The following is a 57,671-nucleotide window of genomic DNA, read 5'->3' as shown; positions in this document are numbered from 1 at the left end:
TGGCCCCGGCGCTTCTCCAACTCGATCGATTGGTCGACGACCGTGAGCGAATGCTCGTAGACGTCCTTGTGACGATGATGTTCGTCAGGTTCCAGACGCAGCGCGGGCAGTTCGGGCAGGACAATGCTGGCGATTCTTGTGTCAACCAGCAGCATGAGACCCTCACGGGGGGAGTCGGTAAGTAGCAGCTTGGACAACTCATCACGAACCCGCTCAGCGGAAATGATCGACATGCGGTCTGCCATTCCGGTCATGGCCGCGCGCACCTCATCGGTGACGGTGAAGCCCAGCTGACTTGTGAATCGAGCTGCACGCATCATCCGTAGTGGGTCATCAGAGAACGATCGCTGCGGCGGGAATGGTGTGCGCAGCATCCCAGATGCGAGGTCGGTGAGACCATGATGGGGATCGACGAATTCGCGGTTGGCGGCGTGCAGGGCCATCGCATTGACGGTGAAGTCTCGGCGGATGAGATCGTCATTCAGTGTGTCGCCGAAGGCAATCTCGGGTTTTCGTGAGTCTGGGCGGTACACGTCGGTGCGATAGGTGGTGATCTCCACCTGCCAGTCGTCGATCATGGCACCGATGGTGCCGAATGCCCGTCCAATGTCCCAGGTGGTCCGAGTTCGCTGTCGTAGCAGTGCCTCGATCTCGTCGGGGTGGGCATCGGTGGTGAAGTCAAGGTCGTGTCCCAGCATGCCCATGAGGGCATCGCGCACCGATCCACCTACGAGGTACAGGTCGTGTCCCGAATCGGCGAAAAGAGCACCGAGGTCCGCAATGAGTGGGGCTGACTGCCACAGACGATCCACTCTGTGCTCCAGCAACTGGGCAACAGTAAGCCCCTTCTCCTGTGCGCAGGGGCGTAGAGCGGTCAGTGAGGAAGCGATTGGCGAGGGGGGCACGTTTGCCATGGCGCACAAGTCTACCTGTTCTCGGAGGTGTCGTGGCATTTGTCATGCATGGCATGAGGACTGCTGACATTTTTGACACGGATCGAGGTAACTGGCCTCCTGCTTGGTGGGGCCACCGATGTGATCATTCAGCTGTGCCAGGATCTGGGTTCTTCCTGACAGTTCGTACTTGAGCCGCTAGATGCACTGTCTTTCGAAAACTGTCTTTCTCGGTTGTCTGAAGTCTCTCTACAGCTGGTACTTCGGTTGGGCTGACATTTTTCTCAGGGATGGGACGCTGATCGTTCTGAGCTCTTTCGATTCAGAACTGAGTAGCAGTTGCTGGAGGGAGCTACTGGGCGTCATTCTCGAAATCGTCTGGATGATCGGCGCTTTCAAAATCGTCAGCGGACTCGCTCCTGCTGGCACTCGCGCTCGGGACGTCTGCTGGCCTGTGGAACCTCGTCATGACAATGACGACCATGGCTGCAGCAGCGATGAGTACCGGCAGACTCACCAGTACCGCGAGCAGAATGATCTTTCCCATCTCATTCCCTGCCAGGTGGCTCAGAACGCTCCGCGGATGCGGGCCTCGGCGAATGCTGTCTTTGCCATCTGCCGCATCGCCCTGATGACCTCGAACTGGGTTCCGGCAACGCATTTCGTCCACACTTGGAAGGTCATCGTTCCTCCGGTGATGTCGCCGACACCCAGTACCTTTGGTTGCTCCAGGATCGAGTCTGGATATGCCTCGGCCAATTCGTCCAGTACCATGTTGAGCACCCGAGTCACCTCATCGGGATCTTCGTCGGCGTGCACAGAAATGTCGGTGAAGCTCGTTGCCCAACCCTGCGAGATGTTGCCCACCTTGAGAATTTCTCCATTGCGCAGATACCAAGCCACGCCGTTGAAATCGCGGATACGGGTCGTCCGTAGACCGACCTCCTCAACAACTCCTCCCAGCTCGTCGATGTTGACGGTGTCACCCACCCCATACTGATCCTCAATGATGATGAACAGTCCTGAGAGGAAGTCCTTGACCAAGCTCTGAGCGCCGAAAGCCAGAGCGACACCAACAATTCCGGCAGATGCCAGGATTGGACCGATCTTCACCCCAATGGTGGAGAATCCTGCGAGGATCGCAACAGTGAGAATGATCGCCACGCCCAGGTTCGACAGCAAGCCGCCGACCGTTTTGGTGCGCTGGGTCTGGCGCTCGGAGGTTTTGGGCAGCATCCGGCCCAGCCCCATGGCTTCGTCGCGTTTCTTGGCGGTGCGCAGCATGGCCGAAACGACGAGATTGACGCCCTTGCGCAGCAACCATCGCAACACAATTGCGATGGCAATGATGAGGAGGAGCTGAATGAGCGTGCTCCAAGTCAAGATTTCGGTGTGGAACTTCACTGCTGCCCTTCTGTTGACGGCGCGTTCTACTTGAGGGTATGCCACCACGTCGAGACGACAAGACCGTATCAGGGCAAGGACGGCCTGGACCCAGCCATGGTCTCCGTGCGCTGTGAGGGTGCTGAGGCTCTCCGGGAGTAGATGAGCACGGAAAGCGAAGTGGGCGAGATCATGGTTCTGCCTTTTTCGAGGTGAGCGTCGCTCGATGGGGAATGCTGCTGTCAACGGTGACTCTTCGCCAGTGACGATTTCCCACAACAGCCCCGGTGCCCAGTCACAGGAAGACCCCCATGCCAGGGGAATCGACATTTTTCGCACTGGCTTTGCCATGAGGACTGTGGCGGTTGAGTGACAAGGTGCGAGTGATAGGGCGTGACCGCTCACACCTGCTCTCCCAGGAGAAAATTGGCATTGGCATGTAAAGTTGTCCAGTGCGGATCGCCTCTCCTGTCTTCATGGGGGATAAGGGGTACAGCGTCAGCATGAGCCGGAGCGGACTTTGACATGCTTGGATGACTTTGAGGCGTTCCCCGAGAACTCAATTTCGTTCATTGACCCGTGCCAGGCGTGGTTGGCACCTCGCTCCCCGCAGGACGCATCAACATCCCACGGTCAAGAAGAATCCGGAGCTGCATCGCGCTACGACGGGATGGGAAAGGCCAAGCGGCAACAGAATTGTGTTGGTGATCTGGTCGGCATGAGGACGTGGTGCTGTGAGGTCGAGCTGATAAATGCGACCAGTTCGTGACACTATCGGTGGTATGAACGATCTTCCTGATGCAGCGGCGTCTCCTGCTGGTGGTCCTGCGGGTGATGCCTCGGCGCCAGTCAACGCGTCCGATCTACCTGAGCATCTTGCTGTCCCCTCTCAGATGCCTCCCACTGGGCCTGCTGTCGCCTCTGCAGCGATTCGTGCGATCGGGGGCCAACCTGAGACCGATGCCATGGTGGACGCCGCTGGTGATCTGCGTATCGACATGCTCAGCCTTCATGACGCCCCAGCTCCAGAATGGTGCACATGGTCGACTGTGGGCCTTCACACCATGAGCAACGAGTTGCCGCTGGAGTCGGGGGAGTCGGTCAGCGTGCCTGCCGAGCTCATGACCGTGGGGGCACCTGGCTCCGATGTCATGGGCAAGGTCTTGGGCTCGTGTGCTTTCGCTGTCATGCGGGACAACTGGCTCATGGCCCCCGGTATCGTTTTCGGCGATGTCGTCGCTCTGTACGATCCGCAGGCCACCACCCCCCACCTCATGTGGGTGCATCCATTCACTGCTGGTGGACTCGATCGCGTCGATGTGGGTGATGGGTTCTTCGTTCACTGGCTCATGGGCATGCCGATCACTGATGCTGAGCGGATCTGGCTGGAGACCAATGGTTACGACGCCTTCATCGCCAAACTGGAGAACGGTGGGGTCAACTACACCGACCTGAGACGAGACTCACTGGTCTGAGAACCGAGCTGGTGCGGTGGCTCCAGTGCATTGGGCCCCCAGGGGCGGCAGTCGCGACGGTTTTCCTTCCAACAGACTCGGTCGGCTGAGGCTCAGTTCACTGGACTCTGGTGATGGGCTTCGCCATTTCGTCGAGATTCGGATGAGGCCAGTCGGTCCAGCGAATCGGCGATTCTCTTCACGTTGTTGCGCACGTCAATGATCATCCAGAGGATGAAGGCAGCTAGGAGAATGATGAGGATGTACGTGATCAAAATGATCGCGTCCGTGGCAATGGCGCCCATGGGAAGCTCCTGATCTTGGCCTGCGGGAAACTGTCTGCATACTACACAGAGCGGCCGTACCGCTGATGAGTGCTGACGAGATCCAGTCCGCTCGAGCCTGACCGGCATAGGTCGAGGAGATCATCGGCTTTTTGACAAGTGTGGGCTGCGTCAGGAGTCCGGGGTGGGGCTTCTTCGCGGAGTGCCTTGATGCCCTCTCGGGACTCTGGCCCGAACCAAGGTGGTGTTTTCCACACCGTCTCGAGCCCCATGCTCCGGGAAGCCGTATTGAACACGTGCGGTGAGCAGTGATTGGCGCGGGTAAGCGAGATTTCTATCGGGCGAGGCAGGTACCCGGCACTGGGATGCTGCAAACGCGTTCGAGCCGGGATCTTTTGAGGAGAAGAAGCTGAGGCCGCGATTTTCTGCGGGCTGTGGGATGCAGATCTGGAAGATGGAGGGGACGTGCCTCGGCACGTCCCCTCCATCACTGAGCCTGAGCTGTCGTCAGCGTGATCCAGTTGTCAGACTCAGTCCTCGTCGGCAGCCGAGGGGTGCGTCATGTCAGCCGGGACGACCCACTTGTCGAAGTCCTCAGCGCTCATACCACCGACCGTCAGAGCGGACTCACGCAGGCTGATGCCCTCGTGGTGTGCGTTCTTGGCGATCTTGGAGGCCAGGTCGTAGCCGATGTGGCGGTTGAGAGCGGTGACCTGCATGAGGTTCTTGTCCAAGTTCTCCTTGATCTTGGCCGTGTTCGGCTCGATGCCGTAGGCGCAGTGCTCGTCGAAGGAGACGCAGGCGTCGGCAATGAGGCGAATCGACTCCAGGCAGGCGTGGGCCATGACCGGCTTGAACACGTTGAGCTGGAAGTTGCCCTGCGAACCGGCGAAGCCGACGGTCGCGTCGTTGCCGAAGACGCGGGTGGCGACCATCGTCATGGCCTCGCACTGGGTCGGGTTCACCTTGCCGGGCATGATCGACGAGCCGGGCTCGTTCTCGGGGATGAGCAGCTCACCAATGCCGTTGCGCGGGCCACAGGCGTACCAGCGCACGTCGTTGGCGATCTTCATGAGGGCGTCGGCCAGCACGCGCAACGACCCGGAGACCTGCACCAGAGCGTCATGGGCGGACAGGTTCGCGAAGAGGTTGTCGGCCTGCTTGAAGTCCAGACTGGTCTCATCGGAGACGTGCTTGGCAACGGTGACGCCGAACTTGGGGTGGGCGTTGAGGCCGGTACCCACGGCAGTGCCGCCGATGGCCAGTTCACGGGCACGCGAGTCAGCGTAGCGGATGCCATCCAGCGCGAAGTCGATCTGGGCGACCCACCCGCTGATGACCTGCCCCAGACGGATCGGGGTGGCGTCCTGCAAGTGGGTGCGACCCACCATGACGACGTCGTCGTACTCCTTGGCCTTCTTGTCCAAGGTGTCACGAAGCTGGGTGACGGCCGGGTAAAGACGCTCGTTGATGGCTGTGACGACGGCGATGTGCATCGCGGTGGGGAAGGTGTCGTTGGACGACTGGCCACGATTGACGTGGTCGTTGGGGTGCACCGGGGCCTTGGATCCCAGCTCACCGCCGGCCAGTTCGATGGCGCGGTTGCTGATGACCTCGTTGGTGTTCATGTTCGACTGGGTGCCGGAGCCGGTCTGGAAGACGACCAGTGGGAACTCGGCGTCGAGCTTGCCGGCAATGACCTCGTCAGCAGCCTTGACGATGAGGTCTGCCACGTCGCCCGGGAGCTCACCGAGCTCCTTGTTGGCCAGGGCGGCGGATTTCTTCAGAGTGCCCAGGGCACGAATCATGTCGCGTCCCCACACGAAGGTGTCGCGGCCGATCTCGAAGTTGTGGAGGGAGCGCTCGGTCTGGGCTCCCCAGTAGTGGTCTGCAGGCACGTCAATGGTGCCCATGCTGTCTTTTTCAGTACGCATCTCTGCCATGAGCCAAGCCTACTTGGCAACGAAGTGATTGGGGCCAGCGGGTGGCGGGATTTTTGATCAGGGACGTACGGCGATGAGGGGGCATCCTCGTGAGTTGCTCTGCGGGATGAGGACTTGTGTCGAAGCAGCTCTGCCCCATCCGACCAGATTCGGGCGTTGGCTCCAATAAGCCCGATCGACGGTGGCAGGGGCACCACAACTTTCCTCACCTCACAAAAGTGTCGCTCGGAGCGCAGCAGGTGATGCAATGTGCATGGAACCCGCCTGGACTGACAATTTTCGAGCTTCATCTGCTGGGTTCGGCTGCAGGATCTGGGGTCGTCACCCATCAGACTGGGTTGATGAGGTTTGCTGAGTCAATGAGGCTTGTCCCCTGTGAACTCGAGGCCATGCCGGTCACAGCTCCTGGCTGAGATCGCACAGCCAAAGCTCCGAAAACGACCTGTGGAAAAGCGTCCTCACCTGGGTGTCTTTTCCACAACCAGAGTGAAAGGTGCCGCTTTTGGGGACGCTGCAACGAAAAATAGTACATGGAACTTGTTGACATTCTTGAAACCAACGGTGGTGTGGCGAAGATCAGTTCGGTAGGTCGAGTGGCGCGTCAGGCACGGCAGGCAGTGCGCGAGGGATGGGCAGTCAGGCCGTTGCCCAGAATCATCATGACGAATGTCGCCGCCAGAAAACCTGAGTCATGGATCCGCGCTGTGATGCTGTGGAGACCTGACGCAGTGTTCACCGGTCGGGCAGCCCTGTATCTTTCCGGGCTGCGTGAGTTGGAGCTCACCGTGGTTGATGTCGTCATCCCACACGTGATGCCAAGGCTTCCGCGGCGACGGTGGTTGAGGTTCCACCGCTCAGGTTGTGAACCAGTGGTTGGTGACCGAAACATGATCCGCACCACCCACGCCTACACCTGTCTGCGTCTTGCGCTGATGGGCGACTGGGAAGCAGCTACTGCATGCCTACGTGCAGGTCTCGTCGCCCCGGACGACTTGCGTGAGGCTCGCCCCAGGGTCGCGCGAAAAGCTCCGGCAGCAGTTGTCAGGCGAGTTCTCAGACAGCTTCTCGATGAGCCCTGGTCCGTAGCTGAGCATGAGCTGCACAGCCTGCTTCGACATCACCGGATCAGCGGCTGGAAGGCAAACAAGCGACTGTGGATCAATGGCAGGGTCGTGTTCCCCGACCTGTGGTTCAAGTACGAAAAGGCGATCGTTGAGGTGGACGGTTACGCCTTTCACGGCAGGCGTAGGGATTATGAAGCCACGGCCAGGCGTCATGCTTTGCTCGGAGGAGCAGGGTGGCGGGTTGTTCGGGTGACGCCGGCGATGATTCGTGATGAGCCGGGACTGGTGCTCGATGCCATCAGATCGGTCATCTGGAGTCGCCACCGAGGGATCCCTGTCTCAGTGTGACGCAGGTTGAGACTTCCCGCAGCTAGTCATGACGATGCCACGAAACGGCATAGGTGGAGATGGGCCCTTGCCCACGTTGCGATGTGAATTTTCATCGGGGACACAGGAATTAGCAGCATCGCTGCTCGGCTGAGGTAGGTGTCCCGCATGTCAAAATGAGGGCTGCTAAACAAGCACGGTGAATTGTGGCCCAATCGTCTTCGTCATGGGCTGCACGACGGGTCTGGCTGGTGATGGACAGATCCAAGTACTGTGCTGCCACTGATACTGGCGTGGCTCCTCAGGTGCGAAAAATGTCAGGAGACAGTGGCAAGAGTCATCATGGTGAAGGCGATACAGTCCTCCTGAGGTTTCACCTCTGTCTCGGAATGCACCTTCACGGTGCTGCACCTGTACGCGTCTTCACCGGGATATTCAAAGGTTCCCCAAGGACCTCGCATCACCGACGAGGAGCCTTCCCCACTGCACCATGACGGTGATCCTGGGAAGTGATCAATGCCCACCCTGCCCAGGCAATTCCTACGGTGACGGCAACCAGCGGTATGACGATGCTTTTCGGACGGGTGAGTTCCAAGGCGAAGGCGATGGCAAAAAGGGGAGCTCGTTGCGTCATGGCGAGGACTCCGGCTGCACCAGCAATGACGAGGGCCACGGTCTCACCCGAAGTGGCACCGGTCAGTACCCCCAGCAATGCTCCTGTGGAGCCGCCGATGGCCAGTGATGGAGTGAGCAAGCCACCTGCTGCTCCTGAGGTCAAGGACACACTTGTGGCAAGAAGCTTGGCCACGAGAAAGGTTGCGGCAAGCTGCCACGTGAGACGAGTGCCCAGCAGCGTCCCCATCATGATCTGGCCATTCCCTGGAACCTGTGGGACCAGTAGTGCAATCCCAGCTACGATCACTCCTCCCAGTGGCACTGTCCAGTAGAGATGATGTGCTTTCGGGTTCACCCTCTTGGCATGAGAGAACACCATGCCGGCAAGTGGTCCCACCAGGAGCACGGCTAGTCCGAGCAGCGCTACTCGACCCCATGTGCCCCAGCCGGCGGTTTCCGCCGGGCCTGGGATATACGTCGGAGCGTTGTGGTTGGTGAGCCAGGCCATCGCTGTGGCGAGCAGGGAGACGGTGGTGCAGATTGCTATCTGCTGCCACCCTTGCCTGGTGCGGGGATTGGGTCGAAGGGTCAGCTCGAGGGCATATAAGGCTCCTGCGAAGGGCACGTTGTAAACGGCTGCCAGCCCGGCCCCCGTGGCAGAGGCAATGAGGGTTCGGCGTAGCGGAAAATCTGCCTCACATACTTCGGCAATCCATTGGGCGCTCACAGCGGCAAGCTGACGGGGTGCCGCTTCACGTCCCAAGGAGCTGCCGGATCCCACGATGATGAGCTGGGCAAAAGCATCGATGAGCTGAACGAGGGGGTCGAGACGACGAGGCTGCTTGGCATCAAGGGTGGCTCTCACCGTCACGACTTCGCGGCGTCGTAAAAATCCCCATGCCAGGCCTGCCATTGCAGCTCCTATGACGGGAGCGCAGAGACGACGCCAGAATGTGACTTCACCGATGCCGGATGTGCTGGTGGAGACATGGCGACCGAAGGCCAGAACCTCAATGGCGATGTTGATTCTGCCGAGTAGCCCGCCAACCACTCCTGAGCTCACCCCTGTGAGGAGTATCGCCATGATCACCATCACCGTGTGTTGCAGACGGTGTGAGGGGGGAATTGGTTTGTCAAAAGCCGCTCCAGAACCTTTTCTGGGGGCGGAGGAGGCCGTGGAACGCGGGTCCTTGGCAGGTTCGAGACGCCCATCGGCATCGGTGAGGCCGGTTATCGGGATTTTTCGTTCGTCGTGGGCGTCACCACGAGGCGCTTGATCTCCGTCAGCCATGTCTGAGCCTCCACTCGGCCGGGAAAAATTCGCCAACGCCCATCCCCACGGCGCGAGGCTACAGCAGGTCAAGCCCGCAGCGTTGGGATCGTCAGCATTCGACCTAGCAGGAGGCTTTCATGGGAGAAATCTCCGCCTCAACAGACCGTAAGGGTGCTCATCGGACAGGCCTGCTCCTGCGAGTCCTGGGGAGGATCGTCCCATCCCTACTTGGCAGGTGCGCGAAAAACGTCGGCTGATCCATGCGAGCTGCTGTTGAGGAGGCCTTCACTCAGCTTCGTTGCTCAAATGGAATCCAGTCCCTGACGTCGCAACCGGTGTAGATCTGACGTGGACGCCAGATCTTCTCACTGCCAGTGACTTGCTCGCGGTACTGGGCAATCCAGCCGGGGAGCCTTCCAATGGCAAAAAGCACTGTGAACATGTTGAGGGGGAACCCCATGGCCTCGTAGATGAGGCCAGAGTAGAAGTCGACGTTGGGGTAGAGCTTGCGTTCCTTGAAGTAGTCATCGTTCAGCGCGGTCTCCTCAAGTTCCTTGGCTATTTCCAGAAGGTCTTTGCGCCCGGTTTGCAGTTTCAGGATCTCGTCGGCGTGCTTTTTGATGATTGCGGCGCGGGGATCATAGTTGCGGTAAATGCGGTGGCCGAAGCCCATGAGCTTGACGCCGTCCTCACGGTTCTTGACCTTTTCGACGAATTGCTTGGTCGTGAGGTCGTTGTCACGAATGAACTGGAGCATCTCGACGACGGCCTGGTTGGCTCCGCCGTGTTTGGGGCCGGACAGAGCATTGACTCCGGCGGCGACGGCGGCGTGCAGGTTGGCGCCTGACGAGGCGACCATCCGTACCGTTGAGGTGGAGCAGTTCTGCTCGTGGTCGGCGTGCAGGATGAGCAGCACCTCCAGGCCTTGTGTGATCGCCTCGTTGAACTCATAGGGTTCGGTGGGGAATCCGAAGCTCATCCGGATGAAGTTCTCGACGTAGCCCAAGGAGTTGTCCGGATACAGGGTCGGCTGTCCCATGGAGTTCTTGTAGGCAAATGCTGCCAAGGTGGGGACCTTGGCCAACAAGCTCAGGGTTGCCTTGTTCAAGCTGTCCAGATCTTTTTCGGCAGTGCTGCCGGAGAAGGTGGAAAGAGCCATGATCCCGGCTGAAAGCACCGGCATGGGGTGGGATCGGCGTGGGAAGCAACGGAAGAGGTCGCGCATTCGCTCATCAATGAGAGTCTTGCGCCGGATGGCCTCTTCAAAACTGTTGAGTTCGGAGGTGGTTGGCAGGTCGCCGTACAGGACGAGGAAGGCGGTTTCCAGGAAGGACGCGTGCTCGGCAAGTTGTTCAATGGGGTATCCGCGGTAGCGCAGAACGCCGTTGTTGCCGTCGATGTAGGTGATCTCGGATTCGCACGAAGCTGTGTTGACGAACCCGGGGTCAAGCATGACGTTGCCGGTGCTCCTGAGCAGACCAGCTACGTCATAGCCGGTTTGACCATCGGTGGCTTGAACCTTTGGAAGGTTGAGATCCTTGTCATCGTCGACAAAACGCGCGGTCTCGGTCATGACATTCCTTTCCGGGGTGCGCTGTCGCTGTTTCCCATGCCAGGGTCTGGCAGTCGTGCACAGCTGCCGCATCCCTTGCCGCAGCCAAGGTGTGGGCGGCGATCGCCCCCGCACCGTGAGTGACTTTCGTCACTCTCCTTCACGACTATTGTGAATATTTTCACAAAAAAGATTACGGGTTTCTGGTGGTCTGTCCAGCTGTTCTGCTCAAGGCAGGAACCTGGTCATTGTAGATACCAGGTTCGGCAGGTCTGGCGGCGAGGATCCTGACGAGATTCGGTACCAAGGCGGCACGAGGTGAACAAAAATGTCAGCAGGGAGCTGAGGCCGTCGACCAAGGTCCTGAGACCACATGGGCGTGACAAAAATTGACGGCAAGCACAGCTGCAAGTAGCAGCAAACCAGGCAGCAGTGACTCTAGGGAAAGAGCGTGAATGTTCGAGCATCATGGCCCAGGCGGCGCTGTGACGGCCACCGGGGGCGATCAGACTGTCGAATGTGTCAGCGGGTCCCGTGGGGGCGGCACGCTCGGAGATGGCAGGCGATCCTCCGGAGGGCTAATGGAAATGCCTTTCGGGCTCAAAGGTTCAGAGGACACCAGTACAGGGGGATGGAACGCTGTGAGCCCAGCTTGACGATCAAGCTGGGCGGCGAGCAGTACAAACAGGGGGGTGGAGGCTGCCGCCCCGGGTGTGGGAGGCAGACTGCCCATAGCCGTCCCGGGGTGACAAGCAGTCAAGCAGGGGTGGGGACTGCCGTGACAGCCCCCACCCCCACAAAAATTGAGGCGTTACCTCACCCCAGTACGGTGTATTTGACGTTCACCACTCCAGCCCCGGTTGAGGCGATCTGCGAGAAAGCAGCACGCGAGAGATCCAAGCAACGTCCGGCCACGTAGGGTCCGCGGTCGTTGACTCGCACAACGACGGATTTGCCGTTGGCGGGATTGGTCACCCTGACTCGGGTGTTGAATGCCATCGTCTTGTGGGCAGCGGTGAGATCGTTTGTGTTGAATCGCTCACCGTTGGCCGTCATCTGATCCTCGTCGTAGTAGGAGGCCGAGCACTGGCCAGTGATGGCCCCCCTGGACGTACTACGTGATGGGGTGGACTTCTTGGAGGTAGCAGGCTTGGCCTTCTTTGTCGCAGGCTTGTGCTTCTGCTTGTGGGCGGCTGGCTTGGAAGTGGCCAAGTACCGACTGGTCACCCATCGCGACTGTCCTGATACGACGATCTCTGCTCGACCATTGCGCACAGTTCCGGTGATCTTGACGGTTTTCCCTCTGGAGATCTCGCCAGAGTGTGAAGAACCGGTAGCGGCATCCCATACGTTCAGCGTGGTGGTCGCGAAGCGGGTTCCGGTGATCGACGGGGTCTTTGGCTTGGCAGGCTTCTTGGCTGTGTGCTTGGTGGTCGCCTTCTTCACGTGCTTGGCGGGAGCCTTGGGCGCGTGTTTCGCCGGAGCGGATGAACTCAAGTATTCCTCGGCGACCCACCCGGTGCCGTCACTTGTTGTCACCTGAGCCCAGGTTCCCGACATGGTCCCGGTCCGGGCCACCTTCGTGCCCTGCGGCAGTACTCCCTTCACCTTGTCCTTGGTGGACGGGTTGGTTCGCAGGTTGAGTCGATCGGTGGTCCACGCAGCGCCTGTCGGCCCAGACTTTGTGGACTCCTTGGCTGGGGCGGGAGTGGCGGCTTTGCCAGGGCTGGTGCTCTGGGTCGGCTTCGCGGCGGGAGCAGGAGTTGCGCTCGAGCTGGCCGAGGCGGATGGGGTCGGCGTTGTCATCCCCGATGCCTTGGTTGGTTTCTCAGTCGGTGCGCTCTGGTGTGCAGGGTCACCAGTCTCGGTGGGCTTCGCGGACGAAGACGGCGATGGGTTGACTTGGTGCGTCGATTTGCTGTGTTCTGCAGGAGTGACCAGTGCAGAGTTGTTGCGAGACGTAGCTGCCTCAGCTGGCCGGGCTTTTGGTGTCGTCGGCTTGACGCTCTGCTTCTTGCTGTCGTTGACGGCAGAGCTGTGGGGTTTGCGCTCGTGGTGCGACGCTTCCGTCCTGGCGTGTTTTCTTGCCCGGGGAGGCTCAGCAGTACGTCCTGAAGTCGACAGGTAGTCGCTGAACACCCATCCGGTGGCGTCCCCGACCCGGACCTTGACCCATCGGCCTGCCGTCGTCCCGGTGAGGTGGACACGGGTGCCGCGGGGGAGCACCTGCTTGATTGGCGTGCTCATCGACGGGCCGACGCGGAAGTTGAGATTCGCCGTGGTGGTACGTGAGCCCTGTCGGCCATTCTTCGTCACGATGGGGTTGGCCGAGTCAGGAGTGTCCAGGTAGGCCCGGAAGATGTAGCCGGAGTGCCCGTTGAACCGTACCGGCGTCCACCCCATGACGTCAGCTCCAGTGACGTGGACGCGGCGTCCCTTGGGCAGTACACCGATCGGCTTGCCGGAGTTGGCGGGAGCATCACGTACGAACACGTCTGCAGTGGCCTGCTTGGTGGCCGTGGTCGCCTGAGCAGAGGCCCCCATTGCTGCTGGCATGACGCCGACACAGGTGGCAGTGAGGGCTGCAGTGGCGGCGAATCCGCGCAGAGCATGCATGGATCGGTTCACGGTGGATTCCTCTCGGCCCGGGACGCCGTACGGGTACGGCACGAACTGAACGGTGGGCACATTAAGTGTGTGCGCGGGCCGAGTCCAGAGAAGTTGAGAGTTGCTCAACGCCGTCTCAGCTGGTTCTCAGGCTTCTGAGGAGCGGGAAACCCTGTTGTGATGCCATTCAGTGGGATCGAGAAATGATCGACCCCCAACTCTGAAGTCAGGCTTCAGGTTGAGGGTTCTCAGGCCTTGAGGCAGAGCGTTGTGTGGAGAACGCGAGTACTCGTCCACGCAACATGTGAATCAGACGGCGCTGAGTTTTTGCCATCCGGCCCAGTCGTAGACCCAGCAGCCGATGCCTTCCTCGGGTTTGAAGTGCCGGTTCGAGCCAGTTGTCTCGACGATGTCGCCTGCCCGGCAGGTCTTGAACAGCCATTTGGCGTCGTCCGTTGCCAGGCCCACGCACCCGTGCGAGACGTTTGCCCTGCCCTGTGAGCGCGAGGACCACGGTGCGGCGTGGATGAACTCACCGGTGTAGGTGATGCGCAAGGCCCACTTCACTTCAAGGTTGTAGTACTCCGAGCTGCCCGGGGAGATCCCGATCGTCGAGGCATCCATGACCTTGTCTGCTTCACGCTCGATGATGACCTTGGTGCCTGAACGGGTGATGAAGCCGCTCTTGCCCGTCGTGCAGGGCATGGAGCGCGCCTTCTTGCCATCAATGAAGACGTCAAGGCGATGGTCACTAGTGGAAATCTTCACGACGCGCGACTTGCCGATACCGAACTTGCCGGTGAGATTGTTGAGCAGCCACCGGTTGCTGGCTGTCTTGAGGCCGCCGAAGTCGCCCTTCACCGACACTTTTGTGCCGGGCTTCCAGTACTGCTTGGGGCGCCACATGAGATGGGTGCCATCAAGCCATCCCCAGGACCCTTCCTGCTCGGGGCTGACCTCGATCGTCATGGCCTTTTCGATGGCAGCACGTTTGTCCTTGTCGACGACGTCGTGATTGAAAAGGATGATGACCGGCATACCGATCCCCGCGTCGTCCATGTCCTCGTAGAGGATGTTCCCGGCATTGCCCTCCCCCTTGACAGTGGAAATCGACGTGACGAGGGGTTTGGGGGCAGGCAGGGACGGGTCTGCATTGGCCAGGGTGGTGTGGACCTCGTAACTCCTGCTTGGGCGGAACGGATGCTTCGGTTTCCAGACGCCGTCGGTGAAAGTGCCTTCGACGTCCTCCTTGTCGGCATTCGTGACGGTGATTTTGTCCACAGAGCCGTTGGTGACGGTGAAGGTGAGCGAATCTCCGGGCTCAACTTCGGTGAGCGGGTGCTCAGCAGACAGGTTGAGTGAAGCAGGTGTGGGGGTTGGGGTTGGGGTCTGGGCCTCCTTGTCTGCGGATCGTCCGTTGAGCGAGTCAGGTGAGGGTGCACAGCCAGCGATCACGGCACTGCTGACGAGAGCAGATGCAGTCAGCATGGAACGGCGACTGAGTGGAGATGGTGTGGGCACGTGTCTTCCCCTGGGGATGATGAGCAGACAGGAGATTTCGCAGATTGTTGCGAAATGAACTCAAGCCATGGTAGGCGAGATGACGACGAGATTGAAAATTGTCTCACTGCAATACGCTGGCTGCTCCTCGCGTGACGCCACGGAGCCTCGGGCGACGTTTTTGTCACGGCGTCAAGCGCTCATTGGTAGCAATTCTGCTTCACTACGAAGGCGAGGCTGATGAGTGCGGTCGAAAAGCTGATCAGTCCTGGGATGATCGATGGGCGGTTTGATGAGTGGCTCTGTTGGGGTGATGGAGAGCATCCACCCACAACAACTGTTTCCTGACGTGTGGCTCCACTGTGTCCAAAAGTGTCAGCAGAAGGGGCTTCTGTGCACTGGCATGGTGCTGTCCCCGTGCGGGTGACATTTTTGGCAGGCAGGCCGGACAGAAGCAGATCACGATTCCAGATGGCGGGGAATCAGTGATGCTTGTGCAGGGGGCGTTGCCGTCACAGGGCGCCAACGTCGAGAAGCCTTGGAGGAGTGTCAAGACGTCTTGGAGGAGTTCTGACGGGGAGATGACGTTTTTACCTTGGAGGAGTGTCAAGACGTCTTGGAGGAGTTCTGACGGGGAGATGACGTTTTTACCGAGACCTGCGATGCAGATTCAGCAGCGGTTGGGTATGCCAGTAGTAACGGTGCTGCTGTGCCCAAGCAGCTGACATTTTTGCCGAGGGAATCCTCTGGGTTCCGAGTGGACTCGTGGGTTGCTGGTGATCGGACGAGACTCTACCTGGGGCCCTTGACCAGATGCCATGACACAGCTGAGCTGCCGGTGGCACGGCCATCGGCAGCCCAAAAGTGTCACGTGATGGCAGCCCACGCTCAAGACGGTGAGTCCCCCCGGAACAGCTGACGTCAGTTAACGGGGCGATCCACTCTCTGACTCATCTGGACGCAGCAGGCCACTGTCTGGAGTGCTTGCTGCTGGCTGCTGGTTCAGTGAGCACTGGTCCACTTCGCCGACATGGTCGTCTTGTGTGATTGACGACTGAGGAGTTATCTCCCATCCTCCTCCTGAATCTCGTCATGGGACTCATCGCCAAGGTCTTGTGCCTTGCCAGAGCCCCGACGGTTCTTCTGGGTGGCCTTGTTTGCGTGGTATTCGTCCACGTGCTGACGCACCTTTTCGGCTTCGCGGATCCGCTCGGCGTCGTAGTCGATCGGAACCGCTGTGGATCGAGTCTCGCGCAGAGCGCGGTACATGAGTGCCAGGAAGAGCACCCAGACCGGGGCGGCGAGCAGCGCCATGCGGGACTCCTTGTTCATCGCCAGCATGACGACGATGACGGCGAAGAACACCAGCCCGGCCCACGACATGAACCGCCCGGCCGGCATCTTGAAGTTGGACTCCGCGTGGCGCTCGGGGTACTTGCGCAGGTAGCACAGGTACGACACGAGGATGAGTCCCCACACCGACAGGTACAGCACCGAGGAGACGCCGGCGACAAGGCTGAATGCATCCATCACCGAGTCGGAGAGCATCACGAGGATGATCGACGGTGAGATGCAGAAGGCGGTGAGGATGAGGGCATTGCGTGGGATGTGACGATCGGACAATTTGGCGAACACCGAGGGGGCGTTCTTCTCACGCGCCAACCCGTACATGACTCGCGAGGTCGAGAACACACCGGAGTTGGCCGAAGAGGCCGCCGAGGTGAGAACGACGAAGTTGACGATGTGGAAGGCGATGAGCACGCCGATGAAGCTGAACATCTCCACGAACGGCGACTTGTCGGGGTCGATGAGGTCCCATGGCTGCACCGACATGATGACGCCCAAGGCCAGTACGTAGAAGATGATCACACGCGCTGGGATGGAGTTGATGGCTCGAGGCAGGTTGTGCTCCGGGTTGGCAGTCTCAGCAGCAGCGGTACCAGCCATCTCGATGCCCTGGAACGAGAAGATGGCGATCTGGAAGCCAGCCACGAATCCCATGAATCCCGTGGGGAAGAAGCCACCGCGATTCCACAGGTGGGCGATGCTTGCTGGCGGCGCGCCGGCAACCGGGGGTTGGAAGGAGGTGATGGCCAGGTAGCCGCCGACCAGGATGAGCGCCACGATGGTGACGATCTTGATCATGGCGAACCAGAACTCCATCTCGCCGAAGATCTTCACTGCCACCATGTTGAGTCCGGTGAGTAGGACGACGACAACGAGGGCTGGTATCCACTTGGGCTGGTTGGGGAACCATTCCGCGAGATAGCCGGTGATGGCCGTCGTGTCGGCGATGCCGATGACGACCCAACACATCCAGTAGGTCCAGCCAATGTAGAAGCCTGCCCACGGGCCGATGAGGTCGGTGGCGAAGTCTGCGAACGACTTGTAGGCCAGGTTCGACAGCAGCAGCTCGCCCATGGCTCGCATGACGAAGAACAGGAAGAACCCGATGATGAGGTAGACCAGCAGGATCGACGGTCCGGCCAAGCTGATCGTGCGGCCTGATCCGAGGAATAGGCCGGTGCCGATGGCGCCGCCGATGGCAATGAGCTGAAGGTGACGGTTCTCCAGACCCCGGGAGAGCTCAGGTGCGTCCCCGGAGTCGAGCTCCGTGGGGGTTCTCTTCCCCCTTGCGGTAGTCGTCATGGCGGTTGCGTCATGGCGTCTACCGGGATCTGGCCTTGGTGTCGTGTCTGTACTCATGTGACCTCCACGGTGAGATGGACGCGCACTTGTTGTCGCCCGGTTGGGCTGATCCCATCGGATGGGACCAGCATCGCAAGCTTACAAACGCCGATCATCACCAGCTCGTCGTTGAGGTGGCGACAAAGCGGTGGCATGCAGTCGCGATGCTGAGCGCTTGGGCTGGATATTACACGAGCTCATCTGGGTAGCCTCTGGACGCGCGATGTATTTCACTTAGTGAAACGTCATGTGAGTCAAACAAATGTGCACGGCATGAAAAGATGTGCAGGTTTCTTTTTATCGCCACCGAGTCAAGAGATGAACAAATGAAGGAACTTTGCTGGTGTCGGTCAGATGGGTGGGGCAGTGCCTGTGCTTCAGCCGCGAGGGTGCCCATCTGAGCATGCAATGGACGAGGTCCTCCTGATCCATGACTGGCAAGCGGTGCCCCATGTGGCCATGAACCTGCTGTCTGCTGTCACAGGTCGTGCGCCACAACTGCTGTGGACAATCTGCGCGGTGCACGGGGTGAGCTGTTGCAGATCGTCAGCCTGCGTGCTTTCGGCCCATGAGGCTCCAAGCTGGGTCCGGTGCCAGCTGGCACGTGATCCTTGGACAACGGCGAACCGGGACAGGGTGGTGGTCGCATGTGCTGACTGCGAGAATCATGAGGTCTGGAACTCGCGGGGTGTGGCATCCGTGGTCTGCCCGTAACGACGATTTCCGCGGCTCCGTGGCGAGGGCGACTTTTAAAAAGGTGGGTCCCGACACAACCGTGAACGCGCGTTGTTACAGTAGCAACTGTCGTGAGAATCGCTGACAGTGTTGTTGGCGGTGAATCGTCAAGGAAGAAGGACATTCTCATGAAGGTTGGTATTCCTACCGAGGTCAAGAACAACGAATTCCGCGTTGCTGCAACCCCTGCCGGCGTGAACGCTCTGGTCGACCATGGCCACGAAGTCTTGGTGCAACAGGGAGCTGGCGTTGGTTCAGCGATCAGCGACGAAGAATACGCTGCAGTTGGTGCAAAGATTGTGCCGTCAGCTGATGAAGTGTGGGACTCCTCTGAGATGATTCTCAAGGTCAAGGAGCCCATTGCTGAAGAGTACGGACGGATGCATGACGGATTGTTGCTGTTCACGTACCTTCACCTGGCTGCCGATGAGAAGCTGACTCATGAGCTGCTGGATCGCGGCGTCACCTCCATCGCCTACGAGACGGTGGAGATGGATGACCACTCCCTGCCGCTGCTTTCCCCGATGTCGGAGATTGCTGGCCGTCTGTCGACCCAGGTGGGTGCGAACTGCCTGATGCAGCCTGCTGGTGGCAATGGAACGCTGCTGGGTGGCGCCTCTGGCGTTGCCCCTGGAAAGGTCGTCGTCCTCGGTGGTGGTACTGCTGGGCTGTGCGCAGCTCGCGTTGCGGAAGGCATGGGCGCTCGAGTGACGATCTTCGACGTCAACGTGGCACGAATGCGCTACATCGAGGAGGCCTTCGGCGGCCGCATCGGAACCGAGTACTCGTCGAGCCTGTCGGTGGGCAAGGCCGTCAAGGATGCCGACCTGGTCATCGGTTCGGTGCTGGTTCCGGGTGCCCGTACGCCGCACTTGGTGAGCGATGAGATGGTGGCAACGATGAAGCCGGGTTCGGTTCTCGTTGACATCGCCATTGACCAGGGAGGCTGCTTCGAGGGATCCCACGCGACCACTCACGCTGATCCCACATTCCGTGTCCACGACTCGGTGTACTACTGCGTGGCCAACATGCCCGGTGCCGTTCCGCACACCTCGACCTACGCCCTGACCAACTCGACGATGCGCTACTGCACCCTGCTTGCCGACAAGGGCTGGAAGGATGCCTGCGGTATCCGTTCTGAGCTGGGACGTGGACTGACGACCCATGCTGGTCAGCTGTTCAGCGCCCCGGTGGGTGAGGCACTGGGCATTGAGTCCCACTGCTCCTGCGAGGTGCTGGATTGATCGCTGATGACACGACAAACAGCAGGTCAAGGATGATCTGACGCTTGTGTGCTGCTTGGATGCATGAGCTGGGGTCGGGGCTGGGTGCCCCGACCCCAGCTCCGTACTGTCAACTGCGCCAGGGGAGTCGGACCCATGTCACATTTGGGTCCGTGGTTCGAAAGACCTCAAAAACATGCAGTGCCGAATTGTCTGCGTATCTCCTTGCCCCCTATGTCCCCGCCTAACGAGTGGGATTACTCCAACCGTCTGGGTCGAGCGCCTCTCCTGTCTCGTATCCCCCGCCTTTGCCCTTGAACAGGGTCTGATATGGCTCGGTGTCGTGCCCATCCAGTGTGAGATCGGGGCGATTTTCACCCACCGGTGGTGTGACTTCTGGAACGGCTCGAGGTGTGGATGAACATTTTTGTCACGCCACACAGGTGAGAGCCACGAGAGTGCCGGAGCATTCCGGCTGCTGCTGTTTCTCGTCACGGCACAGTGCTGCGCGGTGCTCCCGTCATGCTGAGGGGGCTGGTGGGTTGGTGGAAGATGTCCCTGTGGGGCATGGCGAGTCGTCTGGCCCAACTACGAGTCGTCTGGCCCAGCTGAGGGTCATCCTGGAAAAGAAGTTGTGAGCCTGGTGGCGCGAATATCGCGTACCCGAGTGACACGGGTCGGGAAAGTTTTCAGGTGAGGCCCGCCAGAGGGTTCTACCCATGCCAAGCACGAGGTCCTGAGGGATTGAGCGTTTCCTACGGAGTGCATGTCCGATGACGGCTGTGACACCTGCAGGGGGTGGCTGGTCAGGAGGTTGCAGGTGTGTGGATGACTGGCATCTTCGAGTGCGAGGTGAGACGAGTTCGAGTGGTCCACATTGAGCATCTTGTGGGGGCCATCCCGTGACAGGCGATGAGGCTGAGTTCGCAGAAGGAACTCGGCCCCATCGTTGCTGTACCAGGTCACGAGTTGTGCCTGCGCAGGGTGTTGACTCGATGACCCGTGGCACAAAAACGTCACGACACCCAGCGTCGATCGACCCTCTTGCCTATGTCGCAGGTAATCTCATAGCTGATCGTGTCCAACTGCTCGGCAAGATCGTCGGCAGTAATGGTGTGCCCGGCCTGCTCACCGAGCAGAACCACGTCATCGCCCACCCGTGCCGTGGAATTTGGTCCCAAATCAACCATGAGCTGGTCCATGCAGATCCGCCCGACCACTGGCCGGAACTCACCGCCGATGAGTACGTGGCCACGATTCGACAGTCGTCGGGAGTACCCGTCGGCGTAACCCACCGGAATGGTTGCAATGGTCGTGCTGCGTTGGGCAGTCCAAGTGCGTCCGTAGCCCACGGTCTGTCTCGGTTCCACCTGTTTGAGGAACGAGATGTGGCTTGTCCATGACAAGGCCGGCCGCAGCCCCAACGACCCCATGGCGGGATTGGGGTTGTAGCCGTAGCTCATGATTCCTGCGCGCACCATGGTTGTGGGGCCCAGGCTCTGGCCAATGATTGCCCCCGAATTGGCCATGTGGACCACCGGTATGTTGCCGCGTCTGGCCTCCACCATCTGCACCGTGTCCACGAAATGGGCGATCTCGGCGGCTGTGAACTCCCGGCCGTCCGGGGCGTCACTGACTGGTAGGTGGGTGAACACTCCTTCCAGCCGTAGATGATCCGCTCGATCCACAGCTGCAACCATGTCGGCAAGGTGTTCCGGTTGCAGACCGATTCGTCCCATCCCGGTGTCGATGGCGACGTGCACGTTCGCGCATCTGCCCATGGCCTGAGCAACCTCGTTGGCCTGACGCACGGTCCGCTCGTCTGCAACGGTGAGGCGTACCCCATAGAGGATGGCTGTCTCGAGATTGCCGGGATCTGCCGGGGAGAACTTGAGGATGGGAAGGTGGACACCTGCTTCGACAAGTTCCTGGGCCTCTGCAACCGTGGCCACCCCGAGCCAGTCTGCGGCGCCGGTCTGCTGGACATGACGTGCCACCTGCACGGCGCCGTGACCGTAGGCATCTCCCTTGACGGCCATGAGCACCTTGCGGTTGCCCACGAGATCACGTACCTGGGCCAGGTTGTGGTTGATGGCAGTGAGGTCGATGGTGGCCGTGGATGGTGCTGAGCATCGGGGCCGCCGGTGGGCGGCCGAGTCGAGCGCTGCAGCAGCTGGTGACACGGTACGTGCATCAGACCTCGCTTCCACGGCGGACGCCTTCGTGGGCATGGTGGCTCCTTCCGGGTTGGTGGGGTGGCGGACTCACGGACGTCTCACGAGTCCGATTCGTCCTTGTGGCGGGGTTGTGCCTCCTCAACTGATGATTCGGGGACAAGCCCATTCTGCTTGGCGGCACGGCGTTTGTGGGCGAAGTACATGACGATGATGAGGATGAACCACACCGGGGTGACCATGACGGCTTTGCGGGTGACCGGGTCCAGGCACAGCACGACAAGGCTGAAGAGATAGAATCCCAACACCGCCCAGGCCATCGGCACCCCACCGGGCATCTTGTAGATCGACTTCTCGTGCAGTTCCGGCCAGCGTTTGCGGTAGACGAGATAACACACCATGATGAGCGACCACGTGAACAGGAACATGAGTGCGGCGACTGTGGTCACGAGGGCGAAGGACTCCATGATGCTGTCGGACATGTACAGGAAGGACACACCGCACAGCAGAATGACGCACGACAGGAGCAGGGCATTCTGCGGCACACGGCGTCTGGAGAGCTTGCCGAAGATCTGGTTGGCCTGCCCGTCGTGAGCCAATCCGTAGAGCATCCGGGAGGTCGAGTACAGACCGGAGTTGTCCGAGGAGGCGGCAGCGGTGAGCAGGACGAAGTTCATGACGCCAGCAGCAGCGGTGAACCCCGCCATGCCGAAGACAGTGACGAAGGGGCTGACGCCCGGCACGACGCTGCGCCACGGAACCACGCACATGATGGCAGCCAGGGCCAGCACGTAGAACAGGGCCAGCCGAACCGGGATGGCGTTGATGGCCTTCGGCAGTGTCGTGGTGGGATCCTTCGTCTCGGCGGCAGCAGTACCGACAAGTTCGATCCCCACGAAGGCGAAGAAGGCGATCTGGAAGCCGGCGAGGAATCCGTTGATCCCGTTGGGGAAGAATCCGCCGTCATTCCACAGGTTGGAAACCGTTGCCATCTCACCACTGGGCGAGACGAACTTCGTGGCGACCAACCAGATGGCCACCAGCAGCAGGATGGCGATGGCCACCAGCTTGATGAGGGCGAACCAGAACTCGGCCTCACCGAAGAACTTCACAGCAATGATGTTGAGCAGCAACAGGACGAGCACGAGGACGGTTGCCGGGACCCATCGGGCGATGTTGGGCCACCAGTACTGGGCATATCCGGTGATGGCGGCCATGTCACCCATGGCTGCGACGATCCATGAGAACCAGTACGTCCATCCGGAGATGAACCCGGCCCACGGACCAAGCAGGTCTTCGGCGATGTCGCGGAACGACTTGTACTTGAGGTTCGACAACAGCATCTCGCCCAGGGCCCGCATCATGAAGTACATGAACACGCCGATGACGGTGTAGACGAGGATGATCGACGGCCCAGCAAGATGGATGGTACTGCTGGAGCCCATGAACATTCCGGTGCCGATGGCTCCGCCGATGGCGATGAGTTGCAGGTGACGATTGCTCAGACCGCGCTGGAGCTCAGGCTCCTCGGGCAAGGCCTCTGACCGCTGTGATGGTCGCGGTACGCGAGTTGGTCGAGTCAGTCGTGAGGGGCGGTGATGGCTAGGTGTTGATGCAGATGTGGATGTACCCATGGGAACTCCTTCGTTCAGTGGGTGTCCAAAAGTGTCGGGGGACTGTCAGGGGAGCAAATACAGTGACCTCACCTCTCGTCTGCTGACGTTTTCCACACGTCAGCGCAGGTACTCGCTGTGAGCAACCCACCGTAGGTGGGGCGCAGCCGGATCTCCGATCCCACTCGCAGAGTGGTGTCGCCGTCGGTGACGTCAATGATCAGATGGTCACTGCTCGCTCCCAGGACGATGTGGCCCGGGTCGACGGGAGTGAGATCCTCGGGGGCGACGTCCTGACGCCCCAAATCACAGATTGCGCGCAACCGCACGCCTCTGTCGACGAATTTCACCGTCTGGCCGAAAGCGTCCTGGCCACGTTCTCCTTGAGGTATGGATGGCTTGCGTTCCAGCTCGACGACCTCGGTGACCAGTTCCACCGTGTCCTGACGTGTTCCCGGCCACGCACTGCGGTCCAGAGTGTTGCGCCCCAGAATTGCAGCCTCGCCGATGCGCAACTGATTGATTTGAGCTGGCATCTGGCCGGAGACCATGAGTGGCAGGTTTGCCGAGTTTCCCCCGGAGATGAGTTCCAGCGGCAGGCCTGTGACGCGGCTGGCCTCGTCACGCAGGTCCACGAGCAGTTCCATCTTGTCAGCGGTGGGGATGACCCCTCCGTAACAGGCAAGATTCGTCCCCAGCCCCAGGATGTCGAGTCCCGGCAGATGGCTTGCCTGGCTGACGAGGTCGACGACGTGGTCGGGCCACACCCCTTCGCGCAGGTCGCCGACGTCCACCATGACGATGACCCCGTGGCGGGTGCCCACCATCTCGGCGGCCTCCGAAAGAGCCTGCATGGTCACCAGTGACGAGTTGAGCGACGCGTCGGCCACCTGAACGGTGCGTGCGGCAGTACGCGGTGCCGGAGGTCGTAGCAGCAAGGTGGGCAACCCCAGATCAGCGGCTGCGACACGTTCCAGATTGGTCAGACGGGAGTCGGCAACCATGGACACCTCGGTGCTCGGCAGTGCTGCCAGGAGGGCGGGATGGGCCCCCAGAACCTTCGTGACTGCGGCCACCTGCACACCGTGTTCGGCGCACTGTCCGACGATGGCATGCAGGTTCTCGGCGATTCGGTCGGTGTGGATCTCCAGACGTGGGGTGGGACGTATCATCGTGGGTCTCCTGTCTCCTCGTGGACCCAACGTGCGAAGGTCTCACGCACGAGGTCGGGGTAGGAACTGGCAATGGTGCCCAGGGCGGAAAACCGGTAATCCCGGTCGATGAGAATGGTGGCGTGAGCATCTGGCATGAGTTGGGTCCCGGCACCGGTGCACATGCGGGCCAGGATGGCGTCCCCACCGGGCACTCGAGTGAGGGCGCCGCCAGTACCGATGACCCAGTGCACGGCGGTGAGATCCTTGCCGCGCACGATCTGGGTCTTGCCGGTCGGGGTGAACAGCTCCACCACGGCTCCGGCGTGTCGGCCCATCCCGACCTCGACGGCTCGGCGAGTGAGCCACCTGGTCACCTCGGACTCGTCATCGGTGGCAGGAATGGCACGCAGGTTTGACAACCGCTCCTCGTCCTCGCCCTCAGCGGTCATGGCGGCCACGTGTCGGGCATTGACGAACACACCGAGATCTCCTTCGACGGTGCGTTTGGCCCGCGGTTCGGGATCGACAGTGCGACTGGTCCACTCCAAGGTGCCGTCGGTGACGCTGTGCACGTCGGTGGTGGCACCCCCGACGTCGACGACGACGGCGTCGCCCACGGCCTCGGTGAACAATTCTGTCGCCCGGAGTACGGCTCCCGGCGTGGGGAGGATGTCGTGCGTGGAGAGCTGGGCCAAACCGCCCATCCCCGGTGCGGCGGTGATGTGGTTGTTGAAGACGTCCTGGATGACGGCGCGTACCGGGTCGATGCGCAGCACATCAACCTGGGGAAAGACGTTGCTCACACAGGTGAGTGGTTCGTCAGCCTCGGCGAACACCGTCTCGACTCGACGTCTGGCCTGTGCGTTGCCCGCGTAGATCACCGGAACTCCCAGATGGGCCGAGGCGATCAGACGGGCGTTGTCGACGACAATGCGTTTCTCGCCGTGGTCGACGCCGCCGGCCAACAGGACGATGTTGGGACGAGCCTCGCACAGGTCCTCGACGTCGAACTCGTCCATGGGGCCCACCGTCGTGTGCACGACGATGGCCCCGGCCCCCAAGGCTGCCTCACGAGCAGCCCTGGCCGTCATCGAACTCGTCAGACCGTGAACTGTCATCCGCAGTCCTCCGGCCGCCGAGGAGTTGACGAAAATCTCCCCGGCGTCCAAGGCCAGGCCGTACTGATCACGCATCTGCGAGATCGCAGCGTCGGCCCCGATCCGCACGTCACCGGCACTCACCGATGTGGCGGCAAATCCCTGCCCAACATGGTCGAGGTGGTCATTCTCGACTCGGAAGGCATTGGCCTTGGTGATCGTCGAACCGATCTCCAACGTGGTCAGTACGGTCATGACGCTCACATCCCCCGACGAACTCGCATGCCTCGCACGATGGCGTCAAGGACGTCGATACCGTGCGAACCTCGACCGAAGGTGGCGTCCAGGCCGGTCTCGGCTGCCATCTCCCGGCTCACCTGGGTGCCGCCGGCAATGAGGACGGTCTTGTCGCGGATGCCCTTCTCCGTCGCCAGATCGTTGAGCTTGCGCATCATCGTGCGATGGATGTCGTTGTGGCTGATGATCGTCGAGATGAGGATGGCATCGGCACCGGTCTCGATGGCGGCGTCGACCATCTTCTCGATGGGCACCGAGGTGCCCAGGTAGTGGTACTTGACGCCCCACTTCTCGATGCCGCCGTGCTTGATGTCGAGGATCTCGCGCAGACCCACGCTGTGCTCGTCCTCGCCGACGGTGCCGGCGACGACGGTGACGTTGTGCTCCTTGACGAACTCGCGCATCTCGTCCTCGGGCAGCAGCTCGACCTTCTCGGGGATCGTGAGTTTCGACGGATCGACGTCGAAGCCGATCTTGCCCTTGACCTCGACGAAGCATCCTTCTGCTGGTTGCAGCACTTGGAGGTTGCAGACCTGGGGATCCTCCAGGCCCATCTGACGAGCCATCTCGAGAGCCGCCTCATGGGCGATGTCCCCGCCAGCGGGGATGGTGAACTGCACCAGGACCACGCCGTCACCGGCCCATTCGGCCTCCGGACGCAGCTTCGTGCCGTCCCGGTAGGGGCGGGTGCGCTCCAGACGCACGCCGACGGAGTCGGAGGGGTCCAACTCGTCAATATAGACGATCTTCTCCGGCACGCACAGGGTGCAGCCGTCAATGAGGTCGCAGGGCTTGTCCAACCCCTCGGGCAGGTTGTTGGTGCCGAAGTGGTCACAGACTGGCGCCAAGTAGTCCGGGTCACGTTCGATGACGGTGCCAGCGGACACGCCGCCCTGACCATCACGGGCGATGCCGTCGTGGTTGCGCTCGGGGAACTCGGCTGAGTCGACGAAGAACCCGTCCTCGACGGCGACGAAGTAGCCACCGACGTGCAAGATTTCGGCCAGGAAACCGATGGCTCTCTCCTTGAGGTCGCGCACCATGCTGCCCAGTGGACCATCCCGTTTGACGGTCACCATCTCCTTGATGCCGTCCAGGGCGGACCAGGTCTGCTTGACGGTCTGCACGCCGCGCACCGAGTTGACGTGCCAGGGCAGGTTGCGGCCTTCGTCGGGGGTGATGGTGCTCTGGATGTCGGCGCTGGTGAGCATCGAGATGAGCGTGTCCACGGTGTGGGTGCGGATCGCCTCGGCAAGGTCGGACTCGATGTAACGGGTGTTCTGCTGGGCGCGCATGCGGTAGTCGCTGAACAGGTCGCGCAGGGCGACGGCGTAGGGCAGGTCGTACCACAGCTTGGGGGCTGGCGGGGCACTCGGCGGTACGGTGGACAGACCGACGAGATCCTTGGGCATACCGACCAGGGCCGAGAACATGCAGTTGAGGCCGTGCTGCACCATGAGCTCGGGCATGACCTTCCAGCCGTACCGGGCCGTGGCGTTGGCATTGTGGGCGCCGTCGATCTGGAAGATCCGGGCCCCGGCCATGACCTTCTTCGCCTCACCGGCATCGACATAGCTGCGGTAGGCGTTGATGTTGCGGTACAGCACGTTGTACTGCGGATCCTGGTGGGCACCGTTGACGCCTTCCTCGGCGAACAGGACGGCCACCTCCGGCCCGGCGACACCCGAGACGTATGAGTGGAAGTTGATCGGACGGCCCACCTCGTCCTCGATGAGATCGCAGACCTTGCGGCTGGCCCGCAGCTCCTTGCGAGTGATCGGCACGCCGCCGATGCCCTCGGGGGTGCCCTCGAGCAGGCCGTCGATGTGACTCTGGCCGGTGGTGCGGATCACCATGATGTGATCGGCACCATTCCAGGCGGACATGCGCATTCGACGCAGGTCGTCCTCGAAATGACCCGAGGCAATCTCGGAGGTGACGACCGGGGCTGGCTGAGGGTCCACACCGCCGAAGTACTTGGCAGCCGGCAATGGCTGACTGTTCCTCAGCGGCGTCGACATGTCCTTGTAGTGGAAGTCGCCCATGTCGACTCCCTCGGCAGGAGTGTTGCGCCAGGTCCAACCCTTGCGGCGAGGGTGGTAGTGCTCGAGATCCTCGAAGATCCTCTCGATGTCAAGTTTCTCGTTGGGGTCGAGAGCGTCGTACTCAGTGCTCATGATGTGCTCCCTGCAGTGCTGTGGCTCGAGCTGACGGCAGCGGGCTGCCGTCGAAGAGCCCATCCAGGACGGTGGGATCGTCGGCGATCCGCTGGGCGGCTGCGCGCAGGTCGATGCCGTCGCGACGGGAAAGACGCAGCACGGCATGCCCGGCTCCCTTGCCGAGCAGCCCCGCATTGAGCACGTTCTCCACGACGGCGTGGGTCGTCACCGAGTCAATGCCCATGCGCAGCAGTACCGAACGTTCGATGGACGGGGTGGTGTGGGTGCGGGAGAAGTCGACGACCGGAGTCATGACTTCTTCGCACAGCTGCCAGAAACGGGCCTTGAGGGCGTCGTCATCCAAGGTGGCCAGTTCGGCGCGAAGGTCCTCGAAGCGGGCCACGCGCTCCTCATCGGCGGTGGACATCTTGCTTCTTTCAAAAGGGTCTGGTGCACAGCAGTGCCGGCGTTGGCGTTCTGCTGATGTTTTTTGTCACGGCGGTCAGGAGATGGTCCCCCGTGCAGGTGGGGTGAGTTCCTCCCACCTCGCGGTGGCGGGAAGTCACCCAGCCGGATCGTTGGATCCCGGAGGTTCGCGGGCGTTCTCCTGACGCCTTGTTCGTGGTGCGCCGGGGAACCGTCAGCGCCTCTCGTAGGCAGAAGGACCCATGAGTGCGCTCGGTGAAGGCAGGTCGATGACTCGTTTGAGTCCTGGCGTCGCGGCGAAGATGCGTGGAATCGTGTTGACGCAGATACCTGCGGTGGCCTTGCCACCAGCGATCTCGGGCTGGATGCACATGGAGATCTCCGGCACACCACTGATGGTGAAGTAATCGCCGGTCTCAGTACCCTCGGCTCCGGGATCCACCTGCTGGGGGTGGATGAGTCTGATGACCTCCTCGTCGCCGCGGCGGCCCACGGCGGTGTGGTTGCAACCAGCCACTCGTCCGGGTTCGATGACGCGATCGCGGGCCTGACGGGCCACCTTGGCGATGATCGGCTCCACGTGTTGTTCGATGCAGTCCACTCCCAGTCCCAGGGCGTCGCTGATGAGGCGTACCGACTCGGGGAAGCCGACGTGTCCGACGATGGAACCGTCGGCAACACCGGCCTCGAACTCCTCCAGAGTGGTGCCGACGCCCTGGGTGCGCAGCACCGTCTCACCGTAGGGGGCAAGGTCGTTGACGCGCCTCGCCTCGACCTTGGTGACCTGCTGGGACCCGGAGGTGAGGGCTACGACAAGGTGGTCCAGGACGAATCCGGGATTGACGCCCACGCCAACGATCGAGACATCGTTGGCCTTGGCCAGGTCGTCGAGTTTCTCGGCGAGTTCGGGGTTCTGGGCCTCTGGTGCCGACATCTCCTCGGCGATGCTCACGACGTTGACGCCGGCCGACAGAATGGTGCTGAGGTCGTCGATCTGGTTCTTGACCCACGAAGTGGTGGCGATGGTGACGACGTCAACCTTGCTCGAGTCGAGGATGGAGCTGGGATCGGTGGTGACCTTCACGTCGAGAGGATCGACGCCGAGCACCTCACCGACGTCCTTGCCGTCCAGAGCAGGGTTGACGTCAATGGCTCCGACGAGCTCCAGTCCTTCCTTGGTGGTGATGAGTTGGGCCATGCCGCGACCCATCGCTCCCAGCCCCCACTGAACGACGCGAATCTTCTTGTTGGAATTCATCTTTCCTCCTGCTGCGGTACTTTCGTCCTGTTGAGGGTCATCGCAGCTGGGTGCGGCGCGGACTCGCGATTCACCTGTGACTACGCTGTCCTGGTCGGCATTACCTGTTGCGTACCCTTGGTTCGTCAACGTTGAGCGAACCATTGGTGAGAGCTTCCCACCGCTGGTGGTGCCGGGGAGGATGTCGCGATTCTCTTCCCAAAACATCGAGTGAGGATGCACGATGATTCCACGACGAAGTAGCTCTGTTGAAAATGTTCTCAGCCCGGAGAGTGATCGACGTGTACGAACAGCTTGACCGTCATCTGGCCCATCTGGTTCAGATGGATCCGAGGATCTCCTGGGCCAGGGCCGGGCGTCTCCTGGACATCTCACCGACGACGGCAGCCCACAGATGGCAGCGACTGGCCGATGAGGGGCTGGTGTGGGTGACGACGTTCCCCAATCTTGACCGCCACCTCACGGCCATCGTTGAGGTGGACTGACGAACCGAGTCCCTGCCCAGTGCCATCGCCACCTTGTGTGCCCACTCCATGGTGGTCTCCGTCGATGAGACGACCGGGCGTCGTGACCTCGTTCTCACCATCGTCGCTCCCGACCTGCCCACCCTCTCCGACCTCGTCATCGACTGGATCGGCAGCATTCCCGGGGTGTACAACTCGCGCAGTGCCGTGGTGACTGCGGTGGCGATCGGTACTGAATCGTGGCGGGTCAACGGGCTGAACCTCACCGAAGCCGAACGTGCCCAGCCTCATCAAACTCGAGAACTGTGGGCCCTGCCCAATGACGAGCTCGATCAGCAACTCGTGACGCTGCTCGCCAAGGACGGTCGCGCCAGTGCCAGCGATCTGGCACGTCAACTCGATGTGCCCACCAGTACCTTGCGTCGACACCTGCAGAAGGTGTTGGCGAGTCGCCAGATCCTCATGCGCTGTGATGTGGCTCCCGAATTGGGCAACTGGACGATGGAGTGCACCTGGATGGCGACCGTGGCCTTCAACCACAAGGTGCGGGTGCTCGAACTGCTCAAACAGCACCCCTCGCTGCGCTCCTGCCTGTGGGTGACGGGAAGCGACAATCTACGGGTCAACTTCCGGGTTCCCCATCATGGCTCCATAGCGAAGATCGAGGCGGAGACTGCCAAGGCCATTCCCGGCCTGGCACCCACCGAGACGATCGTGCATTACGCAGCCACAAGTCGATGGGCTGGATGCTCGTTCGTGCCGGGCGATGCACTGGCAACCTCGTCTGCCCTCCGCTGCTCAAGGAGTCAGTGGAGGCCTGATCATCTTCACGGCCGGTTACGGCTCCCCACGGATCATCGCCTGTCAGGAAGATTGAGATGGGTTCGGAGGCTGGCGAACCTCGTCGGAAACGGCGTGAGCCACCTTGCGCAGGTGCAACCACCACTGCTCGCGAGGTCGACGCGTGCCGACGTCCACCAGGGATGGCATGAGCAACATGTTGTTCGACTGGATCTCGCCCTCGCTCAGCCCGATGCAGCAGGCGTCGTCCCGACCGGTGGCGAGCAGCTCGTCAAGCAGGTTGAGGGCATGGTAGGAGAACTGTGTGGCGAGCAGCCGGTCGAACGGGGAAGGTGAGCCACCCTGCTGGATGTGCCCCAGAACCACCTGACGCACGTCGTACATGCCGTGGGACTCCTCCTCCAGGACCTTCGCGATGAAGTCGGTGGTGTAGTTCTGCGAGGCTGTCTCGTTGCGCACTGCCAGGAAGATTCGTCGACCGTTGCCGAACGATTCGCGCAGCCAGTGCACGTCGTGGGCGAGATCGTCCAGGCTGATGCCCTCCTCATTGAGGTAGATCCGTTCGGCTCCTGCGGCAATCCCCGACATGAGAGCCAGATAGCCGCAGGTCTTGCCCATCGTCTCCACGACGAAGCAGCGCCGGGACGCGATACCGGACTCCTTGATCTTGTCCATGGCGTCGACGATGACGTTGAGTGCGGTGTCGGCGCCGATGGAGAACTCCGAGCCGGGCAGATTGTTGTCGATCGATGCGGGCAGGCACACTGTCGGAATGTGGAAGGCAGGGTAGCGGTCCCGCTCGGTGGTCATGCAGTGGACGGTGTCGTAGGCGGCGTAGCCACCGACGACGATGAGTCCATCGACCCGAGCGTCCTCAAGGGCTCGACTGATGGCGTACAGCTCACCGGTGCCGGGCATCTCGCGGCGAGTGCCGAGCTCGGCCCCGCCCTCACCGGTCCATCCTTCAACGTCCTCCCAGGTGAGCTCTCCGATGTCTCCCTTGGCCAGGCCGACGAATCCGTTACGAATGCCCAGCATGGTGTGGCCCCGCGAAATTCCCAACCTGGCAAGGGCTTGGGCGGCCGTGTTCATACCGGGGGCTGGTCCGCCGGCATGCATGATGGCGATGCGTTTGGAGTCCGGACCGCCACTGAGCTCGGCGGCGGTGCGGGCTGGCTCGGACAACTCGGTGAAGACGGCGTCCATCTCGGTGAATGAGCTGCCACGCATGGCCATGGCCTCGTCGTAGCGACCCTCCTTGATGAGCACCGGCACCTGCTGGGTGTCGTGCACCGCCGTCATGAGGTCGAGGCGGCGGATTCGGTTGCCGCAGGTCCCGATGACTCGGCCGGGGGAGTCCGGGGTGGCGGTGAGCAGCTCGTGGACGGCGTGGTACCCCTGCAGGGTCGACGCCCACCGGTCGTAGGCCGACGGTTTGCCACCACGCTGCACGTGGCCCAAGATCGTCACCCGGGTGTCCTCGCCGAGTCGGTCGGTGAGGACCTCGCGCACGTAGTCGGAGCGGATCGGGTTGCCCTCGCGGTCGGTGGCACCCTCGGCGACGACGACGATCGAGTCGCGTCGGCCAGCCTGTCGCCCCCGACGCAGCTCGGCACACATGCGTTCCTCCCAGCCTGGAGCCGGCGGCATTTCGGGGACCAGCACGTAGTCGGCGCCACCGGCCACCGCAGCCATGAGGGCCAGATATCCGCAGTGACGACCCATGACCTCCACGACGAAGGATCGCTGATGGCTTGCTGCGGTGGAGGAGAGGTCGTCGATTGCCGAGACGATGTGGTGCAGAGCGGTGTCGGCACCGATCGTCATGTCGGAGCCGACGAGGTCGTTGTCGATGGACCCCACCAGCCCGGCAATCATGAGGTTGGGATGCTCCTCGGCGGTCTGCTGGGTGATCTGACCGGAGCCGACGAGTTCATCGAGCAGACCTGGCCACTCGGTTCGTAGCAGGTTGAGGCCGGTCAGCGACCCGTCCCCGCCGATGACGATGAGCCGGTCGATACCGCGCTCCAACAGGTGGTGCACCGCCTTGAGGCGACCGGCGCGCTCCCGCATCTCGGCGCTGCGATAGGTGCCGATGACAGTGCCGCCGCGGTGCAGAATCGAGCCGACGTCGTCCCAGCTCATCTCGCGGATGCCGTCACCGCCGTCGATCATGCCCTGGTACCCCTCCAGGATGGCGAACACCTCAGCGCCTGCTGACAAGGCCGAACGCACCACGGAACGCACGGCGGCATTCATGCCCTGGGCGTCCCCACCGCTGGTGAGAATGCCGATGCGGACTGCTGGGGAGGGGGGAAGGTCAGGGGTTACGGTGTCGCTGTCTGTCACATCTGCCATCTTGCTACGCCCAGGTGGACAGAGCATGTCCAGGAGGCGAAATTCGGCAGGAAGAGGATGTGCAAGCGTTCGCCTGTCCAGGGGGGAGCACTCAGCGGGATGATTGCAGGGATTCCTCCTGGCGCTGCCCTATGACGTTCTGTTGAGGCTGGCCCCAGCTGGGCAGCTGCTGAGATCGCCGTGTTCTGCGGTCAACTGGATCCAACTCAAAATCCTGCACCGCCAGGGTCTTCGGGCACTACCTGGTGGCGAGCTCACGTGGCGGTGCACGTTTCTAATTCTCGGAGACACGTGCAGAGGGCCTGGGCATCAAAAAGTGTCATGCCGGGAGGCTGCAAGATACATCTGGGGCAGGAGCTCGGGGCAAGAGACAGAAATGCACAGCACGGGGATCGAGCAGCGCGGGGCCAATGAGTCGAAGAGTTAGCGTGGTGTCGATGATCCGGCCGAAAGCCGAATGCGTGCGGCGAGATCCGTGGTTTTGCAGTGAGAAAAGTGTCAGTTCTGTTGCGGGAGACACGCCGAAGGCTGAGAGGCCGGACTGAAGATGAGAATGTGCATCGAGCGAGGGGGAGAGTCTGGTGGCCCCATGAGCAACTGGCGATCCTCGTGAACAAAAATGTCAGGTCTGGCTCGCAGGGGGCACACCGATGTCAGAAAGGTGGGGTTGGGTTGGGAGCTGAGGGAGACGCGCTGTGCAAAGCCAGTGTGGTGGTTGGCTTTGGCAGGTATGGGTGGTCGGGCGAGAGCCGTCAGTGACATATGCACGTGCTGGTGCACATTTTTGTCAGGCGAGCAGAGGTAAGTGCAATCCGGTGATGGTGGGACGCGCCTGGCGATGATTTTGTCAATGGCTGAAAGGTGCAGTGGTCACCGGGTTAGTCAGTACTGCTGGATGTCCGAATGCAATGGATCGCTGTGGAGCAGCACGCCAACCACGTACCTGATGATGGTGGGCCTGATGATGGTGGGAAACCGAGGCTGGTGGTCAGGGTCACCTAGAGTGGGATCATGAGTAATAGCCCAAGTCCAAGCCCAACCCAAGTACCTTCTGCTCTGCGCTGGTCTGCGTGGATTGCCGTCGTGTCAATCATCGTTCAGACCATCCTCGCTGTGTGCATGCTTGCCGGGATACATCTTGGCGAGGTGCATGAAGGCTTCGGGTACCTCACTCTGGTTTCGAGCATCGTCGCCGCCGTCACAGCTGTGATGTGGAAACGACGTGGTGGACCGGCTGGTGTCATGGGACACGCTCTTGGCATGGCCGTGCTGTTGATCATCCAGTTCGCCCTGGGCGAGATGGGACACCCAGTCAAGTGGGTGCACGTCGTTCTGGGCTTCGTCATCGTCGTCGGGTTGCTCACCTTGCCGCTGAGCCTCGACAAGAAGAAGTGAAACTCCTTTTTGCCATGTGAGCGGTCTGTGAAATTTCTGGAATCTGTGTCCGGTGACGATTTTCGTCACCGGACACAGTGCTGATCTGATACGTGTGGAAAGCTTCTCGCCGGTAGCATGCACACAAAGTGCTGCGGCAGAAGTCCGTCCGTAGTGGTGCTGACTCCACATCTGTCACTCGGGGACGGGTGGGGGCACAGCTGTGCCAACAGTCTGGCCCTGGCGGGATTTTTCGTCAGGGTTGCGGTGCGGTGAGGAGGGTCGCGGTAGGGGCGGAGGTTTTGTGAGGGGCGAGTGTGTTCGGGCCACCGCCCGATCTCGTTACTGTCTCGGATCACTCACCCCACGGGATCGAACTCCATCGCCCCAGGCTTGATCACTCCGCGCCTTGGATCGTTCACTGTTCCGGGACGCTGTCCACATCTGCCAGCCAGGCGGCCGCCGAGGCATCGGAGGGCATTCGCCAGTCCCCGCGTGGACTCAAGGAGCCGCCGGAAACCACCTTGGGGCCGTTGGGCAGCGTGGACCGTTTGAACTGGTTACCGACGAATCGGCGCAGGAACAACTGCATCCATCCCTTGACCGCAACCAGGTCATAACTGTTCCGGTCCTCGGCTCGGAATCCGGGTGGCCACGAACCGCTTTCGGCGTCTCGCCAGGCGTGATGTGACAGGAATGCGATTCGACTGGGACGCATGCCGTGGCGCAGCAGGTGGTACAGGGTGAAGTCCTGCAGCTCGTAGGGGCCGATCTTGGCTTGGGTGGACTGGATCTGCTCACCGGGGCGGGCCGGGACGAGCTCGGGTGAGATTTCTGTCGTCAGGACCGACTCCAGCACCTCATTGGTGTCTGTATCGAACTGTCCTGACGAAATGCACCACCTGATGAGATGCTGAATGAGGGTTTTGGGCACCCCGGTGTTGACCCCGTAATGGCTCATCTGGTCACCGACCCCGAAGGTGCACCAACCCAGGGCAAGTTCGGAGAGATCGCCGGTGCCCAGCACGATGCCTCCGTGCTGGTTGGCGATGCGGAACAGGTAGTCATAGCGCATTCCGGCCTGGACATTCTCGAAGGTGACGTCATAGACCGGCTCGCCATCGCCAGCCGGGTGCCCCATCTCCTTGAGCATCGCCGTGCAGGCGGGGCGGATGTCGGTGATCTTGCAAGGCACGTCAAGGGCCTGACACAGGGCCAGGGCGTTGTTCTTCGTGTGGTCGGTGGTGGCGAAACCGGGCATGGTGTAGGCGAGGATGTCGCTGCGTGGACGACCCAGTACGTCCATCGCTCTGGCTGCGACGAGCAGGGCGTGGGTGGAGTCCAGACCTCCGGACACACCGATGACGATTTTTGGCGAACCAATCGATTCCATGCGTTTGACAAGGCCATACACCTGGATGTTGTAGGCCTCGTAGCAGTCCTGGGCGAGCTGGGCGGGGTCGTTGGGTACGAAGGGGAACCGATCGACCTCACGGCGTAGCCCGATGTCGTCGTGCGGTGGGTCGAGGGTGAAGGTGGTGACGCGCCACTGCCCCCCGGCGGGTTGCTCCAGGGTTCCGGCAGGTTGGGTGAGGGCATTGTCGTCGAAGGATCCCTGACGCAGTCTCTCCTGACGTAGCAGGTCGAGGTCGACGTCGGCGATGCAGTAGCCGGGTTGGCGGGAGAAACGTTCAGTCGTGGCGAGCAGCGCCCCGTTCTCGTAGATCATGGTCTGGCCGTCCCACGACAGATCGGTGCTCGACTCGCCCGCCCCAGCCGCGGCGTAGACGTAGGCCTGCAGATTCTTGGCCGAGGTCACCTTGCACAGGTCGTGACGTTGCCGGGATCTCCCGACCGTGATGGGCGACCCCGACAGGTTGACCTCAACCGTCGAGCCAGCGAGAGCCGCTCGTGACGAGGGCGCAACCGGCACCCAGAGGTCCTCGCACACCTCGACGTGGAAGGTGAGATCGGGTAGGTCAACGGCTTGGAAGAGCAGGTCGGTGCCGAAGGGAACCGCAGTGGCGGCGGAGTCAGTGGCACTCGTGGACGAGGTGCCAGCTGGGGAGATGCCAGTTGCTGAGTTGCTGGTCGAGGGTGCGTCGGCGGAGGTGCTGACGGGAAGAGCGCCCAGTGGTGTGTTCACCGACGGTGCGTTCGCGGAGATTGCTCCGGGGGTAGGGTGACATTTCTGTCGATGGGCGAGGTTGATCGTCCCTGTGGTGCCTGCCCCCGCCGCGAAGTGACGTTTTTCGTAGAACTCCCGATAGTTGGGGAGATAGCTCTTCGGCACCACGCCGAGTACGCGGCCACGATGGACGACGACTGCGCAGTTGTACAGTCGGTTGCCGCGGCGCAGCGGAGCACCGACCACGATCACGGGAAACACATCGGTGGAGGCTTGGCGCAAGGCTTCGATGGCTTCAAGGGCGGAATCGAGTACAGCGTCCTGCAGGAAGAGATCGTCGATCTGGTAACCAGTGAGGCACAATTCGGGGAACACGGCGATGGCCACCGATTCGGCGGAAAGTTTGGTGACTGTGTCCATGATCTCGGTGACATTGGCGGCCGGATCGGCGACGTGCACGGTGGAGGTGCAGGCGGCGACGCGAGCGAACCCCTGGTCGTAGCTGGAGTGGAAATTGCCGTTCACTCTGCCAGTCTCGCAGACCGCGGCCAACCATGCAGGGGGACGACTTGGCTGAGACGAGTGGTCAAGCTGATAGCGCGGTTGTACGGAAGGTGACGTCTGCGCAGCTCTCGTGACGGATCAGCTGTGAGCTTTCCGAGACACCATGATCCCCAGTGACCTTCCAACCCCTCTACATGGCTCAGAGGATTCAGTGACTTGGGCACTGGCCGATCCATGAAGTTGGAGTTGGGTACGGATCGACCGACCCTCGTGCGGCAACGTGTCTTTCCGATACTGGTCCGGGAGCGAAAGGCAGTCCCCCGCAATCCCCCGCATGACGGGAATGGTTCCCTGCGCAGCTATTGTGACGGGAAGTGGCGTCCCCACGACCCCTGAGCAGGCCAGGGCACTCGCGAGAATTCACCCGGACACCGCTGCGCGCACTCTCTCAGTTCCGAGCATCTTCGCCCAGATCGGCAAGGGTGGGTGGATTCGCCCCAGCCCTGCTCACGGTGATCGCTCCGATGTGTGCACAGCGGGTGAGGATGCGTCTCAGCGTGGCCCCGTCGATGGCAGCCAAGTCATCGCGATGCTCGACCCCCAGCAGTTCTGCACTCCACAGGCCGTCGAGAAGGCCGGACATGAATGAGTCCCCGGCCCCGACGGTGTCGACGACCTTGGCCGGGTGGGACGGGATGCTCAGGCTCAGCCCGCGATCGGTGAGAGCGAGAATTCCCGATCCGCCACAGGTGATGACCATCAGGCTCGGTCCAAGATCCAGCCAGTGGCGGGCAATGGTACGCAGGTCATCGCCAGGGTGCAGCCAGTGCAGATCCTCGTCGGAGGCCTTGACGACATCGGCTCTGCTTACGCAGCTCTCGATGAGGGGGCGGGCGGATTCAGGATCGTCCAGCAGGTCGGGGCGCACATTGGGGTCGTAGGTGACGGTGGCTTGTTCTTTGGCGCGGCCCATGACGTCACGAACGTGGTCACGGCCAGGTGCCGTCCACGAGGCGATCGACCCGGTGTGCACAACGATGGCTTCGTCTGGGATGTCCAGACGCGGTAGATCCCAGGTGAGGTCGAAGTGATAGCTGGCCTGCCCATCAGACGCCAGTCGGGCGGTGGCGGTCGCCGTGGTGAGCGCTTCATCGGAACTCGGGCACAGCTGAATGCCGTTGCTCTCGACGTGATCGCGCACGATCTGGCCATGATTGTCGTCGGCGAATCGGGTGGCCAGCTGTGTTCGACGACCGAGCCGGGTCAGCCCCACCGCGACGTTGAGTGGTGAACCACCTGGATGTTCAGTGGTTGGGCCAGGCGGGGGAGGAGCGACAACGTCCACCAGGGATTCCCCCACGATGAAAGCCGTTTCCGTCATGTGCTCCTCCTTGAGCTTCAGTGATGCACCAGCTCCAGCCGATCGGCAACACCGCACATTGTGCCAGTGCTGGGAAACCTACCGTACCTGCTGTGGTGTGGACAATCGTCAGCTCACTGGCTCTTGGAGGCTCCTGAGCGCTCGCGGTGGGGGCGACTTGTGTGATTGCGATTTTTGACATCCGGGAGGCGGGGAGGGCACCCCACTGCTTGTTGGGCGGCGCTACCGGGAATTTTGTGCATTACCGGGGATTTTGTCTTGAGAGGATTCGTCAGTGGTGAGGCTTCCGGGGATGACAAGCTGCCTCGGGACTGGACCAATGGTGATGTTGGGAGCAGCAGGCATGTGAAAAGTGTGGACGTCGGACACCGTGGCGGGGTGCGTCGCGTGTGAGAGCAGGGTGGTCGGGTGCGCAGCACGTCGCCCGCCACGTGGGTGGAGTGTCTCGTGTGGGTTGCAGGGTGTGGCAGTCGGAGCTGACATTTCTGTCATCTTGCAAGAGGCGACGGCAGTGTGATGACTTCCTGTGCCCGGAGGTGACAATTTTCGTCACTCAAGCCACGGGGCTGGCGCTGCGCGAGGTGCGGACACTCTCGTGAGGCGCAGGTCCGTCATGATCCGAGCTGAGGTGCAGACGCTGTCGTGAACTGAGCCGAGAGTCGGTGACAATTTTTGTCACGCCACGTTGGGTCCAGGCGATGTGACGATCCGTTGTGCTGTGTGGTGACATTTTTCGTAACGGTCTTCATGAGCCGGGTACTTTTCGCAGCGGCTTCCATGAGCTGGGTTCACGAGCCGCTACGACGCAGGGACGACTGCCAATACGACGCAGGAGCGGTTGTGAAACGGGGGGCGCGACCGGCATGTGGTGAGTCGGCTGACGCTCGATTTTCCGAGGTTCTCTCATGAGCGGACGACGGGATCCTGCTCTGTGCACCTCTGGCTCCAGGAGTCCAGCAAACGCTGTATTTCCGCGGTGTTCGGAGCTGCGATTGGCCCGCGCCGAGTGACTTTGATCGCTGCGGCTGCATTGCCCCATCGAGCAGCTTCGTGCCAGTTGAGGCCAGCCAATCTGGCTGCGATCATGGCGCCGGTATGGACGTCGCCTGCACCATTGGTGTCCACCGCCTGCTGGGGAAAGCCGGGGATCTCGCGGGCCGATCCATCAGCCAGCACCGCACATCCTGCCGGGCCGTCGCGGGTGATGACGGCGGTACCGGGATGTAGTCGTTCTGCGCAGGCGTGCAGGGAGCCGACCATGTCGCCCACCCCGCCCAGAGCAGCAGATTCCTCGGCGTTGCCGGTCCACACCGTCGTGTGGTCAATCATGTGGGTGCGTACCGACTCGTCCAGCTCGGCGAAGACAGCCCCGGGATCCAGGACGACGCCCACCCCGGCGGGCAGGGTGTCCAGCCAGGCCAGCAGGGGATCTCGCGTGGCGGGTAGTGCCAGAGAGTAGCCGGTGACGCACACCATGTCGCCGGGTCGGGGACTGCTGGTACCGAACGAATCGATGCTGACGGCCCGTTCAGCTCCAGTGGTAGTGATGAAGGTGCGTTCGGCAGAAGGGTCCAGCAGCACCAGACACACCCCGGTGTCGGCGTCGGGTACTCGAGCTGCGCTCATGGCGACCCCTTCCTCGGCCAGGGTGGTCGAGATGAGATCTCCATTGGGTCCGGTGCCGATCGCTCCGGCATGCACGGCCTGGCCACCGGATCGCGCGGCTGCGACAAGGATGTTCACAGCCCCGCCGGCATGGCGGGTGTATGAGGTGGCCATGACGTTTCCACCCCGTCGGGGAAGGTGCGGTACGTCGACGAGCACGTCCACCAGAGCTTGACCGGTGTGGATGAGTCGAGGTGTGTGGGTCATGGAGTGTCTTCTTTGTCTGGATCGTGGAATGCGTTCGTGTGAAACGAGGTGCTGGGCGAGTGCGTCAGGAGATCCGCTCTCCTGGGGGTGCTGTGGGAGCATCGCGCTCGAAAGATGCACCCGTATTCAGGCGGGGCTCTGGCGTGGCTGTTCGAAGCGGGACTCTGGTGCGGCGTCTCGGAAAATGTCCTCTCCCTGTCGGGCCCTTGCCGAGGATGTGGGGATCCTCCCTCGAGGATGACTTGTTTTGTTCAGTCCGACTTCGCTGGTGTCTCGGTGAATCCGCACCAGAGACGCATCTGTTCAGTCAGCTGCTCATCGGTGGCGAGCTCGTGGCCGTCCACTCGCAGTACCGGGACGACCCCGCGTCCCGAGGATGCCAGCCAGACTCCTTGGGACTCCAGGAGTTCCTCGGGGCGCATGAGGCGTGACGAGGTGGGAATGTCTCGGGCATCGGCGGCTTCCAGCACCTGTTCCACGGTGATGGAGCGCAGGATGCCGGTGGCTCCGGTCGGGGTGGTCCACAGCCGGCCGTCCTTCTCGACCAGTAGCCCTGAGGTGGGCCCTTCGAGCAGGAAACCGTCACTGGAAGTGAAGATGACGTCGTCAGCGCCGTGGGCGGCGGCGTGCCGACAGGCTGCGACGTTGACGGCGTAGGAGAGGGTCTTGACGCCGCCCAGCAGCCACGGAGCGCCGGCGAAGGCATCGCTGGTGAATCCCCGGCACGCAGTGATCACCGAGATCCCGGTGCGTTCGGCGATTGTATGGGCGGGCAGCGGGGCGATGGTGGCGAGCTGGGTGACCGGCCCCGTCTGTGCAACTGCCCCGTTCGGGTGGTCCCCAGTTTCCCCCGGTGGGTTCTGGGCGTCATTGCGGGCTGTTCCGGCATCCCTCTGATTCTGGGCTGCACCTGTGCGGCCGGTGAAGTTGCTCGTCTGCTCACCGGTTGCGCTGTGTACCCGGCGCGTCTCGGGGCCGTTGGTGTACATCACCTTGAGCACAGCCTCGCCCGGTCGTCGCCAGGCGGTGACGAGCTCGTTGATGAGCGCAGTCCACGCCTCGAGATCGGGTGCTGCGCCATTGACTCCGGCGATGGAGCGGGCGAATCGGCTCAGATGGGCCGACAGGTTGTCGATGCGGGAGGTGCCGTCGTCGGCGGTGACGACGCGGGTGGCGTCGAAGACTCCGTCGCCGCGGGTGAGACCAAGGTCGTCGGCGGTGAGAACGGGGTCGTCAGCTGCGACGATCCCGGTACCCATGACGGCCACGAGCAGTTCATCAGACATGAGTTCAGGGTAGCGGGTCGGCGTGCGGGGCGGTACATGTGAGACACGTCCCATGATCCTCACCTCATACATGCTTGACGAGTAGCGTGCACATGCCTCGTGCGTCACGGGGACGTAAGCTCGCCGTCGTGCAGAACACAGCGATCGACGACCGAAAATCCCTCAACAGGTTGATTCTCAATCTCGCGATCCCGGCCTTCCTGTCCCTGGTGGCCGAGCCACTGTTCCTCATGGCCGACTCGGCCGTCGTCGGACACGTGGGCACCTCGCAGCTGGCCGGCCTCGGTGTTGCCAGCACGGCGCTGCTCACGGCCACCGGGCTGTTCGTCTTCCTGGCCTATGCGACGACGGCGACCTCGTCGCGCCGGATGGGTGCTGGGGATCGGGCCGGGGCCGCCACTGCAGGAGTGGACGGGCTGTGGCTCTCGCTGCTCATCGGAATCGTCGTGGCTCTGCTCATCGTCATCCTCGACGTGCCGACAGCCCGGCTCTTCGGCGCTCAGGGACAGACCGCCCAGTTCGCTGCCCAGTACCTGCAGATCGCCGGATGGGGAGTGCCTGCCATGCTCGCCACCATGGCCGTCACTGGGGTGTTGCGCGGGTTCCAGGACACTCGCACCCCGCTGGTGGCCACCGTCATCGCCTTCTCGGTGAACCTGGTGCTCGACCTCGTCCTGGTGCTCGGACTGGGCTGGGGAATTCGCGGATCGGCTGCGGCGACGTTGATCTGTCAGGTGGGGCTGGCCGTCGGGCTGGTGTGGGTGTTCATCATCCGCACACGCGGTGTCGGGCTCAGTCTGGGATTTCACCCGGCGGGAGTGGCCGGATCCATGCGCGACGGAGTACCACTGCTCATCCGAACCCTTGCGCTGCGCGGCGCCATGATGGCGACGACGTGGGTCGCGGCTCGACTCGGGGACGTCGAGATGGCCTCCTACCAGGTGAGCCTCACGGTGTGGAACTTCCTGTCCATGGCCCTGGACGCCCTCGGGATCGCCGGGCAGGCCCTCACCGGCGAGGCGTTGGGCGCTGAGGACGGGCAGCGGGCCCGCAAGCTCACCGCCATCATGGCGCGCTGGGGAGCGTGGGTCGGTGTGGGCATGGGTGTGGTGCTGGTCGCCATCCATCGCCTGTTGCCCCTGGCATTCAGCACGCAGGATGACGTGCGCCTCGCCATCGCTGCCGGGTTGCTCGTCGTCGCCCTCCTGCAGCCGCTCAGCGGCCCCGTCTTCGTGCTGGACGGGGTGCTCATCGGTGCTGGCGACGGCAAGTGGCTGTCTGGAGCACAGGTGGTCATGCTGCTGGCGTACCTGCCAATGATCATCGGCGTCTACCTGGCGCAGCCCAGCGGGTCCATGGCTGTGGTGTGGCTGTGGGTGGCCTGGGCCGGATTCATGGCAGTGCGCGGGTTGCTGCTGTGGTGGCGTGCTCGGGGAGACACTTGGATGCGGCTGGGGGCGTGAAACGGGGCGTTGCCACGACCGGGACGGGGATGGAACCGCCGTAATCCTCCCGGCAGCGTGCCTCTCCTGTCCGGCCATTGCAGACTGGGGCTGTGCAGGGATGTCGTCTCCTGACTCGCCACCAGACCCTGCCAGACAGCGATTCGGGAGCACTGTGTCTGCGTCGTCCGTATCCGGTGCAGCGATGGGCCTCGGGCTGCTCGCACTGCTCAGCTTGCTCACACTGACTCCCGGAACCCACCACCACTGGCCCAGCTTCACTACCACTGGCCCAGCTTCACCACCGCCAGTGGTAGCTCGGGTGGTGAACCCATCTGCTCGCGTCTCTCAGCACACTCACACCCCTCGGATCGGTTCCAGACTCACCGTCGTGATGCCGTCGCTGGTATCGAGTGTGTCGTAGCGTTCCGGGTCACAGGTGAGGACGATGATCTGGCAGTTCGTGGCCCCAGCCGCCATCTGCTGGATGATCCGACGAGCACGGCGCTGGTCGGAGTACACCAACGCGTCGTCCAGGATGAGCGGCACCCCGTCACCGGGGTCGACGAGATTGGCCACTGCCAGTCGCACGATGAGCCCCAGCTGTTCCCGAGCCCCTGATGAGAGTTGACCGGTGCCCAGTCCCTGACCGTCCAGGAGCCGTCCGCTGATTCGCAGCTCCTCGTCGATGCGCACCGAGAAACCGTCATGGTAGATCGCGGTACCGATCTGGTTGATCGCACGGGTCAGCGGCTCGTGATAGACCCTGTCCTGCTCACGACGAGCGTTGAACATTGTCTCAGCCAGGAGTTTGGCGGCCTCGGCCCGTTGGTCCACACTTCTGATCTGCCTGTCGAGATGGTGAATCCTGGTGTGGGTACGATCTGCCTCGTCCTGCAGCTGCTCACGCCCCATACCTGTGAGCTGACCTCGCAGTGACGACTGGCGTGACTGCTTCTCCGTCAGTCGCGCACTCACATTGGTCAGCCGATTCTGCGCGTCGGTCACGTCCTGGTCCATCTGCTCAGGGTGGCGGTCCGCAAGGTCCTTCCTGGCCCGGTCCAATGCCTCGGCAGCCTGCCTGTGAGCTGCTCGCGCCTGCTCCTCCTGGGCTTGGATGTCGTCGTCACTTGCCTGCTCACGGGCCAGGTGGAGCTTCTCGGCGAGTTCGGCACGTCTGGTCTGGTCGCCGGTCATCGTTGTCGTTGCAGCGACCATGCGCTCGCGGGCCTGATCCAGACGCTCCCGGATCGCGTTGAGCTGAGCCTCCAGCTCGGCCACCTGGCCCTCCGCCGTGGCCAGCTCGGCTTTCGCCGCCTGCACCTGGGCGTCGGGGTCGGGAAGGTCGGCGCATGATGCCTCGCTGCCGGTGGTGGTCGGCGAATCAGGTGCAGGGGTGTCGGCGGCACCAGTGTCGTCTCCGCTGTCGGCCGGCTGACTGGGACGTGAACCCTCATCGAGTGTTGCAGTGGGGCTGGTGCTCTCACGTAGCGATGCGACCTGGTCGCTCATCTGCTCGATGGTGGCGTCCAAGGTGTCCATGCTCTCGCCGTCCAACAATTCGTCGCGTTGGGCGGTTCGTTCCTTGAGTCGGGAAGCAGCGATTTGCTGGGCCTGGCAGCGATCCTCAGCCGCCGAGACGGACTCCACATGCAGGTCGGCCAACCGATTGGCCAGCTGCGTGTCATACTTTTCGGCATCCTTGCGCAGGGTTTCCAGCTCGGCGTGTGGGGTGAGTGACATTTTCCACGACGACCCCACCTGCAGCTGGACGGCCTGGTCGATCTGGTAATGTCCTCCCGACTCCACCGGTTCGCCGTCGAGCAACAACTCCGGCGCATCCTCGGTCAGTTCCTCAGCCGTGAGCACCGGGCTCGCCAGACCCACCTGGGCATGGGCATCCCGGGCCTTCTGCTCGTCCTTGCGCAGCTGTCCCAGCTGCCTCTTGGTGATGGGGTGATCGTTGACCTCACGAGTGAGTTCGACGATCTGCTCGTTGAGTGCTGCAACGCGTTCACGACGTCTGCGCAGCTGAGCGAGCTTCGAGGCCTGCGACAGCAGGGTGCGTAGGTCTTCTGCCTTGGTCACCGCGTCACGGGCCTTGTCACGTGTGCTTCTGGCCTTGGTCATCGTGGACTTCGTCTGCTCCAGCTCCTGGCTCACCGCGTGGTGCAGCTCCTCGGCCTGCTTCACATCGGTTGCCGAGCCAGCAATGCGTTCATCCAGACTGACCAACTCGCTGAGCAGTTCGGTGCGCTGTTTGGCGGTTGAGGTGGCTTCGGTGAGGATCAGCTTGGCGTTGAGCTCGTCCTGGGCGGTTCGTTCGACGATGTCCTTGAGTTGTCTCAGACCTTCCTGTTGATCATTGGCCTCCTTCAGTTCCTCACGTGCCTTGGCCTGGTGTCTGCGCAGTTCGGCGAGCTCCTCGTCCAACTCGCCAAGTTCGGTGACGAGCAGATCAGCCTGCTTCAGAGTCTCTTCGACGCCGGTCAGCTGTGCCTTGAGGTCATCTCGCTGTCCACACTGGTCGTTGCGGGAGCGAATGGGCCTGCCGGTGGCAGTCCAGTAGGTCTGGAACTCCTCCTTGACGAGGTCGAACAGCCCGTGGTCGTCCCGCCGGGTGTCAGTGGCCCCGCTGCGGGCGTCCAAGGCGGCGCGTAGTGACTCCGAGGAGTCCAGCGTCAGCTCGGACCTGCCGCCGGTCTGCAGCACCTGCAGTGCCGTCCACAAGGTGTCGTCCATCCCCGAGATGAGCCGTTCCATCTCGCCAATGGCATCGTCGCCGGTGAACGAGTCTCCGGTACGAGGACCGTCGACATACGTCAGAACCGCCTTGGGGCTCACGAGGAACTGCTTGGTGTGGACCACTCGATGTTCACCGATGCTGAATTCCGCCTCGACGATCACCGGTACGTGTTGGCCGACTGGCTGGGCGTCCTTGATCGCCTGCTTCTTGGCCGTGTGCTTGTTCCTGGTGTTGAAGACCAGGCCGAGGGCCTCGATGAGGGAGGTCTTGCCCACCTCGTTGGGGCCAGACACCACCACCAACCCGGTGTCGGGGACGTGCAGGGTCTGCTCGGTGACGCCCTTGTAGTTCTCGATGTGGATGCGATGCAGTTTCATGACGTCTCCTGGCGCGATGGATGGACTGACGTGGGATTGGTGAGGTGGGATGGTGCGAAGGGTGTTGCGTGGGCTGGGAACATGAGGCGGAGTGGGGGTTCCCAGTGCTGGAAATGTTGGGATGGTTCGTGTCAGGAAGGACCAGGTGGGTCGGACGGAGCAGTGGGGTGAGTGCTCGCGTGCCTGGTCAGTGTGCTAGCCGGTAGAGCAGGCTCAAGGCGTTGGCGGCGCAGTCACGTTCTTCCTGCGACAGGGCCTGGTTCATGGACATGGCGGTGAGCTCCTCAGCCCCTTGCTGGCCCCACGCCGGCAGGTCCAGATCGGTGAAGTCGACGTCGTCGGGCACGACGGTGAGGTCATTGCGGTTGTCGCTGGGTTCCAGGCTCGCGAACTGGGTCTCGGCATCGTCCAGGATCTCGGACAGTCGAATCTTCTGCTGCAGCGACACCGAGCCGTGCAGGTCGTAACGCACGATGGTGCGATCAGGCTCGGTGAAGGCCGCGAGTTTCTCGCGCAACGTTTCCAGGTCTTCGTCGGTGCTGAGATCCATGCTGATCCGAGTGTGCAGCCAAGTGCCGACCTCCACGGTTTCGGCGGTGGCGCCATGTTCGTCGAGATCGACGACGACGGCGGTTCCCCGACCAGGCTCGTTGAAACTCGTCGTCTCCTGGGTGCCGCTGTAGCGAATGGGACCATGCGGATCGTCTGGTGGCCAGGCGATGTGGCGGTCCCCCAAGGCGACGTAGCCCACTGCCGATCGCTCGATGGCGGCCAGGAGGGGTTCACGGGCGAGGAGCGCCTCAGACGTGTTGCCACTGAGCCCCTCCAGCTGACCGTGCCCCACGATGATACGGGTCGTGCCGTCGTCGGGCAGGGCCTTGACGACCGGAGCCAGGGGGTCGGTGCTCTGGTGCCTGGCCAGCAGCGGCACCCCGATGATCTCGACGCCATCCGCCACCCGGATGGGATCGGTGTTGTTCAGCAGTGTGGCGTTGGACGGCAAGGTGATGCGCTCCCAGATGTTTCCCGGCTCCAGGGAGTCGTGGTTTCCCGGCAGCAGGTACACCGGCAGCCCGATGGACTCGATGGCCTTGAGAGATCTGGCCACGATGGTGGTGGAGACATTCTGCGTCTCGAAGACGTCGCCGGCCACGACGACGAACTCACACTCACGCTGCCGGGCGAGTCCACCAATGGTGCGGATTGCATCGATACGTGCCTGGGTGAAACGCGCTTGGGGATCGTCGCCGTCATTGCGTGGCGACAGATAGTGGCGCACCTGCCCCAGCTGCCAGTCGGAGGTGTGCAGAAAACGGGTCATCGTCGTCCTCTCAGGGATCCTGCCGTGAAGGATTGAACAGCTCAGAGCTTATGACAGGGGTGAGACACTTTTTGACGGAGGCAGCCGAAACGAAGTTGACGGGTGGGCTGGAGCCCCAACTTGGTTGATGTGGTTTCAACCCAAGGGGGTCTGAGCGTTTCGGCCGATTGGGGTACAGCAAGGCCCTGGGAGATCCACCAGAAGGCTGGGGTGGTGTGGCCTCATCATTGTCACCGCTGCACAACTGCGGCGTGGCGCGTGGTGATATCGAGGCCAATTTTCTCACGCTGTGAGATCTCGTTGTCCGAGGTACGAGGGGTTCATTAGGATCGCCCAACCGGAATACACCTTGAGGAGCATTCAGATGACTCACTCCATCAGTGAGGCCAACGAGTCCGCTACAGCACCCAAGATGAAGGGCCGCCAGCTCGTCATGATGAGCCTTGGCAGTGCCATCGGCACCGGCTTGTTCGTCGGGTCAGGAAAGGGCGTGGCAGCAGCCGGCCCGGCGGTGCTGATCGCTTATGTGATCTCCGGGTTGCTCGTCATTGCCATCATGTACATGCTTGGCGAGATGGTGGCGGCCCACCCGGACTCCGGGGCGTTTTCCGTCTATGCCGAGCGAGCGATGGGCCCGGCGGTGGGCTTCGCCGTCGGATGGGTCTGGTGGATCCAGCTCGTCGTCGTCGTGGCAGCCGAGGCCACGGCGGCCGCCTCCGTGTTGTACGCCATGTGGCCAGTGGCCCCGACCTGGCTCATGTCGCTGATCTTCCTGGTGGCCCTCACCGGCATCAACCTGTTGGGCGTGGACCGGTTCGGCGAGTTCGAGTTCTGGTTCTCCCTCATCAAGGTTGCGGCGGTGGTCGTCTTCCTCGTCGTAGGAGTGCTCATGATCCTCGGGCTGACGAAGGCACCAGCCCCGGGGCTGAGCAACGTCATCCACCACGGTGGTTTCCTGCCCAACGGCATGAGTGGACTGACATCGGCCCTGCTCATCGTCGTCTTCGCCTTTGGCGGTATTGAGATCATGGCCGTTGCCGCCGCCGAGACCGAGGATCCGGCTCGCAACGTGGGACGTGCGGTGCGCACCATCATCTGGCGCATCCTGCTGTTCTACATGGGCTCGGTGGCCATCATGGTCGTCGTGCTGCCCTGGGACGATCCTGCCCTGGCCAAGTCGTCATTCGTGGCCGTGCTCAACCATGCCGGGATCCCGGTGGCCGCCGAGATCATGGGAGTCGTCATCGTCCTGGCCCTGTTGTCGAGTCTCAACGCCAACCTCTACGGTGCGGCTCGCATGCTGGGCTCCCTGGCCGATCGTGGTCTGGCTCCCCGCGCGTTGACGGCATCGAGGACCCGCTCGGTGCCGGTCGCCGCGATCCTCGCCTCGGTGAGCGTCGGTCTCGCCTCTGTGGTGTGCACTTACATCTGGGGTGACAAGGTGCTCGACGTGCTGCTCACCCTGGTCGGGGCGACGATCATCGTCACCTACACCTCGACGATCGCCTCACAGTTCATTCTGCGACGTCGTGCGGATGCCGCCGGTGAACACCTGCCACTGCGGCTGTGGGGCTACCCGTGGGTGCCGATCGTCTCGGCCCTGGTCGTCCTGGGGATCGTCGTCCTCGGGATGACGGCTGACGGGTTGCGTCAGCAGTTGCTGTCCACCTTCGCCCTGACTCTCGTGATCTACCTCATTGGCAGGGTGCACGTGCGCCGGAAGGCAATGGTGAGCTCAGAAACATCCGTGACCGCGGACCAGGCAGATAACTCCGAGTCTTCAGTGGGCTTGGATGCAACCGTGGAGCCGACGGTGACTGCAGACCACCGGTGAGTCCAGCGGACGCGTAGCTGAGGCAGTGGGTCGTGGCCGGGAATGGTCGCGGCCCACTCAGCGTTCACGGTGCGCCGATCTCGTCAATGCAGATTTTGGGGGGGCGATCCCCTTCCCCGCGTGTCCTGCACAGGACGCCCTTGGTTCCCTTTTTTACGGGGCAGCAGCGCGGCAACCCCGAGGATGAGCTCATCGTGGCTCGCCGATGCGCACTCTCCCATGCCCATGTCGTGCAGCAGCCGTCGATGCCTGGGACCCGGCCATCATGCACACGTCGCTCAGCGGGGCTCTGGCGATGAACAGGCGATCTGTCCGAGGCCAGCCCATCCTCCACCACGGGACACCGGCTGGTCAGGTCGTGCTGAATGGCGACGGTGGCCGTCACTGGGCTCCGTCGGCACTCCTCTCCTTCTTCCTGCGTGCTGCCTTCGCCGTCTCGAAGGTCTCGTGCACCTCCCGTCCCTCCAGACGGTCGCGCAACTGGGACCGGTAGATCGAGACCTCACCCACGGCGCGGGAGGCCACGGCGACGGCAATCATCGCGGGGGCCAGCAGGGAGAGGTTTCCGGTCATCTCACCGACCATGAGCATCATCCCCAGTGGGGCGTGCGCCACGGCTCCGAAACAGGAGATCATGCCGACGATGACGAAACTCATCGGCGAGGCAGGCATGCCGGGCAAGGTCTCCAGCAGTCGCCACATGGCCGCGCCAGTGGCCCCACCAATGACCATGCCGGGGCCGAACACGCCGCCGGAACCGCCGGAACCGATGGACAGAGTCGTCGAGAGGATCTTCGCGAAGGGGATGGCCAGGACGATGATCATCGGCATCTTGACGAGCACGTCGGCGTACATCTCCTGTTGCACGTCGCCGTAGCCGGTGCCCAACGCCTGGGGCAGCAGCAGGCCGAGCAGTCCGACGCACAGGCCACCCACGGCTGGCTTGAGCCAGCCAGGAAGCCGTAGCCTGGCGAACAGGTCGGTGCCCTTGTAGAACATCACCGCGTAGAGCCGGCCCATGAGGCCGGCAGCCAGCCCCAGGAAGATGAACCAGATGAGTTGCACCGGTTTGGAGAACTGCACTCCCGACAGGGTACCGAAGATCGGGCTGAATCCGTAGACGGATCCGAAGGTCACGTAGGCGACGATCGAGCTGATGAGCGAGGGCATCATCGCGTCGGCCTCCATGTCGTCGCGGTAGAGCAGCTCAGCGCCGAGCAGGGCACCGCCCAACGGGGCACGGAAAATCGCCCCGATGCCCGAGGCCATGGCTGCTGACACGGCGATACGTGCGTCGGGGGTGCGGATGTTGAGCCGTTTGCACAGCGCCGACATGGCGGTCGCGCTGATCTGGGCCGTCGGGCCCTCGCGCCCGCCGGAACCGCCCGAACCGATGACCAGGGAGGAGGCAATGATCTTGACCACTGCCACCTTGGGTCGAAGCTCGGCAGGATCGTGATGGACGGCGTGAATGGCGTTGTCAGTGCCATGTCCCTGGGCGGTGGGGGCGACGAAGTGCACCAGGATGCCCGAGACGAGGGCACCGCCTGCGACCACCAATGGGATGGCCCACGGCCGAGACATGGAGCTGCCAGGGCTGCCGTCTCCCTCACCCAGGGTGCCCGGGGGTCGGTAGCCGCCCAGCCCCTCCAGCAGCCAGTGGGTGCCGGTCTCCAGACAGAAGAAGAAGATGATGGCACCGACTCCTGACAACAGGCCGATGAGCAGGCCCATGAGGAGCCAACGGTTCAGGGAGTCCCGGAACGCCTTGGGACGATGTGGGACGAGGGCCTTGCGGAACCTGCGCAGTCGTCTGACCCACCGATGCTGGGCCTCCTTGCGTACATCTCGGTTGCCGGAGCGTGGTTCTGGGCCCGAAGTTTGCACCCAGCCATTGTGACATGGTCGACAAGGATCACGACAGGCACCCGGTGGCGGAGAGGGCCTGCCGGCAGGGGTGGGGTGCTGCCCTGCCCCTGGCGGGAATGACTGGCCACCAACGTTTGGTTCGAGCAGGGGGACGAAGGCTGCCAAGGGAGACGCTGAGCTGCTCACACCAGCGCTTGGCCCGAGCAAGGACGACACTTGCCATCGCACGGCAGGGAGGCTTGCCGGTGCCCATGCGGGGAAGTGTCGTCTCCCTCCGCCCGGGATGTCCACCCGACATCATTCAGGCCGTGAGCAGCTTCCTTGAGTCGTCTCCCTCCGCTCGGGATGTGCGCCGGGTGGGGTTTGCCGGTGTCCGTGCGGGGAAGCGAGGTGTGTGCAAGAGGGGCAAGGTATGCCCATGCAGGGGGTGGCAGGGAGAACATGCATGGCGTTGGCGAGGAGGAACTGTCGGCGCAGGATTGTGCTCCGGGACCCGGCCCACGGTATTCAGATCTGTGCGATGTCAAAAATGTCAGCAGGGCGGCAGGACAACACATCATCTGCAGATGACCACTCCCAGTTGTGAGAAATTGACACGGGCCGATCGAGAGCCCCGTGGCGAGCACAGAATGCCTCCGACCTGACACAGTGCCGATTTGACTGGGGCGGAGGGCTCCATGGCAGCGGAACGCTTCATCCTGATTCCACCGCCGTCCTGCACAGGTGCCGACCTTCCCAGGAAGTGCACCTTCTCAAGGCCGCAGGCCGTCCTGAGCTGTGAGAAATGAGCACGAACTGAACACCGGGGTTCTGTGACAATCACGACTCCGGACGGGCAGGAAACGCCCCCCAAGAATCACTGCACAGATCCGGATGGGGCATCTTTCGCACACGGCCTCCCCGTGCGGGTTAGCGTGGAGCCATGAAACGCATCGTTGTCACAGCACCTCAACTCACCGACATCGTCGCCCGTGAGCTCGACGGGTGCGAGATCATCGGCGGGGACCACGCAATGACGCGCGAGGAGCTCGCCGAGCAAATTGTCGAGGCGGACGCCCTGCTCAGCAGCCTGTCCGACCCGCTGGACGCCGACATGCTCGCCCGGGCCACCAAGCTCGAGGTCATCGGCCAGTGCGCCGCCGGATTCAACAACATCGACGTCGACGCAGCGCGCGGCCGCGGCATTGTCGTCACGACGACGCCGGGTGTGCTGCACGAGACCACCGCGGATCTCGCCTTCGGGCTCATGCTCATGGTGACGCGTCGGCTGGGGGAGGCCGAACGGTACGTACGGGCCAAGCAACCGTGGCATTACGACCACACCTTCATGCTGGGCATGGGACTGCAAGGTGCCACCCTGGGGATCATCGGCCTGGGCCAGATCGGTGAGGCCATGGCGCGACGTGCTGCTGCCTTCGGTATGGACGTCGTCTACACCGCGCGACACGACAAGGACGCCTCGGCCATCGACGCCACCAACCCCAGCACTGCCCCTACCCGGCGTGTTGAGCTCGACGAGTTGCTGAGGACCAGTGACGTCGTCTCCGTGCACTGTCCACTCACCGAGCAGACACGTCACATCATCGACGCCGATGCGCTGGCCGCCATGAAGAGTACGGCCTACCTCGTCAACACGGCGCGAGGTGCCTGTGTCGATGAGAAGGCCCTCGTCACTGCCCTGCGCAATGGCGAGATCGCAGGAGCCGGGCTGGACGTCTACGAGAACGAACCTGACATCGAGCCCGAGCTCTATGACATGGACAATGTGGTACTGCTGCCCCACATCGGCTCAGCGGCTCGACGGACGCGCGAAAAGATGACCGAGCTCGCTGCGCGCAACATTGCCGCCATGCTCGGGGGAAAGGATGCTCTCACCCCGGTGGGATGAGGACGTCGCGACGTACCTGCCATCTGCTCATCTGTGCACTTCGAGGGGGCACCGCTTCGGTGGGGTGATGACCGGTCAGGGTCCCCAGGCTGTTGAGCTGTGACGATCGTGGTGACCCGACCAGCTGATGACAACGATGTGGTGGTGTGGATGAGGAGTGGTGCAGCCTGAAGCACGGGCTTTCCCTCGTCGCGGCAGGGTCGGTCGTTCCGTGTCGAAAAATGTCAGCCGGGCGGAGGTGACGACACGATCGTGCACCGAGGCTTTTCGAGCAGGGAGAATTCACACCAGCAATCGCGGTGTCGTCCCTGACCTGGTTGGGTGCAGTCCAGGGCCTGCCGCGATCTCGACACTCCCGATGATCTGGCGTGGTGGGTGCGCGAGGAGTTCCTTCGACGTAGTGAGCACAGCGATTCTCTCGCTGTGGAGGCAGCTTCGGATGATGTCATGTTGAAAAATGTCGGTTGGTAGGGGATGGCTGCACCACAGTGTTTTGGTCCCTCGGGGCGGGGTGGAAATCGTCATGCCGTCAGCGCGGATGCCTTCCCAGGCCAGACGCGAACCAGTGCAGTGCCCTCAGCGCTTCTTTCCCTCACGGTGTGGGCACAAGAACTCGATCTGAGCAGACGCGAGGAGGCACATCCGTGAAGCACGGGCTTTCTTCGTCTAAGCAGGGTCGGCCGTTCCGTGTCGAAAAATGTCAGCTGGGTGGGAGCGGCTGCACTGCAGTGCCCTGACCCCCCCGACTCGATGAAAATTTCACACACCCAGCCAAGGTCGAGGAGGATGACATGAATCGGCGGCACCTCAGCGTCACGGTCTCTGCCGGCCGGCAGCGGTCCTTCCTGCTGGTGTCGCGCCCACCGGCTGCCTCCGCACCGCGCAAGGTCTTGTGCGCGCAGGTCTTGGCCTATGGCGCCGTAGGTCCGCACAGCCTCTTGTCTGGTACGACATTGCTCGTGCTGAGAAGGATGTAGTTCTCCTTGTCCGCAATGCGCTGATACCCCTGGTCCTCGTAATCCTTCAAGGCGTCCGAGGGCTTGGACAGACCATTGCCGGTGTCTGCCTGTGTCATGTCGAGAATGACGAGATCCGTTCTGGGGGTGGGGGCGCCGGGGACCGTGACTCGATTGGTTGAGGTGAGGTGGGGCGCGACTCGGTCGTCTGCGGTCACGCAGGTGTTTTCTGGTACCGCTGCGAGCATCTCATTGATGGCGTCAATCCGCGGATTGTTCTTGATCGTCCGCACATCCTGGGGAAGTTGCCGGAACGGTTCTGTCCACTCACTTTCCAAGTGCGCAATTCGATATGAGTAGGTGATGCTGATCAGCAGGATGGCCACCACCGCCTTTCGCCAGTTCTTCGAGACCCTTCCCACGACTGTCACCGCTGCGATGGCGAGGATGACGAATTCGATGGCGTTGTAGTGGAACATGCCCATCCACAGCAGGGGGCGGTTCGACCACATCCGCGACAACAGAATTGGCAGGCATGGTAACCAGCGCACCGATCCGAGACACAGGAAGAAGAACGGTTCGACGAGGAGCAGGAGGGTCTGACGCTTGTAGCTGTTGTCGAATGCGATGCCGAGGCTTTTGAGAGGGTGCTGCACGATCATGGCGAGCATGTCCGAGAGGCTCGATCCGAAATCTGGGTAGTCCCAGTAGGCGAAGGTGCCGTCCGGTGCCAGCGACGGAATGACCAGCCTCGTGATGACGACGAATGCGACGATGCCCCCGAGGAACATGTACACACCACGCAGCGCCTGTCGATGGTCGTGGGTCGTGCGCCATACCTCCCAAGCCCAGACCAGTCCCAGCAGGGCGACGACGGTTCCCAGGTCTTCCCGCACGCCGAGTAGCAGGACGCATGCCACGATGAACGGTGTGAACGAGCGACGATCCAGGGCGTCATAGGCTAGGCAGACCAGGGGGATGGCCATGCAGATCTCGTGAAAGTTGAAGTCGATGAGCCCCTGCATCGGCCACGAGAAGGCGATGAGAACGGTGAAGATCCGTGCTGCGATCGGATGCATTCGTCGTTCGGCGATCCGGGTGAGTAGCGGCAGGCTCAATGCCACCACGATTGCCTGTCCCACGAGCAACATTCGCGGATCGTCCCAGATCCAGTACAGCAGTGCGAAAACCATCAGCAGCGGATGAAAATGGTCGCCGAGCAGGTTGAATGAGACCCCCTTGAGGGGTGAGTAGGGGAGGTGGAAGTGTGCATAATTGCGTACCGCTTGGTCGAATATCCCCAGGTCGTACCCCGCTGACTTGAAGACAGCGTGACGAATGAGGGCGTACGTGCTGTAGCACAGCGTCACGATGATGACGATCGACACGTCAGCGATCCGGGTGGCGGTTGTGGATGCACCGGTGCTTCCCATGCTGATCGGTACTGCTGATGTTTGCTGATCAGGTTGGGTCTGGGACGCGGGGCGGCGCCTGTGAAGCATGACCATGTGGCTTTCATCTCGGCTGTGTCGGGCATGGTTGTGGTGTGACTGGACACCGGGTGGCTGACAGAAGTGTAAATGGGCGATGCGCGTGGGCCTATGTATTCAGTTCCCCGAGTCTCCGAGGCAGGTCATCTGCTGAGCAGTACGTAGGGACATCGCCGTTCGGCATCGTGGATTCCTTGTGCCGTGACGTGTGACAAGACGGATGCACCTCGGGCGATGGACATGCTGGGTGGGCAGCGTGTCAAAAATGTCGAGTGGTGCTGGTGGGATGCATGGGAGTACCTCGCTACCGCATGGCACGGTGAAAATCGTCATTGACGGGAATCTCTTGCGGGGGGTCATCTCCGATTCGTGGGAGACATCTGTGGTGAGTTGATCTGGTTCCATCGGTGCGAGGCGCCTCGCCAGGACTCGCGCCTCATCGCCGGTCAGGTGTCTGACGAGCCGTGGTCGGGACCAGCCATCCGCTGATCACTGGCTGTCAATTTTCGGTAGTTCCGCTTTCGGTCACCCCACGCCTTGGAGTGGTGGGTACGAAGAGCGGTTCTGCCGTGGTGAGCGCGCGATTCTCTCTGTGGAGGAAGCTCGGTTGAGGGCATGTCGAAAAATGTCGGTTGGCAGAGAACGGCCGCATCGCTGTGCCTGGTCCTTCGTGACCGGATGAAAATTGTCATGGGAGACAGTGCGGAGGTCTTTCAGCGCCAGGCACGAGCCACGCCACGTCTCACTCAATGCCTCTCTCCTCACGCAGCGGTGCAGTGGAAACACGAGATCTCTTGAGACGGGTGCGAACTGTGAGGTGTCGAAAAATGTCACGCGGGGAGACTCAGCTGCACTGCAGTGACTCGATGCCCTCTGGCCTGACAAAAATGGTCATCACGGTCGGTGGACAGTCGACACCCAGATCTTGTCCGTGTTGTCCGCCCCGGTCAGGTTGCCCATCCCTCGGTCAGATTGTCCGCTCCCGATCAGGTTGCCCATCGCTCGTCAGGTGTCCGCCCTCGATCAGCTCGGCACGGGTGCCTCCATCGCCTCAAGACGATGGGCGTCACACTCCATGACGACGGGCACCGCTCCACTCGTTCTCGATTGGCTCGTCCAGCCCAGCACCTCCTGATGCATCCCATGGGATGCACATATTTCCTCCGGCCTGCACGTCCGTTCTTCACGTGTCGGAATTCATGCACGTTGGCAGGGCGCATAGGCACAGATGCATGGCGTCTCGTAGTCTTGATGACAAACCTGACAGTGTCGCAGGCGAGAGCCAGCCAGGACCCGGGCCGCGCACCCGGAGGGAGTACTACTTATGAGAACCATGGAGGCGGATGTCGTCGTCATCGGTGGCGGTGCCACCGGGGCAGGCGTTGTCCGGGATGTAGCAATGCGCGGGTATTCCGCCATTCTGCTCGACAGGGCCGACCTCGGCCAGGGCACCACGGGCCGGTATCACGGCCTGCTGCATTCCGGTGGACGTTACGTCGTCTCTGACCAGCAGTCGGCCACCGAGTGCGCCGAGGAGAACGCCATCGTCACGCGGATCAACGCAGACGCGGTCGAGAGCACCGGCGGACTCTTCGTCGTCACCCCCGAGGACGACCTCGACTTCTCAGATCGTTGGGTCGAAGGGGCCACCGCTGCCAAGGTGCCCTTCGAGGAGATCACCGTTGGTGAGGCACTTCGTCGTGAGCCCCGCCTCAACCCCGGGATCAAGCGTGCCTTCGCGGTGCAGGACGGCACCGTCGATGGCTGGCAGATGGTGTGGGGCGCCGCCCACTCCGCAGAGGACTACGGTGCTCAGATCCTCACCTACCACGAGGTGACCGGCATCGAGCTGGACGGGGAC

34 protein-coding genes and 1 pseudogene (2 of these 35 only partly in view) are annotated in these 57,671 nt (G+C 62.1%); 9 read left to right on the top strand and 26 right to left on the bottom strand.

Annotation, left to right across the window (positions count from 1 at the left end; translation table 11 throughout):
- The 3 genes from ACP8JZ_RS09195 to ACP8JZ_RS09185 all read right to left on the bottom strand — a co-directional run.
- Window positions 1-914 carry the 5' portion of a CCA tRNA nucleotidyltransferase gene (locus tag ACP8JZ_RS09195; RefSeq protein ID WP_323462180.1) on the bottom strand. Its footprint begins 598 nt before the window's first position, so only the first 914 of its 1,512 coding nucleotides appear in the window; its start codon is at window positions 912-914; its stop codon lies off the left edge, out of view.
- Between the two features lie 331 nt (window positions 915-1,245).
- Complete coding sequence (locus tag ACP8JZ_RS09190) at window positions 1,246-1,440, bottom strand: hypothetical protein (RefSeq protein WP_323458339.1); 195 nt, start codon at window positions 1,438-1,440, stop codon at window positions 1,246-1,248.
- A gap of 20 nt (window positions 1,441-1,460) precedes the next feature.
- Window positions 1,461-2,276 carry a mechanosensitive ion channel family protein gene (locus ACP8JZ_RS09185; protein ID WP_371415834.1) on the bottom strand — a complete coding sequence of 272 codons (816 nt, stop codon included), beginning with the start codon at window positions 2,274-2,276 and terminating at the stop codon, window positions 1,461-1,463.
- A gap of 782 nt (window positions 2,277-3,058) precedes the next feature.
- Here ACP8JZ_RS09185 and ACP8JZ_RS09180 point away from each other — a divergent pair.
- Entirely contained in the window at window positions 3,059-3,751 is a 693-nt protein-coding gene (locus ACP8JZ_RS09180) for a suppressor of fused domain protein (RefSeq protein ID WP_484482457.1), read from the top strand.
- A 92-nt stretch (window positions 3,752-3,843) separates the two neighbouring features.
- On the opposite strand, the gene ACP8JZ_RS09175 is transcribed toward ACP8JZ_RS09180, so the two are convergent.
- Entirely contained in the window at window positions 3,844-4,035 is a 192-nt protein-coding gene (locus tag ACP8JZ_RS09175) for a hypothetical protein (protein ID WP_021103612.1), read from the bottom strand.
- Window positions 4,036-4,544: 509 nt separating this feature from the next.
- Window positions 4,545-5,957 carry a class II fumarate hydratase gene (gene fumC, locus ACP8JZ_RS09170; RefSeq protein WP_023034632.1) on the bottom strand — a complete coding sequence of 471 codons (1,413 nt, stop codon included), beginning with the start codon at window positions 5,955-5,957 and terminating at the stop codon, window positions 4,545-4,547.
- Between the two features lie 530 nt (window positions 5,958-6,487).
- On the opposite strand from fumC, the gene ACP8JZ_RS09165 reads away from it, so the two are divergent.
- The gene (locus tag ACP8JZ_RS09165; RefSeq protein WP_306516700.1) at window positions 6,488-7,369 is read left to right on the top strand and encodes an endonuclease domain-containing protein; all 882 of its coding nucleotides are present in this window, start codon (window positions 6,488-6,490) and stop codon (window positions 7,367-7,369) included.
- Between the two features lie 439 nt (window positions 7,370-7,808).
- On the opposite strand, the gene ACP8JZ_RS09160 is transcribed toward ACP8JZ_RS09165, so the two are convergent.
- The 5 genes from ACP8JZ_RS09160 to ACP8JZ_RS09140 all read right to left on the bottom strand — a co-directional run bounded on the left by ACP8JZ_RS09160 (window position 7,809) and on the right by ACP8JZ_RS09140 (window position 17,544).
- Entirely contained in the window at window positions 7,809-9,254 is a 1,446-nt protein-coding gene (locus ACP8JZ_RS09160; RefSeq protein WP_323458528.1) for a chloride channel protein, read from the bottom strand.
- 271 nt (window positions 9,255-9,525) lie between these two features.
- The gene (locus tag ACP8JZ_RS09155; protein WP_021103608.1) at window positions 9,526-10,809 is read right to left on the bottom strand and encodes a citrate synthase; all 1,284 of its coding nucleotides are present in this window, start codon (window positions 10,807-10,809) and stop codon (window positions 9,526-9,528) included.
- A gap of 795 nt (window positions 10,810-11,604) precedes the next feature.
- On the bottom strand, window positions 11,605-13,416 hold the full coding sequence (locus ACP8JZ_RS09150; protein ID WP_306516696.1) for a septal ring lytic transglycosylase RlpA family protein: 1,812 nt from the start codon (window positions 13,414-13,416) through the stop codon (window positions 11,605-11,607).
- Window positions 13,417-13,704: 288 nt separating this feature from the next.
- The gene (locus ACP8JZ_RS09145; RefSeq protein ID WP_484482843.1) at window positions 13,705-14,880 is read right to left on the bottom strand and encodes a L,D-transpeptidase; all 1,176 of its coding nucleotides are present in this window, start codon (window positions 14,878-14,880) and stop codon (window positions 13,705-13,707) included.
- Window positions 14,881-15,957: 1,077 nt separating this feature from the next.
- Window positions 15,958-17,544, bottom strand: a complete 1,587-nt coding sequence (locus tag ACP8JZ_RS09140) for an amino acid permease (RefSeq protein WP_306516714.1) — start codon at window positions 17,542-17,544, stop codon at window positions 15,958-15,960.
- Window positions 17,545-18,446: 902 nt separating this feature from the next.
- On the opposite strand from ACP8JZ_RS09140, the gene ald reads away from it, so the two are divergent.
- The gene (gene ald / locus ACP8JZ_RS09135) at window positions 18,447-19,562 is read left to right on the top strand and encodes an alanine dehydrogenase (protein ID WP_306516694.1); all 1,116 of its coding nucleotides are present in this window, start codon (window positions 18,447-18,449) and stop codon (window positions 19,560-19,562) included.
- 995 nt (window positions 19,563-20,557) lie between these two features.
- Here the strand turns inward: ald and alr are convergent.
- The 7 genes from alr to ord form a co-directional block, all read right to left on the bottom strand.
- Window positions 20,558-21,772, bottom strand: coding sequence for an alanine racemase (gene alr, locus ACP8JZ_RS09130; RefSeq protein WP_323458780.1), 1,215 nt, complete (start codon window positions 21,770-21,772; stop codon window positions 20,558-20,560).
- Between the two features lie 44 nt (window positions 21,773-21,816).
- Complete coding sequence (locus ACP8JZ_RS09125) at window positions 21,817-23,349, bottom strand: amino acid permease (RefSeq protein WP_484482456.1); 1,533 nt, start codon at window positions 23,347-23,349, stop codon at window positions 21,817-21,819.
- 68 nt (window positions 23,350-23,417) lie between these two features.
- Window positions 23,418-24,500 (bottom strand): alanine/ornithine racemase family PLP-dependent enzyme, encoded by a 1,083-nt coding sequence (locus ACP8JZ_RS09120; RefSeq protein ID WP_484482455.1) that lies wholly within the window; start codon window positions 24,498-24,500, stop codon window positions 23,418-23,420.
- A complete protein-coding gene (locus tag ACP8JZ_RS09115; protein WP_484482454.1) occupies window positions 24,497-25,834 on the bottom strand; it encodes a glutamate mutase L in 1,338 nt (445 codons plus the stop codon). Before ACP8JZ_RS09115 ends, ACP8JZ_RS09120 begins: the two co-directional genes overlap by 4 nt.
- 5 nt (window positions 25,835-25,839) lie before the next feature.
- Complete coding sequence (gene oraE / locus ACP8JZ_RS09110) at window positions 25,840-28,053, bottom strand: D-ornithine 4,5-aminomutase subunit OraE (RefSeq protein WP_323458965.1); 2,214 nt, start codon at window positions 28,051-28,053, stop codon at window positions 25,840-25,842.
- Entirely contained in the window at window positions 28,043-28,462 is a 420-nt protein-coding gene (gene oraS, locus ACP8JZ_RS09105; RefSeq protein ID WP_023034618.1) for a D-ornithine 4,5-aminomutase subunit OraS, read from the bottom strand. The genes oraE and oraS overlap by 11 nt, the downstream gene beginning before the upstream one ends.
- Before the next feature lie 213 nt (window positions 28,463-28,675).
- Entirely contained in the window at window positions 28,676-29,719 is a 1,044-nt protein-coding gene (ord, locus tag ACP8JZ_RS09100) for a 2,4-diaminopentanoate dehydrogenase (protein WP_484482453.1), read from the bottom strand.
- Window positions 29,720-30,000: 281 nt separating this feature from the next.
- Here ord and ACP8JZ_RS09095 point away from each other — a divergent pair.
- Window positions 30,001-31,004, top strand: a pseudogene (locus ACP8JZ_RS09095) (Lrp/AsnC family transcriptional regulator).
- Window positions 31,005-31,047: 43 nt separating this feature from the next.
- Here the strand turns inward: ACP8JZ_RS09095 and ACP8JZ_RS09090 are convergent.
- Window positions 31,048-33,342: a 6-phosphofructokinase gene (locus ACP8JZ_RS09090; RefSeq protein WP_371415831.1), complete on the bottom strand. Its 2,295-nt coding sequence runs from the start codon at window positions 33,340-33,342 to the stop codon at window positions 31,048-31,050.
- Window positions 33,343-34,353: 1,011 nt separating this feature from the next.
- Here ACP8JZ_RS09090 and ACP8JZ_RS09085 point away from each other — a divergent pair.
- Window positions 34,354-34,737 (top strand): hypothetical protein, encoded by a 384-nt coding sequence (locus tag ACP8JZ_RS09085; RefSeq protein ID WP_484482452.1) that lies wholly within the window; start codon window positions 34,354-34,356, stop codon window positions 34,735-34,737.
- A gap of 397 nt (window positions 34,738-35,134) precedes the next feature.
- Here ACP8JZ_RS09085 and ACP8JZ_RS09080 read toward each other — a convergent pair whose 3' ends face one another.
- From ACP8JZ_RS09080 to ACP8JZ_RS09065, 4 genes are all read right to left on the bottom strand, one after another.
- Entirely contained in the window at window positions 35,135-37,303 is a 2,169-nt protein-coding gene (locus tag ACP8JZ_RS09080) for an NAD(+) synthase (protein ID WP_484482842.1), read from the bottom strand.
- A 493-nt stretch (window positions 37,304-37,796) separates the two neighbouring features.
- Window positions 37,797-38,729, bottom strand: coding sequence for a carbohydrate kinase family protein (locus ACP8JZ_RS09075; protein ID WP_306516686.1), 933 nt, complete (start codon window positions 38,727-38,729; stop codon window positions 37,797-37,799).
- Window positions 38,730-39,632: 903 nt separating this feature from the next.
- Window positions 39,633-40,601, bottom strand: a complete 969-nt coding sequence (locus tag ACP8JZ_RS09070; RefSeq protein ID WP_306516685.1) for a PfkB family carbohydrate kinase — start codon at window positions 40,599-40,601, stop codon at window positions 39,633-39,635.
- 251 nt (window positions 40,602-40,852) lie between these two features.
- Window positions 40,853-41,860: an aminotransferase class IV gene (locus ACP8JZ_RS09065; RefSeq protein ID WP_306516713.1), complete on the bottom strand. Its 1,008-nt coding sequence runs from the start codon at window positions 41,858-41,860 to the stop codon at window positions 40,853-40,855.
- A gap of 155 nt (window positions 41,861-42,015) precedes the next feature.
- Between ACP8JZ_RS09065 and ACP8JZ_RS09060 the strand changes: the two genes are divergently transcribed.
- Window positions 42,016-43,350 (top strand): MATE family efflux transporter, encoded by a 1,335-nt coding sequence (locus ACP8JZ_RS09060; protein ID WP_306516684.1) that lies wholly within the window; start codon window positions 42,016-42,018, stop codon window positions 43,348-43,350.
- Window positions 43,351-43,686: 336 nt separating this feature from the next.
- Here ACP8JZ_RS09060 and ACP8JZ_RS09055 read toward each other — a convergent pair whose 3' ends face one another.
- Both ACP8JZ_RS09055 and ACP8JZ_RS09050 read right to left on the bottom strand, forming a co-directional pair.
- The gene (locus ACP8JZ_RS09055) at window positions 43,687-46,452 is read right to left on the bottom strand and encodes an AAA family ATPase (protein ID WP_484482451.1); all 2,766 of its coding nucleotides are present in this window, start codon (window positions 46,450-46,452) and stop codon (window positions 43,687-43,689) included.
- Between the two features lie 187 nt (window positions 46,453-46,639).
- Window positions 46,640-47,773: a metallophosphoesterase family protein gene (locus tag ACP8JZ_RS09050; RefSeq protein ID WP_323458669.1), complete on the bottom strand. Its 1,134-nt coding sequence runs from the start codon at window positions 47,771-47,773 to the stop codon at window positions 46,640-46,642.
- Window positions 47,774-48,137: 364 nt separating this feature from the next.
- Here ACP8JZ_RS09050 and ACP8JZ_RS09045 point away from each other — a divergent pair, with 364 nt between their 5' ends.
- Entirely contained in the window at window positions 48,138-49,607 is a 1,470-nt protein-coding gene (locus ACP8JZ_RS09045; RefSeq protein ID WP_484482450.1) for an amino acid permease, read from the top strand.
- 381 nt (window positions 49,608-49,988) lie between these two features.
- Here ACP8JZ_RS09045 and ACP8JZ_RS09040 read toward each other — a convergent pair whose 3' ends face one another.
- Window positions 49,989-51,416, bottom strand: coding sequence for a chloride channel protein (locus ACP8JZ_RS09040; protein WP_410172903.1), 1,428 nt, complete (start codon window positions 51,414-51,416; stop codon window positions 49,989-49,991).
- Window positions 51,417-52,398: 982 nt separating this feature from the next.
- On the opposite strand from ACP8JZ_RS09040, the gene ACP8JZ_RS09035 reads away from it, so the two are divergent.
- Window positions 52,399-53,364, top strand: a complete 966-nt coding sequence (locus ACP8JZ_RS09035; protein ID WP_484482449.1) for a 2-hydroxyacid dehydrogenase — start codon at window positions 52,399-52,401, stop codon at window positions 53,362-53,364.
- 910 nt (window positions 53,365-54,274) lie between these two features.
- Here ACP8JZ_RS09035 and ACP8JZ_RS09030 read toward each other — a convergent pair.
- Window positions 54,275-55,708 (bottom strand): DUF2079 domain-containing protein, encoded by a 1,434-nt coding sequence (locus ACP8JZ_RS09030; protein WP_306516679.1) that lies wholly within the window; start codon window positions 55,706-55,708, stop codon window positions 54,275-54,277.
- Window positions 55,709-57,134: 1,426 nt separating this feature from the next.
- Between ACP8JZ_RS09030 and glpA the strand changes: the two genes are divergently transcribed.
- Window positions 57,135-57,671, top strand: the 5' portion of a protein-coding gene (gene glpA, locus ACP8JZ_RS09025) for an anaerobic glycerol-3-phosphate dehydrogenase subunit GlpA (protein WP_484482448.1). It continues 1,098 nt past the right edge of the window; 537 of the gene's 1,635 nt are visible here — the first part of the coding sequence; its start codon is at window positions 57,135-57,137; the stop codon falls past the right edge of the window.

The sequence above is a fragment of the Cutibacterium sp. LaCa_286 genome, from assembly GCF_057198075.1.
The sequence above is the reverse complement of the archived record's forward strand: the minus strand, read 5'-3'. Positions and strand labels throughout refer to the sequence as shown.

What these genes read in the sequence shown, in the direction of transcription:
- ACP8JZ_RS09190 (WP_323458339.1), bottom strand. Translation starts at nt 1,440, where the DNA reads ATGGGAAAGATCATTCTGCTCGCGGTACTGGTGAGTCTGCCGGTACTC.
- ACP8JZ_RS09180 (WP_484482457.1), top strand. Translation starts at nt 3,059, where the DNA reads ATGAACGATCTTCCTGATGCAGCGGCGTCTCCTGCTGGTGGTCCTGCG.
- ACP8JZ_RS09175 (WP_021103612.1), bottom strand. Translation starts at nt 4,035, where the DNA reads ATGGGCGCCATTGCCACGGACGCGATCATTTTGATCACGTACATCCTC.
- fumC (WP_023034632.1), bottom strand. Translation starts at nt 5,957, where the DNA reads ATGGCAGAGATGCGTACTGAAAAAGACAGCATGGGCACCATTGACGTG.
- ACP8JZ_RS09165 (WP_306516700.1), top strand. Translation starts at nt 6,488, where the DNA reads ATGGAACTTGTTGACATTCTTGAAACCAACGGTGGTGTGGCGAAGATC.
- ACP8JZ_RS09160 (WP_323458528.1), bottom strand. Translation starts at nt 9,254, where the DNA reads ATGGCTGACGGAGATCAAGCGCCTCGTGGTGACGCCCACGACGAACGA.
- ACP8JZ_RS09155 (WP_021103608.1), bottom strand. Translation starts at nt 10,809, where the DNA reads ATGACCGAGACCGCGCGTTTTGTCGACGATGACAAGGATCTCAACCTT.
- ACP8JZ_RS09140 (WP_306516714.1), bottom strand. Translation starts at nt 17,544, where the DNA reads ATGACGACTACCGCAAGGGGGAAGAGAACCCCCACGGAGCTCGACTCC.
- ald (WP_306516694.1), top strand. Translation starts at nt 18,447, where the DNA reads ATGAAGGTTGGTATTCCTACCGAGGTCAAGAACAACGAATTCCGCGTT.
- alr (WP_323458780.1), bottom strand. Translation starts at nt 21,772, where the DNA reads ATGCCCACGAAGGCGTCCGCCGTGGAAGCGAGGTCTGATGCACGTACC.
- ACP8JZ_RS09125 (WP_484482456.1), bottom strand. Translation starts at nt 23,349, where the DNA reads ATGGGTACATCCACATCTGCATCAACACCTAGCCATCACCGCCCCTCA.
- ACP8JZ_RS09120 (WP_484482455.1), bottom strand. Translation starts at nt 24,500, where the DNA reads ATGATACGTCCCACCCCACGTCTGGAGATCCACACCGACCGAATCGCC.
- ACP8JZ_RS09115 (WP_484482454.1), bottom strand. Translation starts at nt 25,834, where the DNA reads ATGACCGTACTGACCACGTTGGAGATCGGTTCGACGATCACCAAGGCC.
- oraE (WP_323458965.1), bottom strand. Translation starts at nt 28,053, where the DNA reads ATGAGCACTGAGTACGACGCTCTCGACCCCAACGAGAAACTTGACATC.
- oraS (WP_023034618.1), bottom strand. Translation starts at nt 28,462, where the DNA reads ATGTCCACCGCCGATGAGGAGCGCGTGGCCCGCTTCGAGGACCTTCGC.
- ord (WP_484482453.1), bottom strand. Translation starts at nt 29,719, where the DNA reads ATGAATTCCAACAAGAAGATTCGCGTCGTTCAGTGGGGGCTGGGAGCG.
- ACP8JZ_RS09090 (WP_371415831.1), bottom strand. Translation starts at nt 33,342, where the DNA reads ATGGCAGATGTGACAGACAGCGACACCGTAACCCCTGACCTTCCCCCC.
- ACP8JZ_RS09085 (WP_484482452.1), top strand. Translation starts at nt 34,354, where the DNA reads ATGAGTAATAGCCCAAGTCCAAGCCCAACCCAAGTACCTTCTGCTCTG.
- ACP8JZ_RS09075 (WP_306516686.1), bottom strand. Translation starts at nt 38,729, where the DNA reads ATGACGGAAACGGCTTTCATCGTGGGGGAATCCCTGGTGGACGTTGTC.
- ACP8JZ_RS09070 (WP_306516685.1), bottom strand. Translation starts at nt 40,601, where the DNA reads ATGACCCACACACCTCGACTCATCCACACCGGTCAAGCTCTGGTGGAC.
- ACP8JZ_RS09065 (WP_306516713.1), bottom strand. Translation starts at nt 41,860, where the DNA reads ATGGGTACCGGGATCGTCGCAGCTGACGACCCCGTTCTCACCGCCGAC.
- ACP8JZ_RS09055 (WP_484482451.1), bottom strand. Translation starts at nt 46,452, where the DNA reads ATGAAACTGCATCGCATCCACATCGAGAACTACAAGGGCGTCACCGAG.
- ACP8JZ_RS09050 (WP_323458669.1), bottom strand. Translation starts at nt 47,773, where the DNA reads ATGACCCGTTTTCTGCACACCTCCGACTGGCAGCTGGGGCAGGTGCGC.
- ACP8JZ_RS09045 (WP_484482450.1), top strand. Translation starts at nt 48,138, where the DNA reads ATGACTCACTCCATCAGTGAGGCCAACGAGTCCGCTACAGCACCCAAG.
- ACP8JZ_RS09035 (WP_484482449.1), top strand. Translation starts at nt 52,399, where the DNA reads ATGAAACGCATCGTTGTCACAGCACCTCAACTCACCGACATCGTCGCC.